We start from the raw sequence: 57,671 nt of genomic DNA, 5'->3' as shown, positions 1-57,671 counted from the left end.
TTTACTAACCATTGCCATTATTAGCCCTTGGTTTGTTTCCATTATTTTAATTGTGCTGAGTAGTTTAATAGCGCTTTGGCGTGTGTTGAAATAAATTCTAAATCCCTTGCCTCGCAAGGGATTTTTTTATGCCTAAACTTTAATTTTAAAAAAATATAGATCGTTTATTCGTTCATTGCTAAATTGAAGCTGTAAATGCTTGAAAAGAACAAACAATGAAAACACCTCATTTTGCCATTGTTGGTGCAGGCACGGCAGGTTTAGCCGCCGCAATTTTGCTCGCCCGTGAAGGCAACAACGTTACTATTTTTGAACAAGTTGATGAGTTATCCCCGGTAGGAGCTGGGTTATTACTACAACCCGCGGGCTTAGCTGTATTTCAACATTTAGGTGTACTCGACAAAGCCTTAACATTAGGTGCAAGAGTCACAGGCCTAGAAGGACAACTTCCGGACAAGCGTCTTTTAGTTAACAGTCACTATCACGAAGCATCAGCAAATCTTTATGGTTTAGGTATACACCGTGCCACTTTGTGTCATGTACTTACTCAAAAGCTTAGCGAGTATTCAAGCCAGATTACTTGGCATATGAACCATTCTGTTGAAAAATTTGAAGAACATAACGAAGAGGTTCGGCTATTCGGCAGTCATCAAAACCAAAAGTTTGATGCTTGTTTTGATGGCCTACTCATTGCCAATGGTGCTCGTAGTCAATTACGCCCTAAAGCATGGGTAAAAGTTGATCAAGCTTATCCATGGGGTGCGGCATGGAGTATCGTGCCTGAGTGTAAAGTACTCGATTCTGAAATTCTGCATCAATTTTATGATCGCTCGAAAATTATGATGGGAATTCTTCCTACAGGAGCTATTCCAACCGAACCTCAACAGCGCCTTTCGAGTATATTTTGGAGCTTACCTACCACACAATTACAAAACTTTTTGCAAGATGAGCAGGCGAAACAAGCCTGGTTAAAGCAAGTCTCTGAGCGTTGGCCCAATGTTGCAGAGTGGCTCAAAGAAATTTTGTATAACAGTCAAACTCAGCCTAAATGGTTATCTGCAAACTATCGTGATGTCGTCATGACCCAATTTGGTCAAGGTCGAATTGGGGTAATTGGAGATGCAGCTCATGCAATGAGTCCTCAGTTAGGACAAGGTGCGAATATGGCATTATTAGATGCTTGGGCTTTTTCTCAATCATTGCGGCAAGCTCAAAAAAACCAGAATATTGATTGGTCCTTGCTCTGGCAGCATTATCACCAGCTTCGCCGTTCATCCATCCAGTTTTATCAATTTCTTAGTCGCTTACTAACACCACTATATCAATCTGACCATTGGTGGGCGGGAAGTTTAAGAGATCTAGTTTTCCCTTGGATGTATCAAATTCCTTATTTTCGAAAAGAAATGGCCATCACAATTTCAGGTTTAAAGACAGGGCCATTTAGACATCTTGATTATGAACAAGTAGCTCAACTACCTAAAGAAAGTAGTGCTTTTAATTTAAAAAGTGAATCTCTGACTGATTTTTAAAAGTAGCCGAGCACAAGCTCCTCATTACGCTGGGAGAGACAAAAAGGACAAAGAATTTTTCCGCAAAGTGGCTTTGATGCCGTACACTATACAAGCTATTTTTAGCATCTGACTGAAATCAATTTATAGTTCATATTTCTTTGGTGATTCCTCATGAATAACACGCAATGGCTCGATGAAGTAAAATTTAACGAACAAGGTCTTATCCCTGCCATTGCTCAACATCATCAAACCGGACGTATTTTGATGGTAGCGTGGATGAACCGTGAAGCACTTGCGCTCACAGCAGAAAAAAACCAGGCTGTGTATTTCTCTCGCTCTCGCCAAAAACTTTGGCACAAGGGTGAAGAATCAGGCCATTTCCAAACAGTTTATGAAATTCGTCTGGACTGCGATGGTGATGTAATCGTATTACAAGTTGAGCAACACGGCGGTATCGCGTGCCATACAGGTCGTGAGTCTTGTTTCTACCGTAAACTTACCCCACAGGGCTGGGAAATTGTCGATGCACAATTAAAAGACCCTACTGCAATTTATGGTGACAAAGCTAAAACTGAAAGTCACGATCATGCTCACACGACTGAACAAGTGGATGTACTCGCTCACTTAGGGCAATTGATGCAAGAGCGTAAGCAAGCAGAAGCAGACACTTCATATGTGGCAAGCCTCTACAAAAAAGGCATCAATAAAATTTTAGAAAAAGTTGGCGAAGAAAGCGTAGAAACTATTATTGCTGCAAAAGACTACGCTGCTCAAAATACAGAAAGCAATTTAAATGACTTGATTTATGAAACTGCCGATTTGTGGTTCCATAGCATTGTCATGTTGGGTTATTTCGATCTTAATCCACAGCTTATTATTGACGAATTAGCTCGTCGTCAGGGTTTATCTGGTTTAGTTGAAAAAGCTAACCGCAATAAGGTTTAAAATCACTCAGTGTCGAATATCGAAAAACCTAAAGCCACCTATGAGCAAGCAATTGCCATAGATAACGCACGTCTTGGGCAATCATTTAAAGTGATTGCCTATGCGGGTACAGGTAAAACTACTACCTTACAAATGATTAGTGATGCCATGCCTGAACGGCGTGGAATGTATTTGGCATTTAACAAAGCCATTGCAGGCGAAGCTCAGAACAAATTTCATCGCAATGTAGACTGCCGTACTTTTCACTCACTCGCGTTTCGTAGTGTGCCACGTGGTGTGACTGATAAATTACGCTTACCTCGCTTAAGTCCAAGTTTTATTGCCAAAGAATATCGACTAGAACCGATTACCTTACGACGCATGATGGGTGGACGTTATGAAAAATACGTCTTAATGCCAAGTCGATTAGCGAGTCTTGTCGCCAATGCAGTAAGCTATTTCTGTTCGACCAGTTCTCAATATCCAGCGCCTCGACATATTCAGGCGCCAAACTGGTTACATCCAGACGATATTACTGAGCTACAGACCCACCTTTACCCTGCTGTTGAACGCCGCTGGCTTGAGTCCATCGACCCAAACCATCAAGCGGGAATTGGTCATGATATTTATCTCAAGCTTTGGGCATTGTCTGAACCTAACATTCCGGCAGATTATGTCTTATTTGATGAAGCCCAAGATGCTGACCCTTTAATGTTGGGTATTTTGCTACGTCAAAAAAGTACGCAGGTTATTTATGTAGGTGATGCCCACCAGCAAATCTACGCGTGGCGTGGTGCAGTAAATGCCATGCAACAACTGCCTTTGCCAGAGTCTCGCCTAACGACCTCTTTTCGTTTTGGAGAGGCAATTGCCGATGTTGCCAATGCGTTATTAGGTGGCTTAAATGAGACAGTTCCTTTACTTGGTAATCCGAACCAAAAATCAAGCGTAGTCAATAAACCGCATACAAAAATGCGTGATGCGATTTTATGTCGTACTAATGCTCGCGCAATGGAGCTGTTATTGGCAGGCTTAGTTCACGGCGATAAAGTGAGTTTGCAAGCTGACCATCAAAAACTAAACCGTTTTGTAGATGCTGCAAGTCTCTTGAAGCAAGGAAAACGAGTTACTGACGTTCCTGAGTTGGCATGGTTTAACTCATGGCATGATGTTCATGAGTACTGCGAAACCAATGAAGGAAGCGATATTAAACCATTGGTTAAACTGGTGGATGATCACGGTACCGATCCACTGAAAAAAGCACTTGCAAAGATTACCCCACTTGAGCAAGCTGACTATGTCATCTCGACTGCCCATAAAGCAAAAGGACTAGAGTGGAACCGCGTCCATATTGAAGATGATTATCAATTTAAAATTAATGGTTTAGAACACAAGATTACAGATGAGGAATTAAGATTACTTTACGTGGCCTGTACTCGTGCTAAAGTAAGTCTAAACATCCATCATCTTTATGATCTGATACAACAATTAAAAGTAAGGGCGCCTTTAAGTCTTCGTAAGTCGGTTGGTTGAAGCGCTCATAATTAGGTGAGCCTATGAGACTTCAATCCATCCAATTTAAACATGTTGCTCTGTTTCATGACCTAAAGATCCAATTTCAATATGATAAGCAACCGATTACTTTAATTTTAGGTGAGCAGGCAACCGGTAAAAGTATGCTACTTAAGCATATTTATCATGCTTTAACGTGGTTTCCTGCGCGTCTTAAAGATGTCCGCACTCCGGGTGTTGTCATGCCCGATCAAGACATTACTCATTCTCGTTTACAATCTAAAATAGAAGTGAGTATCCATATTCCTTCAGAGTTCGGGCAATTACCTGAAACTACATCTGCACAGCAAACCGACACATCCGTTTGTAGTTGGAAACTATTTAAGACCTTAAATGCAACTGGTGTGGGTATTAGTCAAGTTGAAACTCAGCAGCTCGATCAAACTGTTACGCTTTATCATCAAGTCACCAGAAAAGACCCGCTTCAAGGACTTCCTCTACTTGCCTATTACCCATCTGAACGATTTGTTAACGATATAAATTTACTCAATAAAAACCTTCCAGGTATTACTCAGTCTATTTCTGCTTATGAAATTAGTTTAATCCCGTTTACAACTTTTACTCGCTTTTTTGAATGGTTACGTGAAATTAGCGATATTGAAAATGCGCAAGCAGCGCAGGTTGTACAACGAATTATTTCAAAACAATCTAATCCACAAAATCAGGAAGAACTTTTACATCAGCTTCAAATCGAATTGGCAGGGCAACCTAAACAGCTTCCTTCACCAAATCTATATGCGCTTAAATCAGCGTTAAAGATTATATTTCCAGAACTTGAAGACCTTTACCTACAATATCATCCACGGCTTCAACTCATGGTACATTACAAAGGTGAAGCTTTAGCATTTCAACAACTTTCCAATACCACAAAAACATGGATCGCACTCGTAGGGGATGTTGTACGCAGACTTTGTTTGCTCAACCCACTCAGCTTAGATCCTTGCCTTGAAGGCGAAGGAATTTTATTAATTGACCAGATCGATTCACAACTAGATGCTCAACATTGTTCAGAAATTTTAAATCGACTTCATCAAGCATTTCCGCGTTTACAAATTATAGTGACTGGGAGCCGTGAAGAATTACTTGAGCATGCGACTGCTTATCAATGTTTTAAATTAGAACATGGCAAAGTAGGTCAACTTGATTTAAATACGACTCAGCAGCAGCTCGAACACCTTTATACCCTCTTGCATCGAGATGAAGCTTTAGCACCACATATAGATACTTTGCCACCTGATACTGAACCTACAACAGCCCAGATCGACAATTTGTACCAACAAATTCAAAACTTAAATGAACAACAAAAAAATGAATTATTACGTATGATTCATGCAGGAGATACTTCGGAAGAAACCTCATCTCTGTAGACGTTATTATCCATATAGCTCAATTTTTATAATAAAAACCGGATTCGCTAAATATACGATGAAATCTGTTTTTTGAGCTGAAAAATCACTAGATGTTGTTACCACATGTAATAACATCAGATTTTTAATGATTTTTTAGTGTACAATAAATTTCATTTTGCGTTTTTATTATTCAAGTTGCGCAATACAACTTGTTTCTCGCTTTATTTTTCTAATTTGGTCGGGTTTTCAGAATATAAGCTTTGGAAATCTCTTTGAATTCCTATCTATTCTGAAATGAAAATTTCACCTTTAGGCTTCGGTCTAAATTATATATGGATACGAGTGTGCTACCGATAATTATCTTATTACCGTTAATATTAGGCACCACCCTTGTTTCATTGCTTCAACGGTTTTCACGTGGAGTAACGGCTTTAGGGGCGATCGGAGTCAGTTTAACCAGTTTTGGTTTATTACTGACTCAGGCTAAAACTGTGCTTGGTGGTGCAAGCATTCAACAAAGTTGGGATTGGTTACCGCAATTAGGAATTAATCTGAGCTTTAGACTTGATGCCCTTGGTTTATTATTTTCTCTTCTTATTACCGGTATCGGTACACTCATTTATATTTATGCCTATTATTATTTAGGCCCTAAAAATTCATTAAGTAAATTATATTTATTACTCATGCTGTTTATGGCAGCAATGCTGGGTATTTCCCTTTCAAACAATTTAATTATTTTATTAGTGTTTTGGGAACTTACCAGTATTTCATCTTTCTTATTAGTGGGTTACTGGAGTCATTACGAAGCTGCTCAACGTGGCTCGCGCATGGCACTTACCATTACAGGAATGGGTGGACTCGCCATGCTAGGTGGATTTGTCTTATTAGGGCAAATCACCGGTACTTATGAAATTAATGATATTGTCGGAATGAAAGAGCTCATTCAAAGTCATCATCTTTTTGTTCCGATGCTTTTGCTTATCCTACTTGGTGCTTTTACTAAAAGTGCTCAGTTCCCTTTTCATTTTTGGTTACCCAATGCAATGGCAGCACCCACCCCGGTGTCAGCCTATTTGCACTCTGCCACTATGGTTAAGGCAGGTATTTTCTTATTAGCACGTCTTGCACCTATCTTTATTGGTGCGGCGCTTTATCACAACATTGTCACGTTTGTCGGCCTATTCACGCTTTGTATGGCGGCATGCTTTGCTATCTTCAAAGAAGATTTAAAAGGATTATTAGCCTATTCCACTATTAGTCATTTAGGTCTTATTGTCTGCTTGTTAGGTATTGGTTCACCTTTAGCGGTTGCCGCTGCAATTTTTCATATTATTAACCACGCAACCTTTAAAGCTGCCCTGTTTATGATTGCAGGGATTATTGACCATGAAACAGGTACACGTGATCTTAGAAAATTAAGTGGTGTTTGGCAGCTACTACCGTTTACCGCAACGCTCACTATGATCACTGCAGCCTCAATGGCAGGTGTTCCTCTTACCAATGGCTTTATTTCTAAAGAAATGTTCTTTACCGAACTGTTAGCGAACCTTTCAGGATCGGCTGTTATTTTTGCCAGTATTATTGCGACCCTTGCCGGTATTTTTGCAGTGAGTTATTCAATTCGGTTAGTTCACGGCGTATTTTTTGATGGCCCATTGGGTAAACAAGTTCCAAATAAAAATGCCCACGAGCCACCTATCGGCATGAGAGCACCAGCTATATTGCTCGCGGCACTATGTATTTTGGTCGGTATTTTCCCTGCCCTACTGGTCGAGCCTTTAGTTAACAGTGTGACACGCGCAAGTCTTATGCAGCCTGATTTTGCAGGAACTCATCTTGCAATTTGGCATGGATTCAATGCGCCATTAGTCATGAGTATTATTGCCTTGGCTGGAGGTACGCTTTTCTATTTTGCCCTAGCAAAAGATGGCATGATTCGTAAGATCGATCTTGATCCAAGGCTCGGTCGCTTACAAGGCCGTATTTTATTTGATTTATTCTTAAAGCATTTATTATTAACGAGCCGAAAAATCAAACAAAAAACCGAAAATGGTTCTTTGCAAAGCTACCTGTTTTTAATCATTGCTTTTAGCATCATCATGGTGACCATGCCTTTGCTCAATCAAGGGCTTACCACTGGTACACGCGAGCTTACTCATGCCCCATGGATTGCAGTTGTGCTTTGGCTAACCTTATTCTCAGGTTGCTGGATGATGCTCTGGTTTCACCATGAACGCATCAAAGCTGTACTCATTAGCGGTGCAATTGGTCTCGTGGTGACCATGGTGTTTGTTACGATGTCTGCACCTGACTTAGCACTTACTCAAATTACGGTAGATGTGGTTACGACTGTTCTTTTGTTGATGAGTTTGTCTTTACTACCACAGCTGACACCTTATGAATCTACTCGCTCAAGACGTTTAAGAGATGCATTTTTAGCAATTATTGGTGGCTTAGGTATCGGCTGGATTACGTGGCTCATTTTAACGCGTGACCATAATTCGATTTCATGGTTCTTTGCTCAGCAATCTTTACCACTTGGCGGTGGTTCTAACATCGTGAATGTTATTTTGGTGGACTTCCGTGGTTTCGATACCTTTGGTGAAATTACCGTATTAGGCATTGCTGCGATTGGTGCGCTATGTCTTATGGATGGCATGCGCGTACACGGTACTACCATGACACAAGGCCTCACCTACCGCTTTAACCCATCTCCGCTTATGTTCCGTATTACGGCCTCTTGGGTGTTACCTTTAGCGCTGGTGGTAAGTGTCTATATCTTTATGCGCGGACATAACTACCCTGGCGGTGGCTTCATTGCAGGTTTAATTACCTCAATGGCACTCATTATTCAATACATTGCTTTAGGTCAAGATCAAGCAGAACAAATGTTAAAAGCCCAATCCGGTCGTCTTTACGAAATCTGGATTGGTTCCGGATTAACAATTGCAGGCCTTACTGGCATTGCCGCATGGTTCTGGGCACGTCCATTCTTAACTAGTGCTCATGTCTATGTTGAGTTACCAATTTTAGGAAAACTACATCTGGCTTCAGCAGCAAGCTTTGATTTGGGTGTGTATATCACCGTGGTAGGCGCCACTATGCTACTCATTTCTGTATTAGGAGACTCTCGCCACTCGAGTATGTCTGGTCCTGTACCTCATGGGGAGAAATCATCATGATCAGTTTAGAATTCTTACTGGCCTCTGCCATTGGGCTACTTGTTGCTACAGGCATCTATCTTATTTTGCGTGCGCGTACCTTTCCTGTTGTGTTGGGTTTAGCCGTACTAGGTTATGCGGTTAACTTATTTTTGTTTGCGATGGGCCGTCTGCAAGTCAGCTCGCCAGCTATCCTAACGGAGACTACCAATATTACAGATCCGCTTCCACAAGCGCTTGTTTTAACTGCGATCGTTATCGGTTTCGCAACCACAGCGTTTATTGTGCAACTGGCTTTACGCAGCCGTTATGAATCAGGTAGTGACCACGTTGATGCAAAAGAAGATATTTCTCCAACATACGACCCACGTGAGGATGAGCCGTGATGTTTGATTTTTTATCTTTTTGGCAAGCAAATACACCAATTTTCAGCATCCTCATCCCGGCATTTACTGGTTTTATTTTACTGCTTCTAGGCAATCCTGGCGCTGGTGCATTAAAAGAAGACTGGCGTCAACCTTGGCGACGTGGCATTAGCTTGCTCTCAGCAATCGCAGGTTTAGTCACTGCTGTTAGTTATCTGATTGTTGCTAATACAGGCCAAATTACTGTTTACCAGTTGAGCGAGTGGTCAGCACCATTTGGTATTGTGCTGGTACTTGATCGACTTTCAGCATTTATGCTGGTTTTAACCTATGCCTTAGCAGTCCCGGTTTTATGGTATGCAAGTGAGAATTGGGATACGAGAGGTCGCTATTTCCACGCTATATTCCATTTTCTTTTAATGGGCCTATGCGGAGCATTTCTTACAGGTGACTTATTCAACCTGTTCGTTTTCTTTGAAATCTTGCTTATGGCGTCCTATGTTTTGCTGTTGCATGGACAAGGCAAACCACGTTTTCAGCTTGGCGTACACTATGTCATTATCAATCTCTTAGCCTCTGCCCTATTCTTAATTGGCCTTGGTATGATTTATGGCAGTGTAGGCAGTCTAAATATGACTGACGTTTCACGCCTTTTACCAACTTTAGATGCAGATCAACATAAATTAGCAGTCGCTGGTGCCCTACTGTTATTTGTCGTGTTTGGTATTAAAGCAGCCATGCTACCAGTGGGTTTTTGGCTACCAAAAACTTATGCCGTTGCAAGTACACCTGTCGCAGCGATCTTTACCATTATGACTAAAGTGGGCATCTATGCCATTTTGCGTGTAAATGGAACTGTATTTAATGATGTACTTAGCCAAGAAATCTTTAAAAGTTGGCTTCTTCCAATTGGCTTAATTACGTCTCTATACGGTGTGGTTGGAGCAATCGGTGCAGATCGCCTTAGACGTTTTGTTGGTTTTATGGTGCTGTCTTCGATTGGTACATTATTGACTGCAATTGCTATGTCAAATACGCAAGCGTGGTCAGGGGCACTATTCTATTTAGTCCACAGTACACTGATCGGTGCTGCATTTTACTTGTTCTGTGGTTGGATGACTTCGCAACGCGGTGATTTCAAAGATCACTTAAAAATCGCACCAAGAATTAAGCAAGAAAAAGCAGCCATGCTGACTTATTTCTTAATTGCCATGATGCTCGCTGGTTTACCACCTTTTAGTGGCTTCTTTGGAAAGGTGTTTATTTTACAAGCAACTGTTGAAACAGCATATCAAGGCTGGGTAATTGGTATTGTGCTTGTGGTCAGTCTATTAAGCATTATTGCGTTAACACGTGTCGGATTTATTTTATTCTGGCGTGCCTCAGCACCAGAAGAAGATCCGATCAATCCTGCTTATATTATTTATCGGGCTTTACCTGAACGTGCACCACCACGTAATGATTCAGTGATTTATATTTTGCTTGCAGGTTTAGTGGCTTATGTCGTATTTGCTTCACCTGTGTTGCACTACACCACAAGCACTGCTCAGCAAATTCAAAATCACGCCTTATATCAGCAATCTATTCTTAAAACTGATCAAAATGGCGAAATCATTAGTGTGCAGCCTTATGATTCAACTTATTTACCAGAAACAAAATATGGTGGAGAAGTTGAAGATCATAATGCCTATCTGATACCTGACATTATTTCTAAAGACACATACAACGGTGTACATATTTCCGAATACAAACACCGCCAGATTCAGCAGCAAGAAAAATTGCAAACCCCAACCATTGCTGATGAAAGTCAACTGAAACCTATGGAGCCATAACAATGCAGCTATCTAAATTGCTTGACCGCTGGTTTCCGCATCCATTTGTTTCTTTTTTAATTATCGTTTTTTGGTTAATGCTCTCGCATAGTCTTGATGCAAGTGACCTGCTTATGGCTGTAATTTTGGGGCTTGTGATTCCTCGATTGGTTCGACCTTTTATTACTAGAACACCGCACATTCATTGGCAACCAGCAGTAAAACTATGCTTTGTTGTACTGTGGGATATTATTGTTTCCAATTTTCGCGTTGCTAAACTGGTATTAGGGTCACCTAAAAAATTACATCCCAAATGGTACCGTGTTCCATTAGAAACAGAACATGAACAAGTAAATTCTTTACTCGCAATGATTATTACCACAACACCAGGTACGGTCTCTGCTGGTATTGATCAAGAGCGTGGTGACATTTTGGTACACTCGCTCAGTACAGAAAATACTGAAAGTGATGTGCAAGACATCAAACAACGCTATGAGGCTCCACTCATGGAAATTTTTGATGTGAAAAGCAAATCGGAGGACAACACATGACCATCCTACCTTATGCACTTGGCATTAGCTTGATTGCCATCACGATCTCTATGTTGCTCTGTCTGTTTCGCATGGTGATGGGACCATCAATTGTAGATCGCCTTTTAGCACTTGATACCCTTTTTCTAAATGCAACTTGTCTCATTGTTGTATTAGGTATTTATTGGACAACCACCTCTTTATTTGAAGGGGCATTATTAGTTGCCATGCTAGGGTTTGTATCGACAGCTGCTTTGGCTCGTTATTTTACAACCGGTCATGTAATCGATTAGAGGGAGGTCAAAATGCAAATTACAATGGAAATTATTGTTTCGATCTTTCTAGTTTTTGGTTCGTTCTTTATGTTAGTTGGTTCTATCGGCATGGTACGCCTACCCGATTTATTTATGCGACTACATGCGCCTACCAAATCGAGTACATTAGGACTAGGTAGCTTTTTAATTGCTTCAATGATCTTTTTTGCTTTTCAAGGTCGTTTTGGCTTTGCTGAACTTCTCATTACTCTGTTAGCTTTCATTACGGCACCTGTTTCAGCCAATTTAATTGCACAAGCAGCACTACATCTGCGTTTACGCTCATTAAGTGGTGAAGTTCCTGAAGCAATCGAACGTCCATTACCATGGGATCGCTATAAAATCGGACAACGCTTTTCACAAAACAAACCTCCGATGGAGCCTCCTCAGGAATAAAAATGTGAACAAATAAAAAAGCCACCCAAAGGTGGCTTTTTTATTTTGAGTATAAATTACTCTTCGTCATCTGACTTACGTTCCGGTAAATCTTGTACCGCTTTTTCAATAAGACCAAACATATAATTACCATATGCATTCGTCTTATCGTAATGGAAACGTAAGCGAGGCGTAATACGTGTTTTGATACGACGACTGAGTTCATGACGCAAGAAACCAGAAGCTTTATTTAATACATCTAAAGTTTCTTTATTTGCTGATTCACTTTGCTCATCACCTAGCTCACGCCCCATAACAGTAACGTAAACTTCAGCGTATCCCATATCCGCACTGACTTTCACGGCTGAGATGGTCACTAGACCACCCAGACGCGGATCTTTTAACTCCTGACGGATTAGATCAGACAGCTCACGCTGTACTGAATCCGCCATTCGCTTTAAGCGTTGGCTACCCGCCATTAAAGACTCCGTTTAATCAATTGAACATCATATACTTCGATCTTATCTTGTACTTTGATGTCTTTATAACCTTTAACCGCAAGACCACATTCCATACCAGCACGAACTTCATCAACTACATCTTTATAACGACGTAATGATTCAAGTTCACCTTGGAACACAACCACGTCATCACGTAATACGCGAATCGGTTTATTACGGTGTAATGTACCTTCAAGTACCATACAGCCTGCTGCTGCACCAAACTTACTTGAGTGGAATACTTCACGTACTTCAGCAACACCCAAGATTGTTTCACGGTGTTCAGGAGCAAGTTTACCGCTCATGGCATCTTTCACATCATCAATCAATTCATAGATGATGCTGTAGTAACGAATATCGATACCGTCTTGGTCACTTCTCTGACGCGCAGCTGTATCAGCACGAACGTTGAAGCCTAACAATACTGCTTCTGAAGATTCAGCAAGAATTACATCAGATTCAGTAATCGCACCAACACCAGAACTAATTACACGAACTTTTACTTCATCAGTAGAGAGTTCATATAATGCTGCATTCAATGCTTCTAAAGTACCACGTACGTCAGTTCTTAAAACGACGTTCACTGTAGGAACATCTTTTTTGCCCATTGACGACATGATATTTTCAAGACGCATTGCACTTTGACGCTCAATACGTTTTTGACGCTCACGGTCAGCACGAGCATCGGCAACTTCACGTGCTTTTTTCTCGTCATTTACAACAAGAACTTCGTCACCCGCCATTGGAGCATCTGGAAGACCCAGAATTTCTACCGGAATAGATGGTCCTGCTGATTTAATTGGCTTACCGTTTTCATCAGACATTGCACGGACACGACCATAAGATGAACCTGCAAGAACAAGGTCACCAATATTTAATGTACCGTTTTGAACAAGAATAGAAGTTACTGCACCACGGCCTTTATCAACACGCGCTTCAATAACAACACCTTGCGCAGCACCTTCAGCAGATGCTTTTAATTCCATCAATTCTGATTGAATAAGAATTAAATCAAGAAGTTCATCAATACCTTGTCCAGTATGTGCTGAAACTTTAGCAATCGGAACATCACCACCCCATTCTTCTGGAACGATTTGTTTCGTTGTTAATTCATTTAACACACGGTCTGGATCAGCAGATTCTTTATCCATCTTGTTGATTGCAACAATAATTGGAGTACCTGCTGCACGAGCATGGTCAATTGCTTCTGCAGTTTGTGGCATTACACCGTCATCTGCCGCAACAACCAATACCACGATATCTGTTGCTTTAGCACCACGTGCACGCATTGAAGTAAACGCAGCATGTCCCGGTGTATCAAGGAATGTAATAATCCCTTTGTCTGTTTCAACATGATACGCACCAATGTGCTGGGTAATACCACCTGCTTCACCAGCCGCAACTTTCGAACGACGGATACGGTCAAGCAATGATGTTTTACCATGGTCAACGTGACCCATAATCGTAACAACTGGTGGACGAGTTGTTTGCTCACCACGTGCTTCTTCAGCCGCTTCAAGCAAGTTATCTTCCGCCTGTGTATCAGAAACTAGAACAGGGTTGTGTCCCATTTCTTCTACAACAAGTGCAGCTGTATCTTGGTCAATAGCTTGATCTTGATTAACCAACTCACCCATTTTCATAAGTGTTTTGATAACTTCACGTACTTTAATCGCCATCTTTTGAGCAAGATCGGCAACAACAATACTTGAACCGATTTCTACGTCATAGACTTGCTTTTTAACTGGCTTTTCAAATCCATGCTTGTTTGCTTGGCTTGATTTTAAACCACGTTTGTTATGGTTAACGAAGCTTTGCTCTTCTTGACCACGACGACCGCCTTTCTTACCCGCACGCGGATTAGTAGTTGCGCCACCGCGTTTAATTTCACGGTCTTCTTGCTTGAATGAATCTTCATACGCTTGGCCAACAAGACCTGAAGCAAGTGGAGAATCATCAATTACACGAATTGTGGTAGTAGCATCGTCATTTGAGTACTTAGATGCCATTTTGCGCATTTGTTCAAGCGTACGTTGCTGAGCTTCTTCAGCCGCTTTACGACGTGCAGCTTCTTCAGTTGCTTTTAACTGAGCTGTTTGAGCTTCACGCGCTTTCTTTTGCTCTAATGTTTCTGCTGGTTTTGGTGCAGGTTTTACTGTACCACCACCACGTTTTTTCACTACAACGGCAGCTTTAGGAGCTGACTGTGCAGCGCTATCTTGTTGATGAGCAGCACGCATTGCATCTAAAGTTGCTTTTGCTTTTTGCTCTGTTTGAAGACGCGCTTTTTGCTCTGCAGTTTCACGCGCTTGTTGATCTGCACGTGCTTTAGCTTCTGCTTCTGCACGCGCTTTAGCTTCTGCTGCAATTTGTTCTGGGTTTGGTTTAGCAAAAACCTGTTTTTTACGTACTTCTACGTTAATTGTTTTTGCTTTACCTGAAGTACTTGCAACTTTAGCGGTACTGGTTGTTTTACGTTTCAACGCAATTTTTCCTGTGTTACCACTTTCCTGACCATGCACTTTTTTCAAATGATTGACTAAAGTGTCCTGTTGTTCAGTGGTAATAATGTCGTCTGCTGTACGTTGAGGCAAACCTGCTTCGCGAGCCTGTTCTAGGAGCTTCTCAACAGGACGTCCTACACTGAGAGCTAACTCTTTAATCGACTTGTCCGTCATATTTCATCTCCTAGTTAAACCATGATTCGCGAGCTTTCATGATCAATTGACCTGCTTTTTCATGATCAAGACCTTCAATATCAGAGATATCGTCAGTAGCCTGATCTGCCAAATCATCCACGGTAATAATACCGCGAGCGGCAAGCGAGTAAGCGATCTCAGAAGTCATGCCTTCCATTGTGAGAAGGTCTGCGCTCGGTTCTTGAATATTTTCTTGCTGTTTCAAAGCATCAGTAAGGGCTGCTTCTTTTGCACGACTTTGCAATAACTCAACCAATTCAGCATCAAGCTCAATTTCGTCAAAAGTTTCAGCAGGAACATAAGCAATCTCTTCTAAAGAAGTGAAGCCCATTTCTACCAATGCCATTGCTAAATCTTCTTCAATATCTAAACGTGATACAAACATGTCGAGATATTGTTGAGCTTCATTTTGCTGACGAGCACGATACTCTTCTTCAAGCATCATGTCGAGTTTGTAGCCAGTTAAATCAGAAGCTAAGCGAACGTTTTGACCTTGTGAGCCAATCGCACGAGCTAATTGATCGCTGGTTGCAAAAATAATATCGGCACTTCTTGCATCTTCATCAAGCACGATGCCTGAAACATCAGCTGGTTCTAATGCGCTAGCAATGTATTGAGCTGGATCATCAGACCAAACCACTACATCAATACGTTCACCGTTTAACTCCTGCTGTACAGCTTGAATACGCGTACCACGCATACCAATACATGCACCTACAGGGTCGATACGGTGATCATTTGTTTTCACTGCAATTTTAGCACGGACACCTGGTTGACGTGCCGCTGCTTTAATTTCGATAATCTCTTCAGAAATTTCAGGAATTTCTTTTTTCATTAAAGCGATTAACATTTCAGGCTTAGCGCGTGATAACAATAACTGAGCGCCGCGGCCTTCACGGTTAACATTATATAAGATAGCGTTTACACGTTGCTTTGGACGAAGAATTTCTTTAGGAATCATTTCTTCGCGAGCAAGATAAGCTTCTGCGTTGTCGCCTAAATCAATGATGAAACCATCTTTGGTTTGTTTTTTCACTTCACCGTAGATTAACTCACCCACTTTAGATTCATATGCATCAGCAACTAAAGCACGCTCAGCTTCACGGATTTTTTGTACGATAACCTGTTTTGCAATTTGCGCAGCAATACGGCCAAACTCGATAGATTCAACTTCAAGTTCACGCACATCACCAATTGACCATTTCGATGGATCAACATCAGAGATCGCATCTTGGCAAGCTGGCATTTCATGATCTTCATCCGCCACTACAGTCCATTGACGGAATGTACGGTAATCACCAGTTTTACGATCAATCTCTACACGAAGCTGAGCTTCTTCAGCATGCGTACCTTCGTAAAATCTTTTTTTCGTTGCAGCAACTAGAGCTTGTTCTAAAGCCTCGAAGATCGCTTCACGACTAACACCTTTTTCATTACTAACCGTTTCTACAACGGTAAGAATTTCGCGGCCCATAAGTCACCTACCGATTTCTTATATAATTTAAATAAATTTAATCTTGATAGATCAAGTTTGCTTTATCGATATTGTTGCTGTCGATATCAAGCACATGCTTTCCTTCAACTTCAACCTTAATCTCTTCATTTTCAAGGTCTACAGCAAGGAGTTTTGCTTGAAATTTACGGCGATTTTCTACTGCTGCAATTAAACGCAAAGCAACTTGTTGTCCAATATAGCTTTGCAACTGTTCGAGTTGAAAAAATGGGCGATCCCAACCTGGTGAAGAAACTTCTAAAGAATATTCACCTGAAATCGGATCATGAACATCCAACATCGCGCCGACTTGTTGTGTAACACGTACACAATCTTGTACGCCAATACCACGACCTTGTTCTACTTCACCATCTTCATTAATCACTGGTTCAGCGTTTTCATCAACCGGTCTATCGATATAAATACGCAATAATGAACGTTTACCTTGTGGAAGGAATTCGATTCCCCACAGGTCAACACCACATGCCTGCACTGCTGGAGCAATCATGTCATACAATGCTTGGGATTTATTTGATAATTTCATTTACTCTCGTCATTCTCGTGCGATTCAATCGGTTGTTTTAACCGACACAGACCTACTATAGTGAAGCATGACTATTTGACCAATTGATGTCGACACTACACGATAGCGATACGATAACCAATAAAAAAGGGCGTTAATCGCCCCTATGTAGCACAGAAAACAATAGTCCACTGTGCAAAAAGGCCCACCTGTCTGTGAGCCTCTTTTAAGAAACTTGGTAGCGGGAGCTGGATTTGAACCAACGACCTTCGGGTTATGAGCCCGACGAGCTACCAGACTGCTCCATCCCGCATCAACGTGCAAAAATTATATACAAATATCGAAAAAAGTCAATGTAAACTTTACAATATTCGCTTGATTAAGTTGCACCTTAATCAAATTGGTAGCGGGAGCTGGATTTGAACCAACGACCTTCGGGTTATGAGCCCGACGAGCTACCAGACTGCTCCATCCCGCATCAATAAACTGCTTGCACTCAACTTTCTGGTTCAAAGTTGGTGCGGAAGGGGGGACTTGAACCCCCACGCCCGAAGGCACTACCACCTCAAGGTAGCGTGTCTACCAATTCCACCACCACCGCAGCTTGTGGGACGCATTCTAGTCCTTCCAACTGCAAAAGGAAAGCCCTATTTCGAATTATTGACCCGTTTTTGGTGCATTTGGTGAAGTTTCAGGCGATGTTGTTTGAGCTGGTGCTGTTGTTTGTACAGTTTTCAAACTATATGCCTCTGTAGTCTGTTTTTTTGCAAAAACAGCAAGAGTCAAACTCGTTACAAAAAACAATGCAGTTAAAACAGCAGTCAGGCGAGTAAGGAAGTTACCCGAACCAGATGCACCAAATACAGTTGCTGCACCGCCACCACCAAAAGAAGCACCAGCATCTGCGCCTTTACCATGTTGCACTAAAATCAATGCAATCATCAGTACAGCTAAAATAATATGTACAACAAGTACAAAAGAGTGCATACCCTATCCTCGTTATTTGCTTTGCGCGAAGGCTTGTACAATTTGATAAAAAGATGCTGCATTTAATGAAGCACCACCCACCAACGCACCATTAATATCTGGACATGCAGCTAATTCAACAGCATTTTCAGCTTTTACACTACCACCATATAAAATAGCAATACTTGAACCCGCTGAAGTAAGCTGGCATAAGCCTTCACGAATTTTAGCGTGCATTGCTTGCGCATCTTGTGGTGAAGCTGTTTTACCAGTACCAATTGCCCAAATCGGCTCATAAGCAATTACGACTTGGTTTTGCCACTGTTCAGCAGTCACTACGGGTGCAATATCACAAATTTGTTGTAAAACAACTTGCTCTGCCTGCCCTTGTTCACGCTGTTCAAGACTTTCGCCCACACAATAAATGACAGTCAAGCCCGCATTTAATGCATTTTGGAGTTTCGCCTTCAAAATTTCAACGTTATCGCCAAAAATATCACGGCGTTCAGAGTGTCCGACCAATACGAAATTAATTTGGCTATCTTTTAATAATTCTGCACTAACTTCGCCAGTATAAGCACCTGTACCTGCAATACGCGATACATCTTGCGCAACTGTATATACCGTTCTTGCAGCATCCTGCAATTGCGCCTGTACTGTTGTAAGTGCAATAGAAACAGGGGCAACGCCCACATGGCAGCTTTCATCTGCAATTTGGTTTTGTTGCAATAATTGTTTAAATTCTTCTATAAGTTGGTTGGCGTTAGCACGCATTGGATTCATTTTCCAGTTGCCAACTACCCAAGGCGTAATCGTCGAACCCGACATACTGCTCACCTTTCATCAAAAATGCAGCACATTCTACACGCATTTATACAAATTTCAGATACTTTTCTTTAAAGGGATTACTTATATCGTTTCTTCTCTTTGAAATTAAGAAAAGCTTTATAGCCATTCGAAGTTAAACATTCTAAAAATTAATCTTTAAAAACTTCGACTAGTTCAAGCTTTAATAGCTCGAGTAAGACTAGAGCAACACTTTATAAGGTAGTAATTTTACATAACAAAAGTATAATTTTTCATATACCAATTATAAACACATTAGCATAGGCAGGCAGATGTCAGTATTACATACATCTCCAAAATTTACGGGGTTTTTTCGGCGTTTAGTCGAAGAAAAGCATGTGTCGGCAGCGACCATGCAAAATGCATTAGATGCAGCAAAGAGAGCCAAGCAGGATACAGTCGCATATTTAATTGAAGAGGTACATCTCTCCCCTTCTTTATTGGCTGAAACCATTTCTGCGGAGTTTGCTGAACCATATTTTGATCTAGATGTTTATGACACATCTCAGATTCCTAAAGATCTGGTCGATCAAAAACTGATTTTAAAACATCGAATTTTGCCGCTCATTCAAAGAGGACAAATTCTATATGTCGCCACCAGCAATCCAAGTAATATTGAAGCAATCGATGCAATCCGTTTTAACAGTAAATTGCTGGTTGAACCTGTTATTGTCGAGCATCATAAGCTGGAAAAAGTTTTAGGCCAGCATTTTGCAGAAGAAAGCAGCTTTGACTTTAATGATGAAGAGTTTGATCTTGACGTCAGCCTTGATGGTCCTACCACTCAAGAAGATGAAGAAGAAATACCTCAAGGTGATGAAGCTCCTATTGTTAAATATATTAATAAGTTGCTTATTGATGCCATTCGTATGGGCGCGTCAGATTTACATTTTGAGCCTTATGAAAAGTCATATCGGGTACGTTATCGTGTCGATGGTGTGTTACGTCAAATTGCCAATCCGCCTTTACAACTTGCAAACCGTTTGGCATCACGCTTAAAAGTAATGTCTCAAATGGACATTTCTGAAAAACGCGTCCCACAAGATGGACGTATTAAACTTAAGCTGTCAAAAACCAAAGCAATTGATTTCCGTGTGAACTCGCTCCCTACCTTGTTTGGTGAAAAGTTAGTTCTACGTATTCTTGACCCATCAAGCGCAATGCTAGGCATTGATGCATTAGGCTACGAAGAAGAACAAAAAGCTTTATTTATGGAAGCTTTAGATAAACCACAAGGTATGCTTTTGATTACTGGACCAACAGGTTCCGGTAAAACTGTATCTTTATATACAGGCTTAAATATTTTAAATACTGAAAGTTCCAATATTTCTACTGCCGAAGATCCAGTGGAAATTAACTTAGAAGGTATTAATCAGGTTAACGTCAATCCTAAAGTGGGTTTAACGTTTGCAGCTGCCCTTAAGTCTTTTTTACGTCAAGACCCTGACATTATTATGGTCGGTGAGATTCGTGACTTGGAAACAGCAGAAATTGCGATTAAAGCTGCTCAAACCGGCCATATGGTGATGTCAACACTACATACCAATAGTGCTCCGGAAACATTGACCCGTTTACGCAATATGGGGGTTCCTTCTTTTAATATTGCAACATCGGTAAATCTAGTGATTGCACAGCGTTTAGCACGTCGTCTTTGTTCTCAATGTAAAATACCTGCTGATATTCCTAAACAAAGCTTATTAGAAATGGGCTTTACCGAACAAGATTTAGCACATCCAGATTTTCGGGTTTTTCAACCCGTGGGCTGTCCTGAATGTCGTGAAGGTTATAAAGGCCGTGTCGGTATTTATGAGGTAATGAAAGTTACACCTGAAATTTCCAAGATTATTATGGAAGATGGCAACGCTTTAGAAATCGCGGCTGCTTCTGAAAAATTGGGGTTTAATAATCTACGTCGTTCAGGTTTAAAAAAGGTGATGCAAGGGGTGACCTCTTTACAAGAAGTTAACCGTGTAACCAGTGAATAAGACACTATTTAAAATAAGGATAATCTAATGGCTGTCAAAAAGGCACAAATGATGCCGACTTTTGCTTATGAAGGGGTTGACCGTAAGGGCGTAAAAATTAAAGGAGAACTTCCGGCTAAAAATATGGCTTTAGCCAAAGTAACCTTACGCAAACAAGGGGTGACTGTTCGAACTATACGTGAAAAACGTAAAAATATTCTTGAAGGTTTATTTAAGAAAAAAGTCACCACACTCGATATTACGATTTTTACCCGACAACTGGCGACCATGATGAAAGCTGGTGTACCTCTAGTACAAGGCTTTGAAATTGTAGCAGAAGGTTTAGAAAACCCTGCCATGCGAGAGGTTGTCCTCGGTATTAAAAGTGAAGTTGAAGGTGGTAGTACCTTTGCCTTAGCTTTAAAAAAGTACCCTCAACATTTTGATAACTTGTTTTGTTCACTTGTTGAATCTGGTGAACAGTCAGGTGCACTCGAAACGATGTTGGACCGCGTTGCAATTTATAAAGAAAAAAGTGAGTTGCTCAAACAAAAAATCAAGAAAGCAATGAAATACCCTGCAACAGTTATTGTGGTAGCCATTGTGGTGACTATTATTTTGATGGTTAAAGTAGTTCCCGTTTTCCAAGATCTGTTTTCTTCTTTCGGCGCAGAATTACCAGCATTCACACAGATGGTCGTGAATATGTCGAAATGGATGCAGGAATACTGGTTCGTTATGATTATTGCAATTGGTGTATTTATTGCTGCGTTTTTAGAAGCAAAAAAACGTAGTAAAAAGTTTCGTGATGGCTTAGATAAACTAGCGCTTAAGTTACCTATTTTCGGAGATCTGGTTTATAAAGCAATTATTGCCCGTTATAGCCGTACGCTTGCTACAACATTTGCAGCAGGTGTTCCGCTTATTGATGCACTAGAGTCAACTGCAGGCGCAACAAATAATGTCATTTATGAGCAAGCTGTGATGAAAATTCGTGAAGATGTGGCAACCGGTCAACAACTTCAATTTGCTATGCGAGTAACTAATCGTTTTCCATCTATGGCTATACAAATGGTTGCAATTGGTGAAGAATCGGGTGCACTAGACAGCATGCTCGATAAAGTTGCCACTTACTATGAAAATGAAGTGGATAATGCCGTTGATGGTTTAACTTCTATGATGGAACCTTTAATTATGGCAATTTTAGGGGTACTCGTAGGCGGTCTGGTAATTGCTATGTATCTTCCAATTTTCCAAATGGGCTCAGTTGTATAATGCAAGACATCATTGCGTATTTTATTCAAAACTTAACTGCACTTTATATTGCTGTTGCACTCGTGAGCCTATGTATCGGTAGCTTTCTGAATGTAGTGATTTACCGCACACCAAGAATGATGGAGCAAGATTGGCAGCAAGAATGCCAAATGTTACTCAATCCTGAGCAACCCATTATCGATCATGAGAAGCTAACTTTAAGTAAGCCTGCTTCATCATGCCCTGCATGCCATCAACCGATCCGTTGGTATCAAAATATCCCACTCATAAGCTGGCTAGTGTTAAGAGGAAAATGTGGTCATTGCCAGCACCCGATTAGCATTCGCTATCCAGCCATCGAACTACTTACCATGCTATGTTCATTGGTGGTGGTTATGGTGTTTGGTCCAACCATACAAATGCTTTTTGGACTGGTCCTCACATGGGTACTGATAGCACTTACCTTTATTGATTTCGATACACAATTATTGCCTGATCGCTTTACCCTACCTTTAGCTGCGCTTGGTTTAGGCATTAACACCTTTAATATCTACACCTCACCCAACTCGGCCATTTGGGGTTACCTCATTGGTTTTCTATGTCTTTGGATTGTCTATTACTTATTTAAAGTAATTACTGGCAAAGAAGGTATGGGCTACGGCGACTTTAAATTGCTTGCAGCATTAGGTGCATGGATGGGGCCATTGATGCTGCCGTTAATTGTGTTATTGTCATCGTTACTTGGCGCAATCATTGGCATCATTTTATTAAAATTAAGAAATGACAATCAGCCATTTGCATTTGGGCCATATATTGCCATTGCAGGTTGGGTTGCCTTTTTATGGGGTGATCAAATTATGAAAATTTATTTAGGAGGTTAAGATGGCTTTTATTCTGGGAATCACAGGTGGTATAGGCAGTGGTAAATCAGCTGCAACACAATGGTTTGAATCCCAAGGAATCCAAGTCGTCGATGCCGATATTGTTGCTCGCGAAGTAGTTGAAAAGGGCCAACCTGCCCTTCAAAAAATTCAGCAAACTTTTGGAGACTGGGTGCTTCAACCCGATGGCAGTTTAGACCGTCGTGCCTTACGTGAATATATTTTTCAAAATCCACAAGCGCGTCATACACTCGAGCAAATTACCCACCCTGCAATCCGTCAATCTATTATTCAACAGCTACAAAATCCTAAAAGTCCTTATGTAATTTTAGTTTCGCCATTATTGTTTGAAACAAATCAACATGAACTGGTCAATCACACGCTACTAATTGATGCGAGTGAACAAACTCAAATTCAGCGTGCAAGCCAGCGCGATGGGCAAAACCAAGAACAAATCCAGAAAATCATTGCTGCACAAATGCCACGCGAACGAAAACGTGAGCTTGCCAATGACATCGTGTTTAACGACGGATTACTCGAACATTTATATCAGCAATTAGAGCCTTTACATCAAAGCTATTTGAAGCGTGTAAACTAATTTCGTGTATTTTGCTGCTTAATCTTTTGTGTCAGGCTATCTTGTCTAAACCAGCGCCAAGGCTGTAAAGCGCCTATTCCCATACCGACTAAGCCCACTACAATTGATGGGCTTAATGATTCACCAAGTAAGGGTACAGCTAAAATAGCAGCAATAAACGGCGCCAAAGTTACAATACTTCCCGTTTTAAATGCGCCAAGACGCTGAATAGCAGCAACATAGGTCAATGTTGCAATAATAACGACAAACACGCCATGGAAAATGCCTTGTACAGCCAAATGTACAGGATCTACATCCATAAAATGTTTAGGTAAGAATAATAGGTAAATCGGCAAATAAATAATTGCAGACCAAATCGCGACGCTTGCCATAGAGTGCCAAGCAGAGAGTTTCCACTGTTTAAGTAGTACAGTAAAAATTCCCCACCAAATTGCACTGATAAACAGAAGTAAATCGCCAATTTCAAAAGCAGAGGTACTACTTTGTAGCATTAATGCACTCATGAGGGCCAAGGCAGTGATCATAATTGCCAGACTCACCCATGTATGTTTATCAAATGGTTGTCTAAATAGAATATAGGCAGCTATAGCTGTACAGATGGGGATACAACCATTTAAAAATATTGCGGCATGTGCAGCTGGCGCATAAAGAAACGCAGTATAGACGGTGAGACAATAGATGACTCCACCAATGAGCGCCAAAATAACCGCATGCTTACTCCATAAAAAAGCGAGATCTTTTTTATAAATTAAGATAGGCATCAAAATTAGAAAAGCAATAGCGAAGCGCAGTGCAGCAATATCCCAAGCACTGATGTGCCATTGTGCATTTAAACGGGCAAAAAGCGTAAACCCGCCCCAAATGCACATGGTCACCAATACAAAAAAATAACCTTGCTTACGGGGAGACATATTAAGACTGCTTTAAAACGAGAAAGGCAGCTAAATTATACCTCAGAACGCTGACGGCAAGCCTCATAAAGTGCCATACCTGTTGCCACACTCACATTTAGGCTCTGTAAATTCCCAGACATCGGGATATAAACTTTATGATCACACTGTGCCTGAGTAATTGGACGTAAACCTGTGTCTTCTGCACCCATAACAATGACAACTGGGCCAGAGAAATCACATTTTTGAATAGGCAAAGCACTTTCATCAAGCATTGTACCAATCACACGTACGTGAGTTGTCTCTTTAAGATGCGCTAAAGTACGCGCTAAGTTTGTTACTTGAATAAATTTAACTTTTTCGGCCCCACCCGCTGCGACTTTGCGAGCAGTTGGAGTTAAGCTTGCTGAGCGATCACGAGGAACAATGACTGCTTGAACACCCATTGCAGCGGCTGTACGAATACAAGCCCCTAAGTTATGCGGGTCTGTCACCTGATCTAATGCCAGCAATAAGGCATCTGGAGTTTCAGCCAAAATCTGATCGAGATCTTTTTCATTTAACGTCGGATGCGGACGTACTGCTGCAACTACACCTTGGTGGAATGGTAAGCCTGCAAGCTTCTCAAGACTTTCACGGCTTGCTTTTTGTACGCTAATTCCAAAAGGCTCAGCCAATTGCAAAATCTTTTGTAAACGTTGATCATCGCGCCCCTTCAATGTAAACAAGGTCAGCACGCGCTCCGGCTCAAGTTCTAACAATGACTCCACTGAGTGAACGCCATAATAATATTCCGGTTTTGCCATGCATGACCTCTAACAACGTTTGAGCAAAAAATAAAAATCCTGCAAAGCCAACTTCACAGGATTTCTTTGGGGATAGTGTACCCGATTTAAACAGGAATTTCTTAGCCTTCTAAATGGCAAACATAATCGAGTACTTCATCAGTCTCGATTTTAAAAACGCTATTGCCTGGTACATAAAATGATTGACCAGCGCGGAACAATTCACTTTCATTGCTATCTGCAATTTTAACGCGACATTCACCTGAAATAATTTCCATACGCTCAGGAACATGTGTTTCAAATGTTAAAGGCTGCTCAGTCGGCAAAATAACACCTAATGTTTTTTTCGTTCCATCTTCAAATTGCACGGTATGGCTGATACATGCTCCACCAAAATAAACATTTGATTTTTTGATGACCGTTACATGATCAAATTGGGTTGAACTCATGCACACTCTCCAGATAATGCCGCATTTATATAAATTATGATGAATGTAGTTTAATTGTGCCTAAATAACTAATCAATCAGTTTTCATACGGATAGACTTGTAATTTCCACTGCTGTAACTGAATTTTTTTAGCAAAAGCGTGGGGTAAATTTACTTCAATATTTCGACTCTTCGACACTATTGCATCATATCTGCAAACTTCATCGTGATTTTCATCGAATACAACCCAATAAACTTTCTCTGCAGTTGGGTGTGTCACAGCAGTTGTAACCACTGGTAAACCATTATCCATGCCAACATGAAAATTGTCTGGGTCATTTTGCATTGAAGCTGACTCGTAAGCCGGAAAATCGATGCCATTTTCATCAAATTGCTGGCTGTCATGCACAAGTACACTTTGTTTTAAAGTCGGCCAAACACGATAACGAAGATAATGCTGATCTATGACCCGATTGTCCGGATACTTTCCAGTGGCGACATAATCTCTGACATGTGCTTCAATATTATGAAAAATACCTGAGCAACCACCCCACATTCCCGCCAAAATTAATTCAGTGTGAGAATAGCTATCTCTCATTAAATGAAACCATTGATCACTCTTGAGCCAAGCATCGACAGCAGCTTTTTCACGATAAGACACAATAGAGTCAGCATCCCGTATCAAAAATCGTTTAACTAGTGGATCATCCATGACTAAAAAGCGCCAAAATAAACCAGATAACTGTTTTTGAGTGGAGCTGACATGTACTACTTGGGCACCATTTGCTTGTAAACGTTTCTGTACAAGTTCAGGAACGGTATCATCTATATAGAACCGACACGTCCATTCCGGATAAATTTCTTGTGCTAACTTAGTATTTAAAATTGAAGTTTCACAGTAACGCGGATTTGCTCCAAATAAAGAAAAAGCAATAATGTTTTCTTGCGGATTGGGACTAAATGGTACAGGTTTATGCGGGGGTATATTTAAAGCAGGCTCATTCATTGTGAGTTCTTTTTTTGTTGAAATGGCTAAACGCCCAAATTTGATTTTTTCTTCTTTTTTATTTAAATGATGACAAACTTCGGTTAAGCCATCATATAAATTTGTATTAACGTTGGAACCACTTGCTTTAATAGCTTGCATATAATGTTGATATGCATCGTCATAACGGCGTAACCGCAGCTCAGTATAAGCTAAATCAGATAGTGCTCCAGGATGCTGTGGCACTAGATTTACCGCTTTTTTTACATGCTGATAAGCTTTGGCATAATCACCTTGTGCAGCAGCCTGTTTAAATGCATTAAAATGCTGACTTAAAATTTTATTCATTTCAGCAGGATTTGTTTTTTTATGGCGGTTGATCATCCCTATTGGTGCTTTCGGTAAGCTTAATGTTTTTTTCATTGTAAAGTTCCGCAATCTTGCTGTTCTATAATTTCATTTAGAATAATAGATCACTTGTAGCAAATTCAAAACTTCTCTATCTTTAACCCATAATTTGGCGCGTTGGATGCGTTTATGCTCACACATTTAACTTTAATCAATTTTGCATTAGCTGATCATTTAGCTATCGATATAGAACAAGGATTTAATGTTCTAACAGGTGAGACAGGTGCCGGAAAATCATTATTACTGGATGCACTCTCTGCCTGCTTAGGGGAACGTACAGATACAAATTATGTCCGCTATGGTTCGGACAAAGCGGATGTAACCGCAGTTTTTACTTATCAGAACAATAGCCCTGAGGCAAAATGGTTACAGGACCATGAACTAGATGATGATTCTGGGGAAATTCATTTACGTCGGGTTATTTTCGCAACTGGTCGTAGTAAAGCATGGGTGAATGGCCGCCCAAGTAGCCTCTCTGAGCTTAAAGAATTGGGGCGCCTATTGGTTCAATTATATAGCCAGCACAGCCAGCAACAGCTTCTTGAACCACCTTATCCAAAGCATTGGTTAGACCGGTATAACAATTTTTATGCTGAAGCGAATGATGTCCGCGAAGCTTATAGCACATGGCAACGCACGATTCGTTTACACCAAGCAGCCTTAGATGCTCAAGCAACTCGTCTACAACGTATTGCGACCTTAGAGCTGCAAATCGAAGAACTTGAGGAAGTCATTCAGACCGATTACAAAGAAATCGAGCAAGAGTTTGATCGTCTCAGTCATCATGAACATATCATGCAAGATTGTAGCTATAGCTTGAATGCGCTTGATGAAGCTGAACAAAACATTACTCAAGAAATGTCATCAATCATTCGCCGTCTAGAGTCTCATGCTGGACGTAGTGAACAGCTTTCTGAAATTTATAATTCTTTACTTAATGCTCAAAGTGAAATTGATGATGCAACATCAAATTTACGTCAGTTTATTGACCGTCAGAGCTTTGACCCTGAACGGATGGAAGAACTGAATTCCAAATTGGAAGTTTTCCATCGTCTGGCACGTAAATACCGTACTCAGCCAGAGACGCTGAAAGAAGAGTACGAAACATGGCAAAATGAGCTTGAACAGTTACATCAACTTGAAGACCCAGAGACTCTGGCAGAACAAGTAGAAAAGTCACATCAAGAGTTCTTAGAAAAAGCCCAGCATTTAGACAATATTCGTCGTGAAGCTGCTACTCCACTTGCAAAACAATTAACCGAGCAGGTTAAGCCTTTGGCACTACCTGAAGCACACTTTGAGTTTAAATTTGAGCCATTAGAGCAACCAAGTGCAGAAGGCTTAAGCTTTATTCAACTTTTATTTACTGCCAACAAAGGCATACCACCACAACCATTGGCGCGTGTGGCATCAGGTGGTGAGCTTTCACGTATTGCACTCGTCATGCAAGTGATGAATGCTGAAAAGACCGAAGCAGAAGTTTTGGTATTTGACGAGATTGATGTCGGGATTAGTGGCGGCACGGCCGAAGTGGTTGGACGATTACTTGCCGATTTGGCTCAGCATGTCCAACTGCTATGTATTACTCACCAAGCGCAGGTCGCTGCACAATCTGATCAACATTTGTTAGTTAAAAAACAGCAAACAGATCCGGCAAGCAGCACCATCGTACAACTCGATGAAAATCAGATTATTTCTGAACTAGCACGTATGTCAGGTGGAGTTGAAATTAATGAAACGACCTTGCAGCATGCTAAACAATTACGCCAACTTAAATTTCAGGCTTCTTCAAATTAATAAAGAAAATGAGAGAAAAAGATTGGCGAAATCCGATTAACTCTTGTATGTTGATAAAAAGAACCTATATACATAAAAAGGGTCGAGAGACCCTATAGCGACATTTTTTGAGGGAGAACCGCTTAGGTGACCAAACAATACATGACTCACCGTTGTCTGATTGCCCCGCCAGAAATGGCAGATGACTTTTTTGCAAATACTGTAATTTATCTTGCCCGCCATGACGAAGAAGGTGCTCAAGGTATTATTATCAATCGCCCTGCTGGTATCCAAATTAAAGAACTACTCAATGATTTAGACATTGATGCAGACAATGTAAATCCGCATGAGGTTTTACAAGGTGGACCTTTACGCCCTGAAGCAGGCTTTGTCCTTCATACTGGTCAACCAACATGGCACTCCTCTATTGCTGTCGGTGAAAATGTCTGTATTACCACCAGTAAAGATATTCTCGATGCAATTGCACATAACGAAGGTGTTGGTCGCTACCAAATCGCCCTCGGTTATGCGAGTTGGGGTAAAAACCAGCTAGAAGATGAAATTGCTCGTGGTGACTGGCTCATCTGTGATGCCGACATGGATCTGATTTTTAACTTGCCGTACGATGACCGTTGGGATGCAGCCTATAAAAAAATTGGTGTAGATCGTACATGGCTGGCTTCTGAAATCGGACATGCTTAATGACTGCAACACAATCAAAATCAATTATGGCTTTTGACTTTGGTACTCAAAAAATGGGAATGGCGATCGGCCAATCTGCAATTGAAAGTGCTAATCCATTGCCATTATTTGTGATGAAAGATGGGATTCCCAACTGGGACCAACTTTTAAAAATTGTCAAAGAATGGCAACCTGATTTGTTTATTGTCGGTCTTCCATTAAATATGGATGATAGCGAATCAGAGCTTTCTACACGTGCACGTAAGTTTGCACGCCGTTTACGCCATCAAACCAATATTGAAACATGGATGGTAGATGAACGACTCACCACCCGTGAAGCAAGAGAAGAACTTGGTTTTTATCAAGAACAAGGCCGTGCAAAGAAATTATCAGCAGATAGTTTTGCCGCAGCTTTGCTGATTCAAAGCTGGTATCGCAATCCAGTTGGTTTAACACCATAAAAAATAAAAAAGCATGTTTTACACATGCTTTTTTATTGGGTTTAAAAACTTCAATTTTTTATTTTTCAATAATATGTACTGTAGCAGTACGACCAGAAACAAAAGCCAGCTCGTTTTTTGGTGCTTCATCTAACACAATTTTTACAGGTACACGCTGTGCTAAACGAACCCAGCTAAACGTCGGGTTTACGTTTGCAAGCAATTTAGAACTACTTGAACGCTCACGATCTTCAATACCCGATGCAATACCTTGCACATGGCCTTTAATTTTCTGACTGTCACCCATTAATTGCACACTTGCTTGATCGCCAATATGAATGCGGTCTAATTTTGTTTCTTCAAAATATCCCACCACATAAAGTTGTTTACGATCTAGCAATGCTGCAACCGCTTGACCAACTTGGACATAATTACCCGGACGCAAATCAAAGTTAGAGAGTGTTCCATCTGCCGGTGCAACAACAGCGGCACGGTGCATATTGAGTTCTGCTAAATGTAAGTTACTTGTTGCTGCTTCAACCAATGCTTGTTGCTGTTTAATAGTGGCTTCAGCTTGTTGAATAGCTGCTTGGAGTTGCTCATGTTCCGCATGTGATTGATCGCGAGTTGCAAAGACCTGATCTTGTTCTTGTTTAGAAATCGCGCCATCCATTAAGTTTGAATAACGGTTTGCGTTTTTCTCGGCTAACTTAATGTTAGTGCTCGACTTAATCAAGTTTGCTTTGGCTTGTGCTAAACCTGCTTGTGCCTGAGCATATGCCGCTTTTGCTTTTGCCAAATCAGACTTTGCTTGCTCTACATCTAAAGCTCGGCGAGAGACATCAATTTTAAAAAGCACCTGACCTTTTTTGACAGTCTGGTTATCTTGAACCAATACTTCCGTTACAAGTCCTGCTACATCTGAGGAGACTTGAATAACGTCACCACGAACTCGGCCATCACGTGTCCACGGCGCTGCATTATAGTAGTTCCATAAATGCACAATGGTATAGACCGCAATCATTAATGCGACAATCAAAATCACTGGACGGATGACTTTTTTCAACTCCAATTGATTCATTTTACTCACCTAACTCAATCTTTAATCTGGCAATCATCTTTAAGCACCTAACCCAACAAAAATTTGGTGTATCACCAAAAGTAGTAAAAGGTAAAAACACAAATTGAAAATGCTGGGTAGTGCAATCCAGCCTTGTGCAATCCATTTGTTAGTTAAAGGACTTAACAAGCGGAAACATATATATGCAAATAAGGCTTGGACGAGCAAAGCAGGCAGGTAAATACCGTAGACATTAAACTCACCCATGCGCTGTGGCTCCTGTAAGCGTACGATCTGCATTCATTTGGTTTGATGAAACATGACACATGCTATAAGCAATATTATTTAGCGAAATAAATAATCTTTGACGCAAAGTCATATCTTCAATATGTGAAGCAAGTTGTTTAAGTTCAAACAAGGTCTGATGAATGTGCTGTACCAATACATCACTTTCATCTTTTTCATTTTCTTTGGCTCTAAACAGCTCATCTAAATCTTGTTGCAAACGGCCAATGTGATGAGCTAGTTCTGAAGATGGCTGAAATTGATTTGCTAACTCTTGAAGTCGGCTTAAATCGACAATCGCACTTGATTCAACCAATGCTTGATGAATCGATTTTTTAATCTCTTCTGACTGAACCATTTTGGTATTTAAAACACCAACACGGTCTAACATCGCCCGTAAATGTACTTTGAATTCAATGCCATAAGGTATATAAATCGCTTGACGCATCGCGCGATAATGTAAAGCTAAAATACGGTTTGCACTGGTATCGGGTGACATCGCTCGTACCACATCTATCACAATGAGAGACACCAATACGCCCATAACCATACCAAATGAGCTGTCTAGGTAAGACACTGCATCCATGCTATAAGCATTGTGCAAGTTCAGACCCATCATGGTGTTAATACCCAGCACCATTCCCACTGGCATGAGTGCTTGATTCGCCATCATAGAAACCGCAAATAAGAACATCGGCAACAAAACGAGTCCAAGTTCCCAAAATGTAGTGACATGAGGAAAAACACCAAAAGCATAAATAAACACTAAAACAGCCGAAGCCACACTGCCCCATATAAAAATACGCAAGACAGGAACAGGGTTATCTAAGGCCGTTAAAATACAAGCAGTTACTGCACCAATCTGTGCCATCATAAATCCAGCTTTCCAGCCAGAGAGAATCCACACACCTGTCACAATAAATGTAATGAGTACCGCACTAATACCGCCTCTGACTGCTACACCATGATCTCGGTGCAAACTTGGATATTTAGTCGTCATTGGGGTAATGTTATCTGGAATCTCTTTATTACCTTGCTTGATGCGTTGCCATAAAACTTTTACAGCTAGAACATTACTAATAAAGTGGCGGACATCCATTTTCATGGCAGCCAATAGCACTTGTTGATGTTCTGAAGCCGAGTCATTTAAGTTCAAAAAATCATTTTCAAACTCGTCAGGTAACTGCAAAACATTTTCATCAGTCATCTGGTCTTTTTGTTCAAGAAAATGAATCACGTGACCTGAAAGCTGCTTTAATTTGTCTGAATGACTTTCAATAAAATTAAGTTCTTGTAACTGTTTAATTCGCTCGGACAAAGCAACTAAGTTTGCAACTACCATCGACATTTGATGGAGCATTTCTTGCAAAGGTTTGGTCATGCCATGCAACTCACCTTTTTCATAGCTCAAGTGAACTGCTAAAGCATGAATATCGGTGGTATCACGAGTAATAGCAGCCAAAAGCTGTGTATTGTTTTGCTGCTGGTCTGCATTTAACAAATTAGCAAATAGGTTCTCTGTATCTTTGAGTGTCTTAGTTACACGCTGTTTAATAGCCGAACCAATATGCATCGGCAAAATAGTTGCGGACACAACCGCACTCGAAATCACCCCAATTGAAATCTCGAGTACACGCGCCAAAGCAATATCAAAAATATTGTACTGATCAATATATGTAATCGCGTTATACGCAATCATTGCAGTTGAATAACCCGCCAACATAAATGCATAACTGCGAGGTGTCCGGTCGAGTAAGGATACATAAAGCGCAAAGCCCACCCATAGTGACAACACAACCGTAAATATCCACGGCGTATTAATCAGGTGAGGTGTTATTGTTAACGCAACAATGGCACCACCCACCGTGCCTAAAACACGATAGACACACTTAGACGACACCATACCCGAATAAGGGTTGGCGATAATCAGGACGGTACCGATCGACCACATTGGATTAATCAGGTCTAATTCAAACGAAACAAATAATGCCAACATGCCGGCAATAAATGTCTTTATTGCAAAAATTAGATCCAGCTTACTCGGGCGGAAAGCCAGTATTTGCTTTAATAACATGAACTCATCTCAAATACAGATTTGAACTGATGAGCATGCTCATCAGTGTCCATTTGCCTTTTAAAAAGACAACACGACTTTGTCATTTGCCTTATAGACAAATGAGTTAATGAGAGCATCCTTCAATACAATGATTTTTCCTACACCTCTGCATGATGTACCGAGATGATTTCAGTTTGGCCGCTATTTATACGACCAAGCTTAGGAAAGGAGAGACATCGAAAAAGTCGGCAGAGTAAACCAATTTCTCGATTAGATATTTTGCTGCACAATTTTTTCAAAATAAAGTAATTTAGTCAACTAAAATATCTTTATTTGATAATTTGATATGTTTTCAGTTAATCATATATGATGTGTGAATCAAGAGAACTTTTCTGATTCTGAGCGTAAAATATTTAAATCAGGTAGTTATCTTGGAATTGAGACAAAGCTTCAATTTTTCTGTTATAAGAACTCAAGTGTGACCCGTTTATTAAGGATACGAATAAGACATCATGGCAATTTCAAGTTTTGGCAAAATTTTAACCGTACTGGATTTATTTTCAGTTTCACGACCAGTGATTAATGTCGATATTATTTGCGAAGAACTTGGCTTGTCTAAACCGACCAGCTATCGTTATCTGAAAGAACTCGTATCAGCCGACTTATTAAAACGTATTAATGGTACTTCTGGCGATTACACTTTAGGCTCAAAAATAGCAGTTCTTGACTATGTATCCAGAACAACCGATCCATTAGTTCAAATCAGTACGCCGTTTATGCGTAACATTGTTGAACGCACTGAACTTTGCTGTTTACTCACCTATTTAAATGATGACTACTGCATTGATATTCATCATGAGATTTTTAAAGATACAGAGCTACTTTCATATGGCCGAGGTTGTCCGCGTCCGATCTATGTTGGAGCATCACCAAAAACAATGGTGTCACATTTAAGTAAACAGCGCATGCATGACTATTATCAACGTTTTCAACATGAGCTGTCTGAATCAGGTTTTGCTCTGGATGAACCTAGCTTTATTCAACGTATGCGTAAAATAAAGAAACAAGGCTTCTATTTCTCACAAGGTGAGATTGATCCTAATGTTTCAGGGCTTGCTGTACCCGTTCGTTTTTCAAGTAAAGAAGTTCCATTAGCTTTAACACTAGTCGCATCAAAAAATCGCTTTGATTTTTTAAATATTGAAAAACTCATTGAAATTTTGCAAGAAAATGCTGCATTAATAGAACAGCGCTTTATGGAACTTTCCGAAAAAGGCGAGATCTAAAATAATATTTTTGATAATTTAAAGTTTTCTTACACTTTGAAGCATTGAAAATATCCAAATATTCTCATATTATGATTTTAGCACCTATTGATGATTCTTTTCATCAGCAGCTCATCAATAGAAGGCTCTCCCTCAGAGGAATAAGCTCATGCTGCCATCATGGGCTTTTTTCTTGCCCATTTTTTAGAATAAAACTTATGAAAATTTGAACTGACGGAATGTCAGATTAATACGCGGTTGTAAAATCTTTGTAGAACGATTTAAACGGTGTTGCCAATATTGTTGAGTCTCACCACGCATCACAATAAGTTGACCCGGTTGTAACCACATCTCAACTTTTTCCTTGGTTTGAATATGTCTAAAAGAGAATTTCCGCGTTGCTCCAAAACTTAAAGAAGCAATTGTAGTAGTTCTAGCTAAAGACACATCCGAATCACTATGCCAAGCCATACCTTGCGTTCCGTCTTCATAAAGATTTGCCAAGCAAGAGTTAAATTTTTCTGAAAGAATCTGCTCGACTTGCTGCTTTAGCTTGGCAAGTGCTCTGTCCCACGGCAAAGAATCACGGAAAACACCAGAATATTTATATCGATAATGCTCATCTCCATACCAAGCAACTTTACGAGGTGTTATAAAGTGCTTGCCATATAGCTTCGCTTCATCATGTCGCCATGCCAAATGGTGGTACAAATAATGAAAATATTGTTCAGCTTCTTCAGCAGTTAAGATACACCCATAGTCCTGAACCTCACCATCATAAGGCAATAAGTTTGAACAAGGTTCCGGAGAAAATAAATCTAGTGTCATGCGATCTCCCCTTGCTGCTTAGCCATCTCCCAAGCTAACAATGCCAGTTTACGTCCTTTTTGCCAATGGTACTCACCGACCATTCCTGTTGCACGAATGACTCGATGACATGGAATTAAATATGCAATCGGATTTTGTCCAATTGCTGTAGCGACTGCTCTGACTGCTTTAGGTTTTCCAATTTGCTCAGCAATATCTTGGTAAGTACGTAGCTGTCCTTCGGGAATAGTAAGTAATGCTTCCCACACTTGAAGCTGAAATGGTGTTCCTGCAAGATTAAGCGGTAATTTCTGCTGTAAGTGTTCTGAAAAATCTTGTCTAAACCACTGTGCAATTTGCTGATGCCAAATCGGAGAGTGATTTCTTAGTTGAGCTTTCGGAAAGTATTGTTTAATGATGTCTTCAATATTTTCACGACTATCAACAAAGCGAACAGAACAAATCCCTTTCTCACTACTTACTACTAATAAATCACCAAATGGGCTTGTTTCAACTGAATAATTCAGTTCAACCCCATCACCTTGCTGCTTGTATTCACCTGGGGTCATCCCCTCAAGCTGAATAAACAAATCATGTAAACGACCCGTACCCGATAGTCCAGTATTTAAAGCAGTATCTAATAAGCTACGTTGCTGCATTAAATAATACTTTGCCTGCTGCAAGCTCATATATTGCACAAACTTTTTAGGGCTAATGCCTACCCATTCCTGAAACTGCCGCTGGATATAACTTGGACTTAAATCCATATATGTAGCGACATCTTCTAAGCTTGGTTGCTGGTCTAGATGTTCATATAAATATTCAATAATTGTGGCAATCGCAGCAAATTGCCGAGAAGAAAGCATTTGCATCTGTCACCTCCTTAGTACTCAATCTTACTTTAAAGTAGCCAAGACACCATGACGACCCGATTCTTGCACTTTCCAATAAAAAAGCCTTTCTCAAGGAAAGGCTTTTGAACATCTTTTTAATTTTATGGCTGCTTTAGGTATGGCCATGCAGCTTTTAAATAAATAAACATTGACCATAAGGTCAGAATCACAGCGGTATATAACAAAGCATAAGCCAGCATTTCTAAAGGCTGCCAATTCAACAGAAATACGCTAATTGCAATCATTTGAAATGCAGTTTTATATTTACCGACTGTTGATACGGCTACACTGGTCCGCGCGCCAAGTTCTGCCATCCACTCACGTAAAGCAGACACAGTAATTTCCCGTGAAATAATAACAATTGCAGCGAAAGCCATTGCAATTGTCGGTTTCCACTGCACTAAAACAATAAGTGCAGCTGCCACCATAAGTTTGTCTGCAACTGGGTCTAAGAATCGGCCAAATGCTGAAGTCTGATTCAAAGTTCGTGCTAAGTAGCCATCAAACCAGTCAGTTACGGCAGCCAGCACGAAAATAGCCGTCAAGATAATATGACGTGTCATACTTCCTACGTGCTCACCAATACCTATTGCAGGCGGCCAATATGCAATCACCAAAAATACAGGAATAAGCGCGATACGCGCCAAAGTTAGGATATTTGGGATATTCAGGATTCGCCCTGTGGTCATAAACACCGCCAATTTAGTCTTCACGCATCTTTTAACAGACAACGACACATACTTCAATATTGTATCTATCTGTAACAGCCACTTTATACGAAATATGTGAATCGAGAAAGTAGATTACTTAGGTAAATACCGTAACAGTTTGCCGCAAGATTGCAATTAAATGATCATTTTGATCCCAAAGATATGCATATTCTGTGGAATAACCCTCAGCCGCATATTCAGTCGTGACTTTATATTTAAACCAGTCGCACAACTGATGCCGAACTGGATGAACATAAGTAATGTGCCATGTTAAAGAGCTTGCTGGCGCAACTTGCTTAAACATTGGCAATACACCCGGCGGCCAAATATCCATAAGTACAATCAAATCAGGTAATGTCATTTGACGATTTTCATGTTGTTCTGGTGAGAACCTTGACCAACCACCAAAGTCAGGATGCCCACTTGCCGTTACCGGATAATTACCCTCAGCCCAACAGACTTCAAAATGCTGAAAGCATTCCGGCATATGTTTCGCAAAAGGAATGACGGTTAAATTTTCTGGTTGTACATAAGCAGGTGCTATGGGTTCTTGTTTTACCTCAATACTCGACACACGAGACACGCCAAAACTTGCAACCAAAATCGTTTGTACTGCATCATCTTGCCATAACCGTGCTTCAAGCGTAGTGACTGACTTTCCTTCTCTTAAAACTTCAATAGTCAATCGGGCAGAACCTTGTTGTACAGGGCCTACAAAAGTAACACTACAACTTAATAACCTTTTATTTGAATCTTGAATATGGGCGCATGCTTTTTGCATTAATAACCCTGCAACAAGACCCCCAAAAACGGTGCGGCCCTGTAACCATCCTGCGGGTATATCAATCCATTCATTTTGTTTTACATCTTCAAATAGTTGTAGTAACGACATTCCTATCCCTAAATCATGCGCGTGATAAGGAAATATCTTTCATTATTTTGAATGGTATGTGAATGATCATTCAGCTATTAATTTACGAGCGCTTTTGTCACTCACATAAATAAGACATGACTACTCATGCAAAATTTTATAAATCGTTCTTGCCATCACTTCACCCAAGCCCGGCACGACTGTCAGTTCTTTTTCAGATGCTTTTAACACACCTTGAATTCCACCAAAATGTGTTAATAAATCTCGACGGCGTTTAGGTCCTAAGCCCGGAATTGCTTCTAAAACTGAAGTACTACGGCGTTTGTCGCGTTTAGCGCGGTGTTTAGTAATGGCAAAACGGTGAGCTTCATCACGCACCTGTTGAATCAAATGTAGTGCCTTGTTATCTTCAGGTAACTGGATTTTTGTGCCATCAGTAAAATGAAGCGTTTCAAGGCCCGGTTTACGTCCCTCACCTTTTGAAACACCAATCATGAAAGCATCAAGTCCAAGATCTTGCATAACTTCCATGGCCATATGGAGCTGGCCTTTACCACCATCAATTAAAAGTAAATCTGGCAACATTGCCTTTTTATAACGACGTGTTAAAGCTTGTCGCATCGCAGCGTAATCATCGCCTGCGGTAATATCTTGAATGGCAAATTGTCGATAATCCCGTTTACGTGCACCGCCTTGGTCAAACACCACACACGATGCAATAGGCGCTTCACCCATGGTATGGCTAATATCAAAACACTCAATACGATCGATCGGACGGCCAACTACCTGCTCAAGCTGGTGGAAACGCTCATTAAGTTCTAAATGATTACTCAACTGTCCTTTAATCGCATGCTGAACATTCATTTCAGCAAGTTCTAACCATTCAGCACGTGTTTCTCGTACATTACTCTTAATTTGAACTTTCTTACCAAACTGCTGTGCTAAGGCTTCTTCCAACTCTTTACGGTCAGGTAAAGCAGTATTTACTATCAGTTCGCTTGGTACTTCATCGGCAACCTGAAAGTAAAAGTTTGCCATAAAGTCACTTAGCATTTGCCCGAGGTCATCCCCTAACATATCAGGGAAATAACTTTTGCCGCCTAACATACGACCATTACGCACATGCATAATCTGCACACATGTCACTCCAGCCTGATAGGCAATGGCTAAAATATCCGCCTCACCTTTCACTTTGAAAACAGCTTGCTGTGCTTGTACTTCACGGAGCAAAGACAAACGGTCTCGATAAAAAACAGCTTTTTCAAATTCAAGATCTGCCGCTGCCTGCTCCATTTTCGCAATCAGTTCTTGGTTTAATTCTTTGGTATCACCTTGTAAGAAGCGAATACTGTTATTGACGTCTTCTTTGTAATCTTCTGGTGAGACTAAGCCTACACATGGGGCCGAGCAACGTTTGATTTGATATTGCAAACATGGACGCTTGCGCTGTGAGAAGTAAGTATTTTCACATTGGCGCACATTAAAAAGTTTTTGTAAAACCAGTAAGGTATCTCGAGCACTATAAGCGCTTGGATACGGGCCAAAGAACTTCCCGATTTGATGCTTACCTTTGCCACGTCCACTGGCAATTCGCGGATAAGGCTTATCTGCCGATACAAAGATATAGACATATGACTTATCGTCACGCAGCATAATGTTATAAGGCGGACGATGTTGCTTAATTAAGTTTTGTTCTAAAAGCAGCGCTTCAGTTTCTGAACGCGTAACGAGCGTTTCAATATCATAAATTCGTGCAACTAAAGCCTGAGTTTTCGGATGCTCAATAGTTTTGACAAAATAACTCGATACCCGATTTTTTAGGTTTTTAGCTTTACCCACATATAACAACTCTCCCTCTTTCCCTAGCATCTTATAAACGCCTGGAAGTTGGGTCAGGTTAGCTAAAATTTTTTCAATATGGGGACGAGCGTTTTGATTCACTATTGGCATACATGGCTTAATATTGAATACCTAATGTGATGTTTTCACCCTTACTTTTCAAGTGCTTTACTGTGGCAGAACCTAAATTTGAAAACACATCATGAATTAGCCCGACAATATGTGTCGTACTTCCTTAAGAATCGAGGCGATAGTAACTATATTTCACGTCTTTTTCTTTATATACCGCATAGGTTTTTTGACGAAAATCTGAGAACCAACCATTACCCGTATAGCCAGCAATGTGTCCGTAGGTATGCCCACTGGTGCGTTCAATAATATAGATATCCCCTTCTTGAGGACGGTTAAATGCCGGTTTGATTTTCTTATAGCCGTTCTTTTCTAAGGTATGTCCCCAGTCAGATGCAGCTACAGGATGCTTTGATACATCTGCACCTGCTGCTTGTAGAGCAATACGGATATTCTTGGCACATTTCTCTTTGCTGTGCTTTGCTGACATGCTTTCAAGTTTGCTTGAGAACTTATGTAGATCAATGTTTTGATCTTCTACTTTATGTCTTTTAGAAGTCGTTCGGCCATGCTTTTTAGTCTCAGCAGAAGCTTTGTTTAACATCGCTTTCGTTTTTAAGTCACCCTGAGAACTTTCTTCTTTTCTCAATTTAATATGGTGAACATGTGCATGAGCTACGTGATGAGCATGAGCCATTTTGAAACCTACTTCCGCTAATCAGTCTTCGAAAAAACGGAGCAATTGTAGAATCAAAATTATGCGTTGGCTTTTAATAGTTGTAACAAATTGCCAGCACTGTGAAATGAGTCACAAAATGAATTTATCGTTTTTATTTTATAAAAAAATACCTTTTCTGGCCCTTTAATCTTTCTATAAATATTGAGGCAAAGATATCCTCTTATAAAAGCAAAATACTTAGCTACAACCAATCAATCAAATTCATTTCAACCGACCAAACACTTATATAAAACTTCAGATTAATTAGAAATTTTAAATATTATAAATATTTCCCCAAATAATATTTAAAATGAAAAAATTTAATAAAAATAAATCACATTTATTTTAAATAAAAATCCCTTTTAATAATTGACGCTTTTCATTTTAACTATTATTATCTCGTTGCTGGCCTACATTGCCAGTCGGTTTTGACAGACCGTTGATCCACCACGGATTATAGTTCTGCTATAATTCGCTGGACCCTTGCGTCCCCCTTCTTTGCGGTAGGACGGTTGGGGGACGCCCCGTGCGTGCTGGTTCTATGGATCCCAGTCTGTCAACCCCTTTCCGTTCTACCACCCTAATTAATTCGCGGTAATCTGGTGGTAGGACTCCATTTTTTAAGGAGTTGGCCATGCCATTATTCAAACTTGTTTTCTCTCTAATTTAATTATTTTATTTATTTAAAATTTGGTTTTATGCTTTATTTTTTATATCTATAAATTATTTTTATTTTAAAAATTTTAATCATTTTATTTTCCTGTTTTTAGGAGGATTAATTATTACTTAAAATTTATTTTAACCATTTAAACCCATTATATTTTTACTCCACTCATAGATATAAATCATTATGAGAATAATATGAAAACTTATAAATCTATTTTAACTTTTAGTTTAGTTCTAGGTAGCTTGGGTATTTCGGGTTGCAATTTATATACTCAGCAGGAGTTTGAAAAAATTTGCTTGTCAGGTGGGCATAGCGAGGCCAGTTGTGACTGTATTTACCAGCAACTTGAAAAAGCTTATTCCCCGAAAATGATGCAGCGCCTAGAACATGTCAGTTTGCAAAGTCCTGTTCTCCCACGGGACTTTGCCCCTACTTTTTTAAGCACCATGCAGCGGTGTGACAAAAGTAGTCTGGGCTAAGCGTTGGCTCAGCTCTTTATCTCTGTGTCACAATGGTTGATTACTTTAAATCAGCGCAAAAAATTAAAGTATGTTGTGGCACAGAGGCCTCTCAGAAAATTTCCACAAAAAAAAAACCACACTCGAAGGTGTGGCTTAGTTCAATCACGCAGAATTTTTATTTCGGGCGCTTTCATTAAAACACGTATGGTCGAACAAAAATCAGGAAGAAAATTCCAAGCATGAGGAACCATTTCAAGAAGTAATACAACTTACGGTTTTTAGCTTTTAAAGCTTTAGCTTTAATACGAATTTGATAAACATAACCAAAGGCTTTATTTAAGCCCCCTGTTTGGTCACCTGTTTCATTCGGTGAGCTTGCCGCAGTCATCACATTACGACCAAACCAATGGTTGAAACGTTCCATCCATTTCACTTTCATTGGACGCTCAACGTCTGCGAAGAAAATAATACGGTTTTGATCAGTCTTATTTTCAGCATAGTGAATATAAGTTTCATCAAACACGACACTTTGACCATCACGCCAAGAGTATCTTTCACCATCTACATCAATAAAACAACGGTCATCATTTGGTGTAATTAAACCCAAGTGATAACGAAGTGAACCTGCGTACGGGTCACGGTGTCTAACCAAACGGCTATCAGGAGCAAGTTCGGTAAACATTGCCGCTTTAATCGTTGGTAATGTTTTGAGTAAAGCCGTTGTTTTTGGGCAAAGCTCAGCAGCTGAAGGATGACTTGATTCATACCACTTGAGGTAAAAACGTTTCCAACCTGTTTTAAAGAATGAGTTAAAACCTAAGTCATTGTAGGTACTCGATGCTTTAATCCCACCTTGGTCATATAAAGCTTTCGCTTCGTCTCGAATCATTTCCCAATTTTCATCTAACACTTTTAAATCTTTGAAGTGTTGAGTGTCGATATAAGGCTGATTCGGTACCTTTGAAAAGATGTACATTAAAAAGTTAATCGGTGCGAGCAAGGTTGAATGGTCAAAAAATTGACGATAAAACGAGTGACGCACTTTGCCGCGATGTTGGATATACAATGCAGATATTACAAAAATCGCTAATACGATCCACTTAATCATATTGCTACTCTTTCAAAAGTTTAGGGCAACATTACCTTAATTTTCGAAGGTAATAGTAGCCAGAAGAATATTTAATTGGCGCAAATTTTAGCAAAATTGACTTATAAAAAGCGAATGTAAAAAATTAAACAGCATATTTCGGAACATTAAGTACTTTAATATAAAAAATAGTACGTAAATTTTTGTGGTTCTAATTCATTAGAAAATTGTGACTTTATAGTCGGTTTTTTCAGTCATTACACCAGAACAATTGACCTTTTTGACAAGAAGTGAAAGGAATAAAATTCACATTTTTTATATAAAGAATTAAAGATTTATACTTTTTATAATTAAAAACTTAAATTAAAACAAAAACCTCTAACCAATAGCTATCTCTATGATTTTCTTTATGCATTTAAGTGGTATGAATTCAACAAAAAATAAGATGACCCTTGCGTCACGGCTTGATACAACTTGTCGGGTTCTTTTTAGATATAGTTATCGTAAGATTAGCGAAGCATAAATGTGTACCGGAGCTGTACACACGCTTCATAACATCAACTTAGAAATCCTCCAAAACTAAGGAGATCAGGCATGATCCACGCTGGCAATGCCATTACCGTCCAAATGCTTGCGGACGGAATTGCAGAATTCCGCTTTGACTTACAAGGTGAGTCGGTCAATAAATTTAACCGTGCAACAATTGAAGATTTCAAAGCTGCTATCGCGGCTGTAAAAGCTAATAACGATATTAAAGGCTTAGTCGTAACTTCTGGTAAATCTACCTTTATTGTAGGTGCAGATATTACCGAGTTTGGTGAAAACTTCGCACAAGGCGAAAAAGCGATTGTTGACTGGCTTATGCCTGTTCACGAAATCTTCAATAGCTTTGAAGATTTAGACGTTCCAAAAGTTGCTGCTATTAACGGCATGGCTTTGGGCGGTGGTTTTGAAATGTGTTTAGTTTGTGACTATCGCGTGATGTCAGAAGCTGCACAAGTCGGTTTACCAGAAATCAAACTCGGTATTTACCCTGGTTTCGGTGGTAGTGTTCGTTTAAGCCGTCTTATTGGTATTGATAATGCTGTTGAATGGATGGCAATGGCTACTCCAAAGAAACCGGCTGCTGCACTTAAAGATGGCGCTGTAGATGCTGTGGTTGCTGCTGACAAATTACTTGATGCTGCAACTGACTTGGTTAAACAAGCAATTTCTGGTCGTTTAAACTGGAAAGCAAAACGCCAAGAAAAACTTGAAGCTGTAAAATTGAATCCGCTTGAACAAATGATGGCGTTCAACACAGCAAAAGGTGCAGTACTTGCTAAAGCAAATCCTGCTCAATACCCTGCTCCAAAACTATTACTTGATTCATTACAAGCTGGTGCAAGCCTTGCACGTGATGAAGCATTAAAAGCTGAAGCTGAAGGCTTTGCTAAAGCAGCAATTACTCCACAAGCTGGCGCATTGATTGGTCTATTCATCAATGACCAAGTTGTGAAAAAGGCATCTAAACAACATGAAAAAGGTGCTCACCCTGTAAACCAAGCGGCTGTTCTAGGTGCAGGTATTATGGGTGGTGGTATTGCTTACCAAGCAGCAAGCAAAGGCACTCCAATTATCATGAAAGATATTGGTAACCCACAACTTGCACTAGGTATGTCAGAAGCTAACAACTTGTTAACTAAGCAAGTTGAACGCAAGAAAATGAAGCCTGCACAAATGGGTGAAACGCTTGCTCGCATCCGTCCTACTTTAAGCTACGAAGAGTTTAAAGAAGTCGACATCGTGATCGAAGCGGTAACTGAAAATCCAAAAGTTAAAGAAATCGTACTTGCAGAAACTGAGAAAAATGTTCGTGAAAACACGATCATTGCTTCTAATACTTCTACAATTTCAATTACACGTTTGGCAAAAGCATTACAACGTCCTGAAAACTTCGTTGGTATGCACTTCTTCAACCCAGTTCACATGATGCCGCTTGTAGAAGTTATTCGTGGTGAAAAGACTTCTGAAGAAGCAATTGCAACGACAGTCGTTCTTGCTCAAAAAATGGGTAAAACACCAATCGTTGTAAACGACTGCCCAGGGTTCTTGGTTAACCGTGTATTGTTCCCTTACTTCGGTGCATTTGACCTTCTTGTAAAAGACGGCGCAGATTTCCAACAAATCGACAATGTAATGTCTAAGTTTGGTTGGCCAATGGGCCCTGCTTACCTGATCGATGTTGTAGGTATTGATACAGGTGTGCATGGTGCAGAAGTAATGGCTGAAGGTTTCCCTGACCGTATGAAGCCAGACTACAAAGGCGCAATCCAAGCAATGTATGAAGCGAAGCGTCTTGGTCAAAAGAATGACGTAGGTTTCTACAAATACGAACTCGACAAGAAAGGCAAGAAAGCAAAAACTGTTGATCCAACAGCGTATGAAGTGATTGCTCCGTTCGTAACTGGCGAAAAACGCGAATTTGATAACCAAGAAATCATTGACCGTATGATGCTTGCTTTCTGTAACGAAACAGTTCGTTGCTTGGAAGACAAGATTGTAGCAACTGCATCTGAAGCAGACATGGCAATGATTATGGGTGTAGGTTTCCCTCCATTCCGTGGTGGTCCATGCCGTTACATCGACCAAACAGGTGTTGCTGAATACGTTGCACTTTGCGATAAATATGCACACTTAGGTAAGGCTTATGAAGCGCCGCAAATGTTGCGCGACATGGCTACTAACAATAAAAAATTCTACGGTTAAGGAGCGACGTGAATGGCTACTTTAAATCCACGTGACGTTGTGATTGTTGATGGCGTTCGTTCTGCCATGGGCAAATCTAAAAACGGTATGTTCCGTAATGTACGTGCCGACAGTTTATCTGCTGAACTTGTACGTGCGCTCGTTGCCCGTAACCAGTTTGATGTAAACGAAGTTGAAGACCTGATCTGGGGCTGTGTAAACCAGACTCTAGAACAAGGTATGAACATTGGCCGTAACATCGGTTTATTGGCTGACTTGCCTAAAACTGTTGCTGGTCAAACAGTGAACCGTCTTTGTGGTTCGTCTATGCAGGCAATCCACACTGCGGCTGCACAAATTGCGACTAACCAAGGTGACATCTTCATTATTGGTGGTGTAGAGCACATGGGCCATGTAGGTATGATGCACGGCATCGACCTTAACCCAGAAGCATCTAAACACTATGCAAAAGCATCTAATATGATGGGCTTAACTGCTGAAATGTTAGGTCGTATGAACGGCATTACTCGTGAAGAACAAGATGCGTTCGGTGTCGAATCTCACCGCCGTGCTTGGGCTGCAACTCAGGAAGGTCGTTTCAAAAATGAAATCGTTGGTGTTGAAGGCCACGATGCAAATGGTTTCAAAATCCTTTGTGACATCGACGAAGTGATTCGTCCAGATGCAAACCTTGAAGCATTCAAAGCATTAAAACCTGTATTTGACCCTAAAGGTGGTTCAGTAACAGCAGCAACTTCTTCTGCTCTTTCTGACGGTGCTTCTGCAATGTTGCTTATGTCTGCTGAACGTGCACAAGCATTAGGTTTAAAACCACGTGCTGTCATTCGCTCTATGGCAGTAGCAGGCTGTGACGCAGCAATCATGGGTTACGGTCCAGTTCCAGCGACTCAAAAAGCGCTTAAGCGTGCTGGCTTATCAATTGCTGATATCCAGACTGTTGAGTTAAATGAAGCATTTGCTGCACAAGGCTTGTCTGTTCTTAAAGGCTTAGGTCTGTATGACAAACAAGACATCGTGAACTTAAATGGTGGTGCAATCGCTCTTGGTCACCCACTAGGCTGTTCAGGTGCTCGTATCACCACTACGTTGTTAAACGTAATGGAACAACAAGATACTCAAATCGGTCTTGCGACCATGTGTATCGGCCTTGGTCAAGGTATCGCAACGATTATCGAACGTGTTTAATTAACACCAAGATAAAAAATCCCCGCTCAATGCGGGGATTTTTATTTTACCGGCCTTTTAAACCATCTTGGATTTGTTGCTGTAATTTCAAAATATCATCTAAATTTACTTTCATCGTACCTTCACGATAAGCATCGACATTACTTCGGTTAATGTTCAACGGTTTTAACATTTCAAAAAGACCATTGGTTGGGTCAGAAGACTGAATCCCGCCCGCTACCGCTAGAATATATTCTCGTAAAAATGGAGAAAGTTGTGAGAGATCAGGCTGCGCCATAACGGGCTGATAATCTATGGTCGTCATCCCTTCTGGGACTAAAGCATTCTGTATATCGTTATGTATTTTATATTCATGGTGTTGTAGTGCTTGGCGTACCTTCTTATCTTCTTGAAACGGCACAAAGCCCACCTCATCACGTAGCTCAGATTCAGCCATAACGCGAATAGTGGGTAAAGTCGTTACTTCTTCTGCCTGAACAGTTGGTAAACCCATAAAAGCAAATGCAGCGATTAAAGCTGATTGTTTTAGAAAGTTCATAACTAGCTCCAAAAAATCAGTCATCCTGTTTCAATCAAAAGATGAAGATTCAAATAAAGGTCTCTATAAATAGGCTACAACAAACTGCTTTTTGATTCAGTAAGGCTCAGATAAACGGTAAATATAATTAAAATTTTTAATGTAATAGTAAGGGACTTTCTTAATAAAAAGCTGAATAGAAAAACCACCCTATAAATGAGTTATAACCATTTATAGGGTGAGATTTATCTTATAGATTTTATTTATTCTCTAACATTTCTTTTAAAGAGTCGACCAATTGAGGAAATGCCGTATAACCTTCCCGACCTAAAAAGTGCCCGCCATTAGGAACAGTAATATACGGCGCATCAATATCCTTAGCCAATTGAATCGTTAAGTGTGGTGGAACCAAATCATCATTATCAGATAAATACACCAACTTTTTCTTTATGCTCTTAAAATAATTGGTGTCGACTTTGCTCTTTGTTATATAAGCTGTGAGAGGGGAAGAATCTGCAATTGGTCCAGAGAATCCGGATACTAAAATCATTCCTCCAATATTTTTATAATCATGTCTTTGCAAAAAGTGCAGTAGGGTAATGACACCCAAACTATGTGCCACAAAATAATTATTTTCATTAACCTCTGGTATCTGTTCATCTAAAACCTTCTGCCAAGCATCTACATTGGGATGCTCAGAATCTGGAAATGGTATTAAAGTAACAGAGGTATTTTCGTCTTCTATTTGATTTTTTAGGTCCAAGAACCAGTGATCATGTATAGAAGCCGAATAACCGTGAAGTACAAATATTTGACGCATGTTCTTCTCCTAATGTTCCAGTGTTTTGGTATTTGCAGCAAATGACATTAATCCGAATAACACCAATAAAATGAGTTTTCTGATCATTGAACAAGTACCATTTTGAAAGATAAAAACATGCTAAACTATGACACCACTGTTAAGGTCAAGCCTATTTTATGAACCTAGCTAAAGTCGCTGAGCTTACAAAAGTTAGTCCGCGTATGCTGCGTTATTATGAAAGTTTAGGGCTAATACAACCGCATCGAGCAAGTAATAACTATCGAAGTTATACGCAAAAAGATATTGAAAATATTAAGAAAATTAAAATATTAAATGATGCGGGTATGACACTAAAAGATATCCAAGTGTTATTACCATGTTTTGATTTAGATGAAAGGGTATTTACGCTTTGCCCTATTGTTCAAGAAAAGCTACAAACAGAGCTGATGCATGTATCGGAGCAGTTAAACAAACTACAAACTTCTCAAAGTTTATTACAATCTTTCTTGATAAAAGGCAAAGCTGAGAGCACCAATACATCATGATTGATGCTCATGCTGTAATTATTCTTCTAACTCATTTTCTAAAGCAGCCACGTTCTTTTTCTTAATACTTTCAATTTTTGCATTAAGCTTTAAGACATGTTGGTAAAGCTCGTTAAATTTTTTAACTTGAGCATTTTCATGAAAAAGAATCATATGGTCTTTCTTTTGCCACGAATAGTTTTTTAGAAGTTTAAACATTTGCTCTGCGTCATCTAAAATTTGCAGCTCAATCATAAAAATCGTATGGTCTTGATCAGCCTTTTGCTGAGTTCCCAATTTCATTTCAAGAAGTTGTCTGGTATCTGCATCAACAGATAATTCCTGTATTTTAGCGAGAAAGATTTTATGAATTTTTTCATATTCAGATTGGTATTTATCTGAAGCTTTTCGAACGTCAGCCAACATCTTTTCTGTTTCAGCATATTTTTGTTTTTTATCAATATCCAAACGGTCAACATTTAAAAAAGTATCCCATTTTGCAGCCTTTAGTTCTCTTAAATATTCATTACGCGCATTTACATTTTGAACCCAATAACTTAAAAGAAATTCTGAGACTTGCTTATAATGCCCTGCGAGCCGTTTATCATGAATATCGAGTTGTACAGGTTTAGACCAATCTTGAGCCTGTTCATAAAGTTCACTCATTTTTTCATTCATCACCACATCGAACATTTGGCTACTGTCTTTAGCTTGTTGCTGTTTAATATGTTGATAGGAAAAAAAGACAATACCTGCAATTACCACCAAACCTGCAATCGCAATCAAAATTCGGCGCATACACACCTCCTATTTCCATTCTTATAGTTTTGCTCTTTATAGTTATAAAATAGAGCTCTTACTTCTTTATATGTCATTTATTTCACAATACGCAACACTCTATTCGCTATTCAATGCTTTAAATCCTTGTACATCATCCCTATTATGATGAGTAATTAAAATTTATGAGATTCTCCCATGCGTGTTGATGTCTGGTCTGATGTAGTTTGTCCTTTTTGTTACATCGGCAAAAAACGCCTTGAGCATGTCGCGGCTGAAGCTGGCATTGAACTTGATATTCATTGGCATAGTTTCGAGTTAGATCCGAATGCGCCAGCGACCCACGACACTTCAAATACTGAGCGTTTAGCGAAAAAATATGGTCGTACCTATGAAGAGATGGAAGAAATGGAGCGCAACATTGCGGCCATGGCTGCCTCTGAAGGAATCGACTTCCAATGGCAAAAAGCCAACTCAGGCAATAGCTTTAACGCCCACCGTATTATTCACCTAGCTCAAAGTAAAGGCTTAGGTAACGAAGCAAAAGAAGCCTTTTTTCACGCTTATATGACTGAAGGTTTAGCTATTGGCGAACGCGAAGTCGTAGAAGAAATCGCTTCTCGTATTGGCCTAGATAATGCCGAAGTTGAATATGTACTCGATACAAATGAATTAGCTGACTTTGTTCGTCATGACGAAAAGATTGCGCATGAGCAACTTAATGTAACAGGCGTACCATTCTTTGTATTTGATCAAAGAATTGCGCTTGCAGGCGCACAACCTCGTGAAGTGTTTTTACAAGTCTTAGAACAAGCACAGCTGAAGGCAAATGCTGAAGAAATCGAGCAAGATGATGCTGCTGTTTGTAATGATGAAACATGTGATATTCCACAAAATAAACAGTCTTAATTGCAAAGTGTGAACAAATCGTATGTTTTATCATCGTTTTAGCAATAGAGCGTTCTAAAAAAAGAACTATTCAATTGCTTAAAATGCGTTTATGATTGCCACTTAGAATATTCGCGCTGTAATGTTCTGTTTTTTATGTGTTTAATGATCGGAATTTGAAGTTTCCTTGATCTAAAATCCCCCTAGTTTGGGGGATTTTTTTTGCTTAAAAATTCTCGCTAATAGCTTAAACTTTTTAAGTTATTTCAAATATGTAAGAAAAGTTAAATTTACTTAACTTTTGTGTCGTCCTCTTGATTTTATTAGAAAAATCAACAAAAGTGGCAATAACAACAAAACATAAAGATAGATATGAAAACATTTCACGTTATTACGTATCGGCAGCTTTTTGCACTTGTAACATTGGGATTTGGTTCTATATGCATGGCTCATGCAGAAGTAAATTCTTCTTCAACTCAACAAGTCAATGGTTCGTCATCTGGAGTACAAACCGAAGAAAATAAAGATGAAAATCTTTTAGATCAAATTCCAAGGTGGATTGATGCCACTCCAACGATTTTTCCGGAGCAGTCCAACGAACCAATTGTTCCACCTACCGAGCAGACCGAAGACCAGACCTGGTTTGACCGTAAGCAAAAGAAAATTCGAAATTGGGCCGATCACACTTCAGAAAAAATTGATAACTGGTTTGGTGAAGTCGACCCTCAAAAGCCTGCTTCGGCCACCATTCGAGTCATGATTGATAACTATTGGAACGAATATGATAACTTTGAAATTAAGCCAAGAATACGCGGTAAAATTAAACTCCCGACGCTAGAAAAACGCTTAAGCGTAGTATTTGGTGATGACTCTTTAGATAACGAATTTAATAATAGTCCAGCCAATATTAACCAGAACCCAAATCAAGATTCAAATAAGAAACTTGATACTAAACGAACACGAGATGATAACAGCTCAATCGCATTACGTTGGTCAAATTTCTCTAAAAAACTGCCGTTTGAAACAGATGCCGACTTAGGTATTCGTTCTGGAGACGACGTGTATGTTCGCTTAAAAGCATCAAGAGATTGGCAACTCCGTAATGACTTTAAGTTTTATGCTGAAGAAATTTATCGCTATGGCATTCATAGTGAAAATTATTTACGTACTAATTTGGAACTCACCCATGCTCGTCCAAATCAACCCATCTTATCAAATCAGTTCAGCCTAACTTATGCTGACGATCAAGATGATGATTTAACATGGGAAAACCGAGTTTTCCGTGAACATAGTTTCTTTGCAAATAACCGTTTTAACTATGGTATTTACACAGGTGGCTATTACAACGACAACGATTTACGCTTAAACAGTTGGGGGCCATTTGTATCATGGCGTCAGCCGCTCTTACGTGAGTGGTTCTTTGTACAAGGTGACGTCAACTACTTTAATGACCACCGTGAAGACCGTAACCATTTTGTCAGCACATTCTTACGTTTAGAAGCACTTTTCTAATTGAGCAAGATCACCTTGGAGGTTATCTCCAAGGTGATGAATAATAAAATACTTTTAAATAAAAATTTAAGCTTTTTCCCTTACAATACTGAGCTAACTTTTGATTCCTGATTTTCAGAAAAATGAATCAATTCTCTTCTTTGTCATTTGAATATAAATCTAAAGCTCTACTTTGTATTTATAGTTTAGGTATGTTGGTTTTAATCCCTCATACACAGCTTTTCTCTACGCCCTTAAAGCATCAACGCTCCACGAGACGCTCCCTACATCCGTCGAGCCTATTCATAAAAAGCAAAAGTCATTCTCTAACTTTTTCAAATTCACCATGTGAAGTAGAAAATAATAATGATTCAGATGCAGCACTCATTCAGGACCTGATGGCCGTGTTTGGAAATGATACGCTGTGGAACCGAGCAACCCAGCACAAACAACCTTATAAAACCTTGGGTAAGAAAAAGAAGAAAGCTTCAACACCCCATATTTCGATCAGCAACCCAATTACTGCAAGCTGGGATACGATTTCAACATGGATGCCTTTCGAAAATAATCTTGATTTAGGCTCAAATTCAGAAAGTGATGTTTATGTACAATTTCTTGCCAAAAAAAAATGGAATTTAAGACATAACATTAGCATAGATACCGAACAAGTCTTTCGCTATGGCTCAACCAGCCGAAACTATACTGAAACCACGCTAAACTTAACGCAAAAGATGCAAGACAACACCCTGTTTGCTAACAAATTTAATGTGAATAAGAGTGAAAATGAAGAATTCAACTGGGGCAATTGGACTTTTCAGCAATTTGAGTTCGTAAAAGATAATAGTCTGACTTACGGCATTTATAGTGGCGGTGTATATACTAAAAATGACATGCGGGTAAATAGTTGGGGACCTTATATTTCATGGCGCCAGCCCGTATGGCGAGATTGGATTTTTATGCAAAATGATCTTAATTTTTTTAATCATATTGATGATGACCCGAAACATCAGCTTAGTGTCCAAATGAATTTAGAAGCTAATTTTTAGCCAAAAATCATCAAGTTGTGGATAACTCTTTCTTTATCCACAAAAAAAGCCTCTGACAGTTCAGAGGCTTTTTTACATCAAATATTATTTCAACAATAAGCTATTAATACGCTTCACATAAGCTGCAGGGTCTTCTGGTAAACCACCTTCTGCAATCACAGCCTGATCAAAAATCACGTTTGCCAAGTCATCAAACTGCTCTGAACCTTCAAGTTTTTTCACTAAAGGATGCTCAGGGTTAATTTCTAAAATTGGCTTGATTTCAGGTACAGCTTGCCCTGCTTGTTTGAGCATACGAATAAGTTGAGGAGACAACTCACCTTCACTTGTTACTAAACACGCAGGAGAATCTACTAAACGGGTCGTTACACGTACTTCTTTAGTTTTAGCCTTCAATGAATCACTTAATTTCTCAACAACAGGTTTAAACTGTTCAGCCGCTTGCTCTAGTGCCTTTTTCTCTTCTGCATCTTGCAAGTCACCTAAATCAACAGCGCCTTTAGATACATTCTTTAATGGTGTACCGTCAAACTCATGAACAAAGTTCATTGCCCACTCATCAACACGCTCTGCCATTAACAATACTTCAATGCCTTTTTTCTTAAACAACTCCAACTGTGGAGAGTTTTTAGCAGCAGCTAAACTGTCAGCAGTAACATAATAAATGGCTTTTTGGCCTTCTTTCATGCGCGCTTTATAGTCTGCAAAAGAAGTTACCACTTCATCATTTGTTGAAGTTGCATAACGTAATAATTTTAAAATACGTTCGCGGTTACCAAAGTCTTCGCCCAAGCCTTCTTTCAGTACTGAGCCAAACTCAGTGTAGAAGGTCTTGAATTTTTCTTGGTCTTTTTCATCTTCTGATTTAGCCAAACCATCAAGCAAAGTGAGTACACGGCGTGCGTTACCTTCACGAATTGTTTTAACATCACGACTTTCTTGCAACAACTCACGGCTCACATTAAGCGGTAAATCGGCGCTGTCCACGACACCTTGAACAAAGCGTAAATAGTTTGGAATTAAATTATCCGCATCATCCATAATGAAAACACGTTTTACATACAGCTTAATTCCCGCTTTTGCTTCACGTGTAAAAATGTCATGTGGTGCTTTACTTGGAATATAAAGTAATTGGGTATATTCGGTGCTACCTTCAACACGGTTATGTGCCCAAGCCAGTGGTGCTTCGAAGTCATGAGTTAAGTTTTTATAGAACTCAACATATTGCTCTTCTGTCACTTCACTCTTGTTGCGTGTCCATAAAGCACTTGCAGAGTTAATCGCTTCCCATTCATCAGTCTTGACCATTTGGCCGCCTTTAGGCTCTTCACCTTCAGCAACCTCCTCTTCCTGCCAAACTTCTTTTTGCATTTCAATTGGCAAGCTAATGTGGTCAGAGTATTTATTAACGATTTGCTTAACTTTATAAGACTCTAAATAATCAAGCGCGTCATCACGCAGGTGAAGAATAATGTCAGTACCGCGTGAAGCTTTATCAATTTGCTGAACTTCAAACTCACCTGTGCCACCGCTGATCCAACGCACCCCTTCAGAAGCATCGAGACCTGCGCGGCGTGATTCAACTGTAATTTTATCGGCAACAATAAAACCTGAGTAGAAACCAACACCAAACTGACCAATCAACTGAGCATCCGCTTTCTGGTCGCCCGTTAATTTTGACATGAAGTCTTTAGTGCCTGATTTTGCAATAGTACCCAAGTTATCAATTGCTTCTTGTTGGCTTAATCCAATACCGTTATCAGAAATCGTTAAAGTTTTATCTTCTTTGTTTAAGCTGATGCGTACATGTAAGTCCGGATCATTTTCATAATATTCAGGATGATTAATTCCTTCAAAACGCAACTTATCACATGCATCAGATGCATTAGAGATAAGTTCACGTAAGAAAATTTCAGGGTTCGAATAGAGAGAATGCGTCACTAAATGTAAAAGCTGGGCTACTTCTGCTTGGAAACTATAATTTTGTGATGCTTGTTCACTCATAAATCACTCCTTAAATTTTGAAGTTTGTTTGTTCTCGAATGCTTTATGAATGGAGTACTTCTACAATTTTTCAATCCTGAATATTAAAAAATTTTTCTTTAATTAAAATGGACCATGACTTAGTACCCTATCTTGCAAGATAGAGTCCAATTGTTGTTGTCTCTGCTGATAAGCTTTAGAAATACAACTTACATTAGCTGCACAAGCATTCCTTTTTTTTAACCACTGCTGCTGTGTATCTTTTTGATTATCACGGCCACCCATTGGCAATGCATGTAAAACAATTTGATATGTTGTTGCCATTTTGACATCAGCATCATTTAAAGAACGATTTTTGCAAATACTCAGCTCAGTCTTAGTTTTTGCAGCATCACAGGAAAAACTAGCAGCCTGTACATTATGAGCAAGAGTGATGCCACTAAAAAGTGCTAGACCTATGGCAAATTTTCTATTCATGAGGTTATTCCTTTAAAAATATATAAAAAATAGTTTAAAAATAAAGACCAAAAGAATATGTATAAAACTGTCTGTTTTATGCTTTTTTTAGTGAGAGCAATAAAATAAAAAACCTCACATAAAATCTATGTGAGGTGCCTGAGTCTAGGTTTGTTATTATATTTTTTCTATTTATTATTATGCTTAAAATTTATAGCTATAACCTAAAGTGTAAACAAACGGATTAATATCCAAGTCAAATTTAGCACCATTTGTTAAAGTAACTTCTGGGCTAATATCCGCATAGCGAACATCTACAAATACCCCCCAATTTTTCGCATCAGCAGGTTGGAAGTTAAAACCAACTTGTCCAGCTACACCAAAATCTTCTTTTACTTTGTCAGCAACACCTTGTTCATCCCAAGGAATAAATGCTGTCGCCCCGATACCAATATACGGTGTGAAACGAGTTGAGTTTTTAAAATGATATTTTGCGGTAATTGTCGGAGGTAATTGTTTAATACGTGCTACATTTTTACCGTCTAATAAAACATCATGATTAACCGGCGCTGCTAATAATAATTCTGCCGAAAAAGGTGATTCACCAAAAAAGTATTCAACTGATGGTGTAAATGCATATTCATGATCAGCTTTTACTACACCTAAAGCAGTTGTTGTATCGTCAGATGGAGCAATAACACTACCCCCAAATTTTACTTGCCAATTACCAGCAAAAGTAAATGAAGACATCCCCATTAATGCAATAATCAAAGCTTTTTTGAACACGTTAATATCTCCAACCTTATTTATATTTATAATAAACATTTATTTTAAATTGATGCAACACCCATTATAAAATTATTTTTATATTTATTTTTAAATAACTGTTTTAAATAAAAATATATATTAACCAACCATTTTAATTGGTTTTTATCCCAACTTAATTAATCAGAATTATTTTATATAACCAACCTTTTTAATATACTTTAAATTCCGAGTATTTTAATATAATTTATTTTAAATACATATTTTATTTAGAGCATAAAAAAACCTTCTCAATGCTTATCTTAAGATAATTATTAAGAAGGTTTTAATTTAATATATTATAAAAAACTTATAAAACCATGGCTGCAATCCAACCAAAAACTAACAATGGAATATTAAAGTGGATAAATGTTGGAATGACGGTATCCCAAATATGGTCATGTTGTCCATCGATCCCTAAACCAGCTGTTGGTCCTAAGGTAGAATCGGAAGCTGGAGATCCAGCATCACCTAAAGCCGCAGCTGTACCAATCAATGCAATTGTCGCTAATGGCGAAAAACCAAACTGTACACATAAAGGTACATAAATAACTGCTAAAACAGGCACACTTGAAAAAGATGAACCAATACCAATCGTGACAAATAAACCAATACTCAGCATTAAGAAAGCCGCGAGCGCACGATTATCACCAATGATTTCAACCACCCCTTTAACCAGTTGATTGATATCTCCTGTATGCGTCATGACTGAAGCGAAACCGGCGGCAGAGATCATAATAAAGCCTACTAGAGCCATCATTCGCATGCCTTGTACAAAGACATCATCTGCATCTTGCCATTTAAAAATGCCGGCTGTAGACAGAACCGCAAAGCCTACTAAACCACCCAAAATCATTGAGCCGGAATAAAGCTGTGCAACTAAAGTGAGACCTATAGCCAGTAAAGCCATAAAAATTGTTTTTTTCGCAATTACAGGGCCTTGCTCTGCTTCGTGTTTAAGTTCTTCTGCATCTGCTTTTAGATCTACTGTTTCATCTTGCGCTGTTGCACGCAGAGGTTTGTCTAAATCAATGGTAGCTACAGGGGTAATGGCACGGTCCGCATAAATTCTTGGCTTACGGTAACTAATAAATACTGCAACCAAAGTACCTAAAACCATACCTAAAACTGGAATAGCCATGCCAATTGGCATCATCCCACGTTCTACATGCAAACCATAAGCAGCACCGATTTTGTTGATATTCCCCATCAAAATTTGTTCAAGGAAAATCGCACCAAAGCCAACGGGTAGAAAAATATAAGTACCTACTAAACCTAAAGTCAGGACACAAGCTGCTGCACGGCGGTCTAGTTTTAAATGATTCATGACTCGTAATAATGGCGGCACCAGTACAGGAATAAACGCGATATGAACCGGTATGAGGTTTTGAGAGAAAATGGCAGCAATAAGTAAAATACCTAAGAGTAAATATTTTACTTTGGTTTCACGGCTTTTCCCCGCTTCCATTCCCAACAGACCAATAAGTTTATGAGCAAGCAGGTCGGGTAAACCCGATTTAGAGAGAGCGAGTGCAAATGCACCTAATACAGCATAAGCGAGAGCAACTTCGGCTCCATCACCCAGACCAGCATTAAAAGCTTCAACTGTTTGAGAAAGACTTAAACCCGCGACA

53 protein-coding genes and 3 tRNA genes (2 of these 56 cut by a window edge) are annotated in these 57,671 nt (G+C 39.7%); 26 read left to right on the top strand and 30 right to left on the bottom strand.

Going from position 1 to position 57,671, the window contains the following annotated elements; genetic code table 11:
• The 11 genes from ABLC00_RS01925 to ABLC00_RS01875 all read left to right on the top strand — a co-directional run.
• Positions 1-94, top strand: the 3' portion of a protein-coding gene (locus ABLC00_RS01925) for an AarF/ABC1/UbiB kinase family protein (protein WP_004710805.1). 1,526 nt of this gene lie to the left of the window's left edge; only the last 94 of its 1,620 coding nucleotides appear in the window; the start codon falls outside the window, past its left edge; its stop codon occupies positions 92-94.
• A gap of 121 nt (positions 95-215) precedes the next feature.
• Positions 216-1,529, top strand: coding sequence for an NAD(P)/FAD-dependent oxidoreductase (locus ABLC00_RS01920; protein ID WP_031952284.1), 1,314 nt, complete (start codon positions 216-218; stop codon positions 1,527-1,529).
• Positions 1,530-1,682: 153 nt separating this feature from the next.
• Positions 1,683-2,456 carry a bifunctional phosphoribosyl-AMP cyclohydrolase/phosphoribosyl-ATP diphosphatase HisIE gene (gene hisIE, locus ABLC00_RS01915; protein ID WP_004710809.1) on the top strand — a complete coding sequence of 258 codons (774 nt, stop codon included), beginning with the start codon at positions 1,683-1,685 and terminating at the stop codon, positions 2,454-2,456.
• A 9-nt stretch (positions 2,457-2,465) separates the two neighbouring features.
• Positions 2,466-3,968 (top strand): UvrD-helicase domain-containing protein, encoded by a 1,503-nt coding sequence (locus tag ABLC00_RS01910; RefSeq protein WP_002156955.1) that lies wholly within the window; start codon positions 2,466-2,468, stop codon positions 3,966-3,968.
• Positions 3,969-3,991: 23 nt separating this feature from the next.
• Positions 3,992-5,374, top strand: a complete 1,383-nt coding sequence (locus tag ABLC00_RS01905) for an AAA family ATPase (protein ID WP_006580954.1) — start codon at positions 3,992-3,994, stop codon at positions 5,372-5,374.
• A gap of 314 nt (positions 5,375-5,688) precedes the next feature.
• A complete protein-coding gene (locus tag ABLC00_RS01900; protein ID WP_031952282.1) occupies positions 5,689-8,538 on the top strand; it encodes a monovalent cation/H+ antiporter subunit A in 2,850 nt (949 codons plus the stop codon).
• Positions 8,535-8,903, top strand: coding sequence for a Na+/H+ antiporter subunit C (locus tag ABLC00_RS01895; protein WP_000624229.1), 369 nt, complete (start codon positions 8,535-8,537; stop codon positions 8,901-8,903). Before ABLC00_RS01900 ends, ABLC00_RS01895 begins: the two co-directional genes overlap by 4 nt.
• Positions 8,903-10,714 (top strand): monovalent cation/H+ antiporter subunit D, encoded by a 1,812-nt coding sequence (locus ABLC00_RS01890; RefSeq protein WP_002156993.1) that lies wholly within the window; start codon positions 8,903-8,905, stop codon positions 10,712-10,714. Before ABLC00_RS01895 ends, ABLC00_RS01890 begins: the two co-directional genes overlap by 1 nt.
• Before the next feature lie 2 nt (positions 10,715-10,716).
• Complete coding sequence (locus ABLC00_RS01885) at positions 10,717-11,244, top strand: Na+/H+ antiporter subunit E (RefSeq protein WP_002156972.1); 528 nt, start codon at positions 10,717-10,719, stop codon at positions 11,242-11,244.
• Positions 11,241-11,516: a monovalent cation/H+ antiporter subunit F gene (locus ABLC00_RS01880; protein ID WP_002053531.1), complete on the top strand. Its 276-nt coding sequence runs from the start codon at positions 11,241-11,243 to the stop codon at positions 11,514-11,516. The genes ABLC00_RS01885 and ABLC00_RS01880 overlap by 4 nt, the downstream gene beginning before the upstream one ends.
• 12 nt (positions 11,517-11,528) lie before the next feature.
• Positions 11,529-11,933, top strand: coding sequence for a Na+/H+ antiporter subunit G (locus ABLC00_RS01875; protein ID WP_002157026.1), 405 nt, complete (start codon positions 11,529-11,531; stop codon positions 11,931-11,933).
• A 56-nt stretch (positions 11,934-11,989) separates the two neighbouring features.
• On the opposite strand, the gene ABLC00_RS01870 is transcribed toward ABLC00_RS01875, so the two are convergent.
• The 9 genes from ABLC00_RS01870 to tpiA form a co-directional block, all read right to left on the bottom strand.
• Positions 11,990-12,391 (bottom strand): ribosome-binding factor A, encoded by a 402-nt coding sequence (locus tag ABLC00_RS01870; protein ID WP_031952281.1) that lies wholly within the window; start codon positions 12,389-12,391, stop codon positions 11,990-11,992.
• The gene (infB, locus tag ABLC00_RS01865; protein ID WP_002156968.1) at positions 12,391-15,090 is read right to left on the bottom strand and encodes a translation initiation factor IF-2; all 2,700 of its coding nucleotides are present in this window, start codon (positions 15,088-15,090) and stop codon (positions 12,391-12,393) included. The genes ABLC00_RS01870 and infB overlap by 1 nt, the downstream gene beginning before the upstream one ends.
• Positions 15,091-15,100: 10 nt before the next feature.
• Complete coding sequence (gene nusA, locus ABLC00_RS01860; RefSeq protein ID WP_002156952.1) at positions 15,101-16,585, bottom strand: transcription termination factor NusA; 1,485 nt, start codon at positions 16,583-16,585, stop codon at positions 15,101-15,103.
• Between the two features lie 37 nt (positions 16,586-16,622).
• Positions 16,623-17,147 (bottom strand): ribosome maturation factor RimP, encoded by a 525-nt coding sequence (rimP, locus tag ABLC00_RS01855; RefSeq protein WP_002157009.1) that lies wholly within the window; start codon positions 17,145-17,147, stop codon positions 16,623-16,625.
• 215 nt (positions 17,148-17,362) lie between these two features.
• Positions 17,363-17,439, bottom strand: a tRNA-Met gene (locus tag ABLC00_RS01850).
• An 88-nt stretch (positions 17,440-17,527) separates the two neighbouring features.
• Positions 17,528-17,604 (bottom strand) — tRNA-Met (locus ABLC00_RS01845).
• 38 nt (positions 17,605-17,642) lie between these two features.
• Positions 17,643-17,727 (bottom strand) — tRNA-Leu (locus ABLC00_RS01840).
• Between the two features lie 56 nt (positions 17,728-17,783).
• Positions 17,784-18,113 (bottom strand): preprotein translocase subunit SecG, encoded by a 330-nt coding sequence (gene secG / locus ABLC00_RS01835; protein ID WP_002156913.1) that lies wholly within the window; start codon positions 18,111-18,113, stop codon positions 17,784-17,786.
• 12 nt (positions 18,114-18,125) lie between these two features.
• Positions 18,126-18,920, bottom strand: coding sequence for a triose-phosphate isomerase (tpiA, locus tag ABLC00_RS01830; RefSeq protein WP_004710827.1), 795 nt, complete (start codon positions 18,918-18,920; stop codon positions 18,126-18,128).
• 290 nt (positions 18,921-19,210) lie between these two features.
• Here tpiA and pilB point away from each other — a divergent pair, with 290 nt between their 5' ends.
• From pilB to coaE, 4 genes are read left to right on the top strand one after another with little or no spacing between them, the layout of a single operon-like run.
• Positions 19,211-20,923, top strand: a complete 1,713-nt coding sequence (gene pilB / locus ABLC00_RS01825) for a type IV-A pilus assembly ATPase PilB (RefSeq protein WP_031952279.1) — start codon at positions 19,211-19,213, stop codon at positions 20,921-20,923.
• 27 nt (positions 20,924-20,950) lie between these two features.
• Positions 20,951-22,177 (top strand): type II secretion system F family protein, encoded by a 1,227-nt coding sequence (locus ABLC00_RS01820; protein ID WP_033846386.1) that lies wholly within the window; start codon positions 20,951-20,953, stop codon positions 22,175-22,177.
• On the top strand, positions 22,177-23,037 hold the full coding sequence (locus ABLC00_RS01815) for an A24 family peptidase (protein WP_022575844.1): 861 nt from the start codon (positions 22,177-22,179) through the stop codon (positions 23,035-23,037). The genes ABLC00_RS01820 and ABLC00_RS01815 overlap by 1 nt, the downstream gene beginning before the upstream one ends.
• Position 23,038: 1 nt before the next feature.
• Entirely contained in the window at positions 23,039-23,635 is a 597-nt protein-coding gene (gene coaE / locus ABLC00_RS01810) for a dephospho-CoA kinase (protein ID WP_004883551.1), read from the top strand.
• Here the strand turns inward: coaE and ABLC00_RS01805 are convergent.
• The 4 genes from ABLC00_RS01805 to ABLC00_RS01790 form a co-directional block, all read right to left on the bottom strand.
• Positions 23,632-24,546, bottom strand: a complete 915-nt coding sequence (locus tag ABLC00_RS01805) for a DMT family transporter (RefSeq protein WP_033846385.1) — start codon at positions 24,544-24,546, stop codon at positions 23,632-23,634. The genes coaE and ABLC00_RS01805 overlap by 4 nt on opposite strands.
• Positions 24,547-24,581: 35 nt before the next feature.
• Positions 24,582-25,331 carry a 23S rRNA (guanosine(2251)-2'-O)-methyltransferase RlmB gene (rlmB, locus tag ABLC00_RS01800; RefSeq protein ID WP_002156969.1) on the bottom strand — a complete coding sequence of 250 codons (750 nt, stop codon included), beginning with the start codon at positions 25,329-25,331 and terminating at the stop codon, positions 24,582-24,584.
• A 101-nt stretch (positions 25,332-25,432) separates the two neighbouring features.
• Positions 25,433-25,759, bottom strand: coding sequence for a pyrimidine/purine nucleoside phosphorylase (locus tag ABLC00_RS01795; RefSeq protein WP_000099685.1), 327 nt, complete (start codon positions 25,757-25,759; stop codon positions 25,433-25,435).
• A 76-nt stretch (positions 25,760-25,835) separates the two neighbouring features.
• Positions 25,836-27,146 (bottom strand): tetratricopeptide repeat protein, encoded by a 1,311-nt coding sequence (locus ABLC00_RS01790; RefSeq protein WP_033846384.1) that lies wholly within the window; start codon positions 27,144-27,146, stop codon positions 25,836-25,838.
• Positions 27,147-27,260: 114 nt separating this feature from the next.
• On the opposite strand from ABLC00_RS01790, the gene recN reads away from it, so the two are divergent.
• The 3 genes from recN to ruvX all read left to right on the top strand — a co-directional run bounded on the left by recN (position 27,261) and on the right by ruvX (position 30,049).
• Complete coding sequence (gene recN, locus ABLC00_RS01785; RefSeq protein ID WP_031952272.1) at positions 27,261-28,928, top strand: DNA repair protein RecN; 1,668 nt, start codon at positions 27,261-27,263, stop codon at positions 28,926-28,928.
• Positions 28,929-29,054: 126 nt separating this feature from the next.
• Positions 29,055-29,609, top strand: a complete 555-nt coding sequence (locus ABLC00_RS01780; protein ID WP_001979301.1) for a YqgE/AlgH family protein — start codon at positions 29,055-29,057, stop codon at positions 29,607-29,609.
• Positions 29,609-30,049 (top strand): Holliday junction resolvase RuvX, encoded by a 441-nt coding sequence (gene ruvX / locus ABLC00_RS01775; protein ID WP_000127528.1) that lies wholly within the window; start codon positions 29,609-29,611, stop codon positions 30,047-30,049. The genes ABLC00_RS01780 and ruvX overlap by 1 nt, the downstream gene beginning before the upstream one ends.
• Before the next feature lie 58 nt (positions 30,050-30,107).
• Here ruvX and ABLC00_RS01770 read toward each other — a convergent pair whose 3' ends face one another.
• The 3 genes from ABLC00_RS01770 to ABLC00_RS01760 are packed head-to-tail and all read right to left on the bottom strand — an operon-like array spanning position 30,108 to position 33,447.
• On the bottom strand, positions 30,108-31,109 hold the full coding sequence (locus tag ABLC00_RS01770; protein ID WP_002156989.1) for an HlyD family secretion protein: 1,002 nt from the start codon (positions 31,107-31,109) through the stop codon (positions 30,108-30,110).
• Between the two features lie 39 nt (positions 31,110-31,148).
• Positions 31,149-31,355 (bottom strand): DUF1656 domain-containing protein, encoded by a 207-nt coding sequence (locus ABLC00_RS01765; protein WP_002157017.1) that lies wholly within the window; start codon positions 31,353-31,355, stop codon positions 31,149-31,151.
• The gene (locus ABLC00_RS01760; RefSeq protein WP_006580946.1) at positions 31,348-33,447 is read right to left on the bottom strand and encodes an FUSC family protein; all 2,100 of its coding nucleotides are present in this window, start codon (positions 33,445-33,447) and stop codon (positions 31,348-31,350) included. The genes ABLC00_RS01765 and ABLC00_RS01760 overlap by 8 nt, the downstream gene beginning before the upstream one ends.
• A gap of 494 nt (positions 33,448-33,941) precedes the next feature.
• Between ABLC00_RS01760 and ABLC00_RS01755 the strand changes: the two genes are divergently transcribed.
• A complete protein-coding gene (locus ABLC00_RS01755) occupies positions 33,942-34,715 on the top strand; it encodes an IclR family transcriptional regulator (protein ID WP_004883565.1) in 774 nt (257 codons plus the stop codon).
• A 195-nt stretch (positions 34,716-34,910) separates the two neighbouring features.
• Here ABLC00_RS01755 and ABLC00_RS01750 read toward each other — a convergent pair whose 3' ends face one another.
• The 6 genes from ABLC00_RS01750 to ABLC00_RS01725 form a co-directional block, all read right to left on the bottom strand.
• A complete protein-coding gene (locus ABLC00_RS01750; RefSeq protein ID WP_033846383.1) occupies positions 34,911-35,522 on the bottom strand; it encodes an alpha-ketoglutarate-dependent dioxygenase AlkB in 612 nt (203 codons plus the stop codon).
• Positions 35,519-36,373: a methylated-DNA--[protein]-cysteine S-methyltransferase gene (locus ABLC00_RS01745; protein ID WP_033846382.1), complete on the bottom strand. Its 855-nt coding sequence runs from the start codon at positions 36,371-36,373 to the stop codon at positions 35,519-35,521. Before ABLC00_RS01745 ends, ABLC00_RS01750 begins: the two co-directional genes overlap by 4 nt.
• A gap of 122 nt (positions 36,374-36,495) precedes the next feature.
• Positions 36,496-37,083: a CDP-diacylglycerol--glycerol-3-phosphate 3-phosphatidyltransferase gene (pgsA, locus tag ABLC00_RS01740; RefSeq protein ID WP_002156973.1), complete on the bottom strand. Its 588-nt coding sequence runs from the start codon at positions 37,081-37,083 to the stop codon at positions 36,496-36,498.
• Between the two features lie 118 nt (positions 37,084-37,201).
• Entirely contained in the window at positions 37,202-37,996 is a 795-nt protein-coding gene (locus ABLC00_RS01735; RefSeq protein ID WP_033846381.1) for a thioesterase family protein, read from the bottom strand.
• A gap of 120 nt (positions 37,997-38,116) precedes the next feature.
• A complete protein-coding gene (gene uvrC / locus ABLC00_RS01730; RefSeq protein ID WP_031944813.1) occupies positions 38,117-39,916 on the bottom strand; it encodes an excinuclease ABC subunit UvrC in 1,800 nt (599 codons plus the stop codon).
• 133 nt (positions 39,917-40,049) lie between these two features.
• Positions 40,050-40,580, bottom strand: a complete 531-nt coding sequence (locus ABLC00_RS01725) for a CHAP domain-containing protein (RefSeq protein ID WP_002157041.1) — start codon at positions 40,578-40,580, stop codon at positions 40,050-40,052.
• 882 nt (positions 40,581-41,462) lie between these two features.
• On the opposite strand from ABLC00_RS01725, the gene ABLC00_RS01720 reads away from it, so the two are divergent.
• The gene (locus tag ABLC00_RS01720) at positions 41,463-41,747 is read left to right on the top strand and encodes a hypothetical protein (protein WP_033846380.1); all 285 of its coding nucleotides are present in this window, start codon (positions 41,463-41,465) and stop codon (positions 41,745-41,747) included.
• Positions 41,748-41,922: 175 nt separating this feature from the next.
• Here ABLC00_RS01720 and lpxO read toward each other — a convergent pair whose 3' ends face one another.
• Positions 41,923-42,837, bottom strand: a complete 915-nt coding sequence (lpxO, locus tag ABLC00_RS01715) for a lipid A hydroxylase LpxO (protein WP_004699120.1) — start codon at positions 42,835-42,837, stop codon at positions 41,923-41,925.
• A gap of 573 nt (positions 42,838-43,410) precedes the next feature.
• Between lpxO and fadB the strand changes: the two genes are divergently transcribed.
• A complete protein-coding gene (fadB, locus tag ABLC00_RS01710; RefSeq protein ID WP_033846379.1) occupies positions 43,411-45,564 on the top strand; it encodes a fatty acid oxidation complex subunit alpha FadB in 2,154 nt (717 codons plus the stop codon).
• Positions 45,565-45,576: 12 nt separating this feature from the next.
• Positions 45,577-46,749, top strand: coding sequence for an acetyl-CoA C-acyltransferase FadA (gene fadA / locus ABLC00_RS01705; RefSeq protein WP_002157046.1), 1,173 nt, complete (start codon positions 45,577-45,579; stop codon positions 46,747-46,749).
• Between the two features lie 46 nt (positions 46,750-46,795).
• On the opposite strand, the gene ABLC00_RS01700 is transcribed toward fadA, so the two are convergent.
• Complete coding sequence (locus ABLC00_RS01700; protein ID WP_002156995.1) at positions 46,796-47,287, bottom strand: hypothetical protein; 492 nt, start codon at positions 47,285-47,287, stop codon at positions 46,796-46,798.
• 238 nt (positions 47,288-47,525) lie between these two features.
• On the bottom strand, positions 47,526-48,086 hold the full coding sequence (locus tag ABLC00_RS01695; protein WP_033854528.1) for an alpha/beta hydrolase: 561 nt from the start codon (positions 48,084-48,086) through the stop codon (positions 47,526-47,528).
• 158 nt (positions 48,087-48,244) lie between these two features.
• Between ABLC00_RS01695 and ABLC00_RS01690 the strand changes: the two genes are divergently transcribed.
• Positions 48,245-48,613, top strand: a complete 369-nt coding sequence (locus ABLC00_RS01690) for a MerR family transcriptional regulator (protein WP_006580936.1) — start codon at positions 48,245-48,247, stop codon at positions 48,611-48,613.
• An 18-nt stretch (positions 48,614-48,631) separates the two neighbouring features.
• Here ABLC00_RS01690 and ABLC00_RS01685 read toward each other — a convergent pair whose 3' ends face one another.
• Positions 48,632-49,390: a hypothetical protein gene (locus tag ABLC00_RS01685; RefSeq protein ID WP_002156981.1), complete on the bottom strand. Its 759-nt coding sequence runs from the start codon at positions 49,388-49,390 to the stop codon at positions 48,632-48,634.
• Between the two features lie 177 nt (positions 49,391-49,567).
• Here ABLC00_RS01685 and ABLC00_RS01680 point away from each other — a divergent pair, with 177 nt between their 5' ends.
• The 3 genes from ABLC00_RS01680 (at position 49,568) to ABLC00_RS01670 (ending at position 52,794) form a co-directional block, all read left to right on the top strand.
• Positions 49,568-50,278: a DsbA family oxidoreductase gene (locus tag ABLC00_RS01680; RefSeq protein ID WP_002156938.1), complete on the top strand. Its 711-nt coding sequence runs from the start codon at positions 49,568-49,570 to the stop codon at positions 50,276-50,278.
• Positions 50,279-50,629: 351 nt separating this feature from the next.
• Entirely contained in the window at positions 50,630-51,769 is a 1,140-nt protein-coding gene (locus ABLC00_RS01675; RefSeq protein WP_025467987.1) for a hypothetical protein, read from the top strand.
• A gap of 122 nt (positions 51,770-51,891) precedes the next feature.
• On the top strand, positions 51,892-52,794 hold the full coding sequence (locus ABLC00_RS01670; RefSeq protein WP_033846377.1) for a hypothetical protein: 903 nt from the start codon (positions 51,892-51,894) through the stop codon (positions 52,792-52,794).
• Between the two features lie 84 nt (positions 52,795-52,878).
• Here ABLC00_RS01670 and htpG read toward each other — a convergent pair whose 3' ends face one another.
• The 4 genes from htpG to ABLC00_RS01650 form a co-directional block, all read right to left on the bottom strand.
• Complete coding sequence (htpG, locus tag ABLC00_RS01665) at positions 52,879-54,798, bottom strand: molecular chaperone HtpG (protein ID WP_004710874.1); 1,920 nt, start codon at positions 54,796-54,798, stop codon at positions 52,879-52,881.
• A gap of 102 nt (positions 54,799-54,900) precedes the next feature.
• A complete protein-coding gene (locus ABLC00_RS01660; protein ID WP_004883592.1) occupies positions 54,901-55,254 on the bottom strand; it encodes a lysozyme inhibitor LprI family protein in 354 nt (117 codons plus the stop codon).
• A 183-nt stretch (positions 55,255-55,437) separates the two neighbouring features.
• The gene (locus ABLC00_RS01655; RefSeq protein ID WP_002156917.1) at positions 55,438-56,019 is read right to left on the bottom strand and encodes an OmpW family protein; all 582 of its coding nucleotides are present in this window, start codon (positions 56,017-56,019) and stop codon (positions 55,438-55,440) included.
• 328 nt (positions 56,020-56,347) lie between these two features.
• A protein-coding gene (locus ABLC00_RS01650; RefSeq protein WP_033846376.1) for a Na+/H+ antiporter family protein crosses the window boundary here: on the bottom strand, positions 56,348-57,671 show its 3' portion. The gene runs 101 nt beyond the window's last position; 1,324 of the gene's 1,425 nt are visible here — the last part of the coding sequence; its start codon lies beyond the right edge, outside the window; its stop codon occupies positions 56,348-56,350.

The organism is Acinetobacter nosocomialis (assembly GCF_041021905.1).
GTDB classification, from domain to species: Bacteria; Pseudomonadota; Gammaproteobacteria; order Pseudomonadales; family Moraxellaceae; genus Acinetobacter; species Acinetobacter nosocomialis.
Note: the sequence above shows the minus strand (reverse complement) of the source record. Positions and strands in the feature narration are given on the sequence as shown.

Excerpts from the sequence above, each read along its gene's own strand:
- ABLC00_RS01755 (WP_004883565.1), top strand. The coding sequence starts at position 33,942 with ATGGCAATTTCAAGTTTTGGCAAAATTTTAACCGTACTGGATTTATTT.
- hisIE (WP_004710809.1), top strand. The coding sequence starts at position 1,683 with ATGAATAACACGCAATGGCTCGATGAAGTAAAATTTAACGAACAAGGT.
- ABLC00_RS01660 (WP_004883592.1), bottom strand. The coding sequence starts at position 55,254 with ATGAATAGAAAATTTGCCATAGGTCTAGCACTTTTTAGTGGCATCACT.
- ABLC00_RS01885 (WP_002156972.1), top strand. The coding sequence starts at position 10,717 with ATGCAGCTATCTAAATTGCTTGACCGCTGGTTTCCGCATCCATTTGTT.
- ABLC00_RS01745 (WP_033846382.1), bottom strand. The coding sequence starts at position 36,373 with ATGCAAATGCTTTCTTCTCGGCAATTTGCTGCGATTGCCACAATTATT.
- ABLC00_RS01880 (WP_002053531.1), top strand. The coding sequence starts at position 11,241 with ATGACCATCCTACCTTATGCACTTGGCATTAGCTTGATTGCCATCACG.
- ruvX (WP_000127528.1), top strand. The coding sequence starts at position 29,609 with ATGACTGCAACACAATCAAAATCAATTATGGCTTTTGACTTTGGTACT.
- ABLC00_RS01870 (WP_031952281.1), bottom strand. The coding sequence starts at position 12,391 with ATGGCGGGTAGCCAACGCTTAAAGCGAATGGCGGATTCAGTACAGCGT.
- ABLC00_RS01815 (WP_022575844.1), top strand. The coding sequence starts at position 22,177 with ATGCAAGACATCATTGCGTATTTTATTCAAAACTTAACTGCACTTTAT.
- lpxO (WP_004699120.1), bottom strand. The coding sequence starts at position 42,837 with ATGATTAAGTGGATCGTATTAGCGATTTTTGTAATATCTGCATTGTAT.
- ABLC00_RS01790 (WP_033846384.1), bottom strand. The coding sequence starts at position 27,146 with ATGAAAAAAACATTAAGCTTACCGAAAGCACCAATAGGGATGATCAAC.
- ABLC00_RS01685 (WP_002156981.1), bottom strand. The coding sequence starts at position 49,390 with ATGCGCCGAATTTTGATTGCGATTGCAGGTTTGGTGGTAATTGCAGGT.
- ABLC00_RS01795 (WP_000099685.1), bottom strand. The coding sequence starts at position 25,759 with ATGAGTTCAACCCAATTTGATCATGTAACGGTCATCAAAAAATCAAAT.
- ABLC00_RS01920 (WP_031952284.1), top strand. The coding sequence starts at position 216 with ATGAAAACACCTCATTTTGCCATTGTTGGTGCAGGCACGGCAGGTTTA.
- secG (WP_002156913.1), bottom strand. The coding sequence starts at position 18,113 with ATGCACTCTTTTGTACTTGTTGTACATATTATTTTAGCTGTACTGATG.
- ABLC00_RS01700 (WP_002156995.1), bottom strand. The coding sequence starts at position 47,287 with ATGAACTTTCTAAAACAATCAGCTTTAATCGCTGCATTTGCTTTTATG.
- coaE (WP_004883551.1), top strand. The coding sequence starts at position 23,039 with ATGGCTTTTATTCTGGGAATCACAGGTGGTATAGGCAGTGGTAAATCA.
- ABLC00_RS01695 (WP_033854528.1), bottom strand. The coding sequence starts at position 48,086 with ATGCGTCAAATATTTGTACTTCACGGTTATTCGGCTTCTATACATGAT.
- rimP (WP_002157009.1), bottom strand. The coding sequence starts at position 17,147 with ATGAAATTATCAAATAAATCCCAAGCATTGTATGACATGATTGCTCCA.
- ABLC00_RS01690 (WP_006580936.1), top strand. The coding sequence starts at position 48,245 with ATGAACCTAGCTAAAGTCGCTGAGCTTACAAAAGTTAGTCCGCGTATG.
- rlmB (WP_002156969.1), bottom strand. The coding sequence starts at position 25,331 with ATGGCAAAACCGGAATATTATTATGGCGTTCACTCAGTGGAGTCATTG.
- htpG (WP_004710874.1), bottom strand. The coding sequence starts at position 54,798 with ATGAGTGAACAAGCATCACAAAATTATAGTTTCCAAGCAGAAGTAGCC.
- ABLC00_RS01760 (WP_006580946.1), bottom strand. The coding sequence starts at position 33,447 with ATGTTATTAAAGCAAATACTGGCTTTCCGCCCGAGTAAGCTGGATCTA.
- recN (WP_031952272.1), top strand. The coding sequence starts at position 27,261 with ATGCTCACACATTTAACTTTAATCAATTTTGCATTAGCTGATCATTTA.
- ABLC00_RS01905 (WP_006580954.1), top strand. The coding sequence starts at position 3,992 with ATGAGACTTCAATCCATCCAATTTAAACATGTTGCTCTGTTTCATGAC.
- ABLC00_RS01725 (WP_002157041.1), bottom strand. The coding sequence starts at position 40,580 with ATGGCTCATGCTCATCACGTAGCTCATGCACATGTTCACCATATTAAA.
- ABLC00_RS01895 (WP_000624229.1), top strand. The coding sequence starts at position 8,535 with ATGATCAGTTTAGAATTCTTACTGGCCTCTGCCATTGGGCTACTTGTT.
- pgsA (WP_002156973.1), bottom strand. The coding sequence starts at position 37,083 with ATGACCACAGGGCGAATCCTGAATATCCCAAATATCCTAACTTTGGCG.
- fadB (WP_033846379.1), top strand. The coding sequence starts at position 43,411 with ATGATCCACGCTGGCAATGCCATTACCGTCCAAATGCTTGCGGACGGA.
- nusA (WP_002156952.1), bottom strand. The coding sequence starts at position 16,585 with ATGGGCCGCGAAATTCTTACCGTTGTAGAAACGGTTAGTAATGAAAAA.
- ABLC00_RS01770 (WP_002156989.1), bottom strand. The coding sequence starts at position 31,109 with ATGAATCAATTGGAGTTGAAAAAAGTCATCCGTCCAGTGATTTTGATT.
- ABLC00_RS01765 (WP_002157017.1), bottom strand. The coding sequence starts at position 31,355 with ATGGGTGAGTTTAATGTCTACGGTATTTACCTGCCTGCTTTGCTCGTC.
- ABLC00_RS01675 (WP_025467987.1), top strand. The coding sequence starts at position 50,630 with ATGAAAACATTTCACGTTATTACGTATCGGCAGCTTTTTGCACTTGTA.
- ABLC00_RS01900 (WP_031952282.1), top strand. The coding sequence starts at position 5,689 with ATGGATACGAGTGTGCTACCGATAATTATCTTATTACCGTTAATATTA.
- ABLC00_RS01670 (WP_033846377.1), top strand. The coding sequence starts at position 51,892 with ATGAATCAATTCTCTTCTTTGTCATTTGAATATAAATCTAAAGCTCTA.
- ABLC00_RS01890 (WP_002156993.1), top strand. The coding sequence starts at position 8,903 with ATGTTTGATTTTTTATCTTTTTGGCAAGCAAATACACCAATTTTCAGC.
- ABLC00_RS01720 (WP_033846380.1), top strand. The coding sequence starts at position 41,463 with ATGAAAACTTATAAATCTATTTTAACTTTTAGTTTAGTTCTAGGTAGC.
- infB (WP_002156968.1), bottom strand. The coding sequence starts at position 15,090 with ATGACGGACAAGTCGATTAAAGAGTTAGCTCTCAGTGTAGGACGTCCT.
- fadA (WP_002157046.1), top strand. The coding sequence starts at position 45,577 with ATGGCTACTTTAAATCCACGTGACGTTGTGATTGTTGATGGCGTTCGT.
- pilB (WP_031952279.1), top strand. The coding sequence starts at position 19,211 with ATGTCAGTATTACATACATCTCCAAAATTTACGGGGTTTTTTCGGCGT.
- tpiA (WP_004710827.1), bottom strand. The coding sequence starts at position 18,920 with ATGTCGGGTTCGACGATTACGCCTTGGGTAGTTGGCAACTGGAAAATG.
- ABLC00_RS01805 (WP_033846385.1), bottom strand. The coding sequence starts at position 24,546 with ATGTCTCCCCGTAAGCAAGGTTATTTTTTTGTATTGGTGACCATGTGC.
- ABLC00_RS01875 (WP_002157026.1), top strand. The coding sequence starts at position 11,529 with ATGCAAATTACAATGGAAATTATTGTTTCGATCTTTCTAGTTTTTGGT.
- ABLC00_RS01820 (WP_033846386.1), top strand. The coding sequence starts at position 20,951 with ATGGCTGTCAAAAAGGCACAAATGATGCCGACTTTTGCTTATGAAGGG.
- ABLC00_RS01735 (WP_033846381.1), bottom strand. The coding sequence starts at position 37,996 with ATGTCGTTACTACAACTATTTGAAGATGTAAAACAAAATGAATGGATT.
- ABLC00_RS01750 (WP_033846383.1), bottom strand. The coding sequence starts at position 35,522 with ATGACACTAGATTTATTTTCTCCGGAACCTTGTTCAAACTTATTGCCT.
- ABLC00_RS01680 (WP_002156938.1), top strand. The coding sequence starts at position 49,568 with ATGCGTGTTGATGTCTGGTCTGATGTAGTTTGTCCTTTTTGTTACATC.